Raw genomic sequence first — 53,046 nt, 5'->3', positions numbered from 1 at the left:
AAGAGCTTCTGGTTGTCATTCCAGCCGGCGCCGTAATAGCCGAAGTAACCTTCATCGGCCCAGGCCTTGAGCTTGGTGAACATCATGACGAGGTTCGGGTCCGTCATGTTGATCTTGGTGTCGACGACCGAGTCGTAACCGTTGTTGTTCGTCGCGAACTGGATGTTGTGGCGCGAGAAGAAGTTTTCGGTGAACTGCCAGGTCAGCTGCGACTGGACGAGCGGCAGGTAGCCGGCCTCCTTGAGCTTCGGGGCGATCTTCTCGAAGTCTTCCCAGGTCTTCGGCGCTTCGACGCCAGCCTTTTCGAGGGCTTCGGTGTTGACATACATGATCGGCGCCGAGGAGTTAAACGGCATGCCAACGAACTTGCCATCCGGGGCGGCGTAGAAGTAGCGCACGCCTTCGATGAAGGCTTCGCGGTCGAAGGTGTAGCCAGCCTTGGTGATCAGGTCTTCGGCCGGAATGACGGCGCCCGGCGCATTGATGATCGTCGCCGCACCGGCGTCGAAGACCTGCAGGATGTTCGGCTGCTCGCCGGCGCGGAACGCTGCGATGCCTGAAGCAAGCGCCTCTTCATAGGTGCCCTTGGAAACCGGCGTGATCGCGCAGGCCGACTGGGCCTCGTTGAACTTCTTGGCAACTTCGTTGATGACTTCGCCGTTGCGGCCGGCCATGCCGTGCCACCAGGTGATGTTGGTGGCGGCCATCGATGCCGTGGCGGAAAAAGCGAGTGCGAAACCTGCGAGGGAAAGCGGCTTGAACATGGGAGCTCCTCTTCACCGGACTTGGTGTGAGGCGTGCACTAAGCAGCGACCGTGACAGGCGCGTTACGCTTTCATGTCAGTTTCGTTACATCTTCCTTTTGATCAAAACGCCTCCACAAAGTGTTTTGGAAGCCGCCAGGGCAAGACCGCAACGATATCATATCGTAACGAGAGACGGTGGGCGTCCGGCTGGCGGGAGAGCCAGATGTCGCTTGCCGCGCGGATGCGGTGCTGGGCGGTTCCGCTGACAGCGAAGACGGCACTGTCGACATCGCGGCGCGCCTTGACCTCGACGCAGACGACGAGATCGCCGCGCCGGGCGATGATGTCGATCTCGCCGAGCTTCGTGCGGTAGCGGATGGCGCGGATGCGGTAACCTTTGGCGAAGAGATAGAACGCGGCGATATATTCGGAGACGTGCCCCCGGCGGAAGGCTTTCAGCCTATCGGGGTCTGCCGCCTTATTGCGCATCGCCACCCTTGAGATCGATGAGACGCTGGTAGAGGTCGCGGCGCGGCAGGCCTGTCTGGCGTGCGGCTTCCGTCGCCGCCTTGCCGGCCGACATGTCTTTCACCAGAGCCGTCAGCAGGCGGTCGACATCCTCGGCCTCGGGGGCCGCCGCCTGGCCGGGCGGGCCGATGACGAAGACGATCTCGCCCTTGACGGTGTGGCCGTCGCCATAATGGGTGGCGAGTTCGCCGAGCGTGCCGCGACGGAACTCCTCGAAGGTTTTCGTCAGCTCGCGGCTAACGCACGCCGCCCGCTCCCCGCCCAGTACATCGGCGGCGGCGGCAACCGTCGCGGCGATGCGGTGCGGCGATTCGAAGAACAGCAGCGTTGCGGGCACGTTTGCCAGTTCGGCGAGACGGTCGCGCTTCGCCTTGTCCTTGGTCGGAAGGAAGCCGGCGAAGAAGAAGGCGTCGTTCGGCAGGCCGGAGCCGACGAGTGCGGCCAGCGGCGCGGAGGCGCCGGGGATCGGCACGACACGATGGCCGGCCGCGATGGCGAGCAGCGCGAGGCGATAGCCCGGATCGGAGACGAGCGGCGTGCCGGCATCGGACACCAGCGCCACGGATTTTCCGGCCTCAAGTGCCGCGATCAGGCGCGGGCCGGCCTCGTCGGCATTGTGCTCATGATAGGCATAGGGGCGGTTGACGATGCCGTAGCGGTCGAGCAACACGCGGGTGACGCGCGTGTCCTCGCAGGCCAGCACATCGGCACCGGCCAGCGTTTCGAGTGCCCGCAACGTGATGTCGGCGAGATTGCCGATAGGGGTGGCGACGAGATAGAGCGCTGGCTCCAGCGGCCGGGCGGGGATGACGGCGTTGTGCAGGCGGAATGTCTTGCCGCCCTCGCCCGTGCCGCCTGCCACCGTTTCATCCCGCATTGCCATTCCTTCCGCCGGCCCTTTCCGGCCGTTTGGATGGCCGCGTATTTCTCCCCTTATGGGCGAGCGCCGATGGCCTCGCAAGAGACGACGGTTGACTATCGCGTGTCCCGCGCCGTTAGCACTTGCAATGAGGCGGGAAATTCTGCCATTTTGCCCGTCCCATCTTTCCGGCCTCGCCGGAGTTTCAAGGCAATGCCGCGCCGGTTTCCGGCGTGCCAGCGGTCGAAAGCGGTACAGTTCATGCGCATTACTCTCGAGCGGTCCAATCTTCTGAAGTCGTTGAACCACGTTCACCGCGTGGTGGAGCGGCGCAACACGATCCCGATCCTCTCGAACGTGCTCTTGCGCTCCGATGGTGCGAGCCTCGATATGAAGGCGACAGACCTCGACCTCGAAATCACCGAGGCGACGCCCGCCCAGGTCGAGCAGGCCGGTGCCACGACCGTTCCCGCCCATCTGCTTTACGACATCGTGCGAAAACTCTCCGACGGGTCGGAAGTGCTGCTCGCCACCAGCGCCGACGGCGCCTCGATGACGGTCGCCTCCGGCCGCTCCAAATTCTCGCTGCAATGCCTGCCGCAGTCGGACTTCCCCGATCTCACCGCCGGCAGCTTCTCGCACACGTTCCGCCTCAAGGCGAAGGACCTCAAGATGCTGATCGATCGCACGCAGTTTGCGATCTCCACCGAAGAGACCCGCTACTACCTCAACGGCATCTTCATCCACACGATCGAAAGCGCCGGCCAGCTGAAGCTGCGCGCCGTCGCAACCGACGGCCACCGCCTTGCCCGCGCCGATGTCGAGGCCCCCTCGGGTTCCGAGGGCATGCCGGGCATCATCATTCCGCGCAAGACGGTCGGCGAACTCCAGAAGCTGGTCGACAATCCCGACCTGACGGTGACGGTCGAAGTCTCCGACGCAAAAATCCGCTTCACGATCGGCTCGATCGTGCTCACCTCCAAGCTGATCGACGGCACCTTCCCGGATTACCAGCGCGTGATCCCGACGAACAACGACAAGGAACTGAAGATCGACTGCCAGTCCTTCGCGCAGGCCGTCGACCGCGTCTCCACCATTTCCTCCGAGCGCGGCCGCGCCGTGAAGCTGGCGCTTGGCGACGGCCAGCTGACGCTGACGGTCAACAACCCGGATTCGGGTAGTGCGACGGAAGAACTGGCCGTCGGCTACGACAACGATCCCCTGGAAATCGGCTTCAACGCGAAATACCTGCTCGACATCACGTCGCAGCTTTCAGGTTCCGAAGCCGTCTTCATGCTCGCCGATCCGGGTTCGCCGACGCTGGTGCGCGACCTTGCCGGCGACGACGCGCTCTACGTGCTCATGCCGATGCGCGTTTAGGACCGCCGCGCGGCATTGGGAAACCGATCTGGAACCCGCCGGCCGTCGGCGGGTTCTTTTTTTAGCAGGCGCTTTCGCATGTCGGGGAAACTTGCAGGCGGCGACGCAATCAGACTTGTTTTTGACGCAAACCGCGTCACATATTCGCCATGGCCGACGACGCGGATGGGAATGAATCCTGACGCCGGCCAAGAGTGCACCATGAAGGGGGATGGCATGACGTTGCGCGTGAAGGTCAAGGAACGGCTCGGCAAGAAGTTCGGCGACGAAATCCGTTTCTTCAAGGGCTGGATGAACAACACGCGGGCCGTCGGCTCGATCATTCCCACCTCCTCCGTCACCGCGCGCCGCATGGCGAGCGTCGTCGATGTGAAATCCGGCCTTCCCGTCCTGGAACTGGGTCCCGGCACCGGCGTCATCACCAAGGCGATCTTGGAAACCGGCCTTGCCCCGGAAAAGCTGACCTCCATCGAATTCTCGACGGATTTCTACAATCACCTCGTCGCCCGCTTCGATGGCGTCAATTTCATCAACGGCGATGCCTTCGATCTCGACAAGACGCTCGGCGATCTCAGCGGCGCGACCTTCGACAGCGTCATCTCCGCCGTGCCGCTCCTGAACTTCCCGATGCACAAGCGCGTGTCGCTGATCGAAGACCTGCTGTCGCGCATTCCCGTCGGGCGGCCGATCGTGCAGATCTCCTATGGTCCGCTCTCGCCAGTCGTCGCCATGCCGGACCGCTACCAGATCACCCATCTCGACTTCGTCGTGCGCAACATCCCGCCGGCACAGCTCTGGACCTACCGCCGTACCCATTGAGGTTCGGCCATGTACGCCCTCTACATCACTCATCCGCAGGTCCAGATCGACCCGGCCGTGCCGGTGCCTGACTGGGGGCTTTCCGAGCGCGGCCGCGAACGGGCTTTGTTCGCCGCATCCTCGGACTGGGCGAAGGAAATCGGCCGCTTTTCGGCAAGCACCGAGCGCAAGGCGATCGAGACGGCCGAAATCCTCTCCGCCGGACGGCTCCCGGTCGAAACCGATCACGCTATGGGTGAGAACGACCGTTCCGCCACCGGCTTCCTGCCGCCCGATGCCTTCGAAGACGCCGCCAACTGGTTTTTCGCGCATCCGCAGGAAAGCTTCAAAGGTTGGGAGCGGGCAGCGGATGCGCAGGCGCGCATCGTCGCGGCGGTTGAGCGGGTGCTGACCGGCCATGATCCTAAAACACCCATTGCCTTCGTCGGCCATGGCGGCGTCGGCACGCTGCTGAAGTGTCGTCTCATGGGCAAGCCGATTGCCCGCGACGGCGACCAGCCGGCCGGCGGCGGCAATCTTTTTGCATTCCGGCTTGCGGACCGCGCCGTCACATGCGACTGGACGGCAATGGAATCTTGGAAAGGGTTTTGACCATGTCCGCGCGCGACCGCCTGATCGTTGGCCTCGATGTACCGACCATCGCGGAGGCGGAAAAGGTGGTCCGGACGCTGGGCAGCACCGTCCTCTTCTACAAGATCGGCTACCAGCTGGTCTTTGCTGGCGGCCTGGAATTCGCCCGCGACCTCGCCAAAGACGGCAAGAAGGTCTTCCTCGACATGAAGCTGCTCGACATCGACAACACGGTGGCGAAGGGCGTCGAGAACATCGTCAAGATGGGCATGTCCATGCTCACCCTGCACGCCTATCCCAAGGCCATGGCCGCCGCCGTCTCCGCCGCCAAGGGCTCCGATCTCTGCCTGCTCGGCGTGACCGTGCTCACCTCCATGGATGCCAAGGACGTCATCGACGCCGGCTACGAATATGACCCGCACACGCTGGTGCTGCGCCGCGCCGAACAGGCACGCATCGCCGGCATGGGCGGCGTGGTCTGTTCCGCCGAAGAAGCCAAGGCCGTGCGAAAAATCGTCGGGCCTGACATGGCGATCGTCACCCCCGGCATCCGCCCCGCCGGCGCCGAGCTCGGCGACCAGAAGCGCGTGATGACGCCGGCCGATGCGCTGAAGGCCGGCTCCAGCCACCTCGTCGTCGCCCGCCCCATCGTCAAGGCCGACGACCCGCTCGCCGCCGCCAAAGCGATCCTCGCCGAGATGGACGGCGCGCTTCAAGCATAACCAGAGGGAGAGAACACCATGCCGAAGGGCTACTGGATTGCACAGGTCGATGTGCGCGACCCCGAGCGCTACAAGGACTATGTCGCCGCCGCCAAGCCGGCCTTCGAGAAATACGGCGCGAACTTCGTCGCCCGCGGCGGCGCCTATGCGCAGCTGGAAGGCCGCGTGCGCGCCCGCAACGTGATCATCGAGTTTCCCTCGCTACAGGCCGCCGTCGACTGTTACAACTCGCCGGAATACCAGATCGCCGCCGCCATCCGCCAGGAAGTGGCGGATGCGGAAATGGTGGTCGTCGAGGGTTTGTAAACTCCGGCCGCCAAGCACTTGCAAAACCGGCAAAACAGACGCTTCGCCGCGCTTCACCTTGCCGGTTGTTTGGGCTATGTAGGCGCTACCCACCTATCCTATTCTTCAGGAGCAGCCCTATGACCTTGTCCAACCTTCCGCCGCTCGTCACCGTCTTCGGCGGCTCGGGCTTCGTCGGGCGTCATGTGGTGCGCGCCTTGGCACGCCGCGGCTACCGCATCCGCGTCGCCGTGCGCCGTCCCGATCTCGCGGGCTTCCTGCAGCCGATCGGCGGCGTCGGCCAGATCTCCTTCGTCCAGGCGAACCTGCGCTACCGCCAGTCGGTCGATCGCGCCGTCGAAGGCTCCGACCATGTCATCAACTGCGTCGGCGTGCTGTTCGAGACCGGCCGCAACACTTTCGATGCCGTGCAGGATTTTGGCGCCCGCGCCGTGGCGGAAGCCGCCCGCGCCGTTGGTGCGAAGCTTACCCATATCTCGGCCATCGGCGCCGACGAGAACTCCGGCTCCAGCTATGCCCGCACCAAGGCGCGCGGCGAAGCGGCCGTGCTGCGCACCGTGCCGGATGCCGTGATCCTGCGCCCCTCCATCGTGTTTGGTCCGGAAGACGGCTTCTTCAACAAGTTCGCCACCATGGCGCGCTATGCGCCCGTCCTGCCGCTGATCGGCGGCGGCAACACCAAGTTCCAGCCCGTCTATGTCGCCGACGTCGCCGAAGCCGTCGCCCGCTCGGTGGACGGCGTAATCGAACGCGGCCGCATCTATGAACTCGGCGGCCCCGAAGTCCTGAGCTTCCGCCAGTGTCTCGAACTGATGCTGCGCGTGACCGACCGCAAGAACCCGCTCGTCTCGCTGCCCTTCGGCATCGCCTCGCTGATCGGCTCCATCGCCTCGCTCATCCCCTTCGTCAAGCCGCCGCTTACGTCGGATCAGGTGACGCTGCTGCGCGCCGACAACATCGTTTCCGACGCTGCCAAGAGCGAAGGCCGCACGCTGGAAGCCATGGGCATCGAGCCGGTTCTCGCCGAAGCGATCCTGCCGAGCTATCTCGTGCGCTACCGCACGCAGGGCCAGTTCACGAAGGTCGACAGGACCGCCTGAGCCGCTTTACGGATTTGAAAACGGCCGCCGCGGGGCTTCCCCCCATCGGCGGCCGTTTCGTTTTTTCGAAAGCGCTTTGGCCAAGCTGTTGCACTTATGCAGCGGTTAAAAAAAGCGTTGCGGCATTTACCCACGATTCAACATGTCGCGTTATTGCTTGTCGTCGGGCCAGCGAATAACACCGCCCCCGTCGCGTCTTGCTGGAGAGGCAGAGAGCGGCGTTTTTCAGGACTTCGAGAGGCTTATCCGCCCATGGGCAAGGCAATTGCAATCTTCTTCGGATTTTCGGCTCTGATCATCGTGGCCGGATCCTTTGCCGCGCCCTCGACGGTCTCCGCCAGCAAGCACGGCTGCTCGCCGGCTTACGGCGTCGATCCGTGCACGACCGCTTCGGTCAAGTAAGCTTCGGCCAGCCTGAAGAGACCGGCCGAAGCCGGTCTTTCAACCCCAGATCATCAGGGCGATCAGGCCCAGCGTGCCCACGATGATGCGCCAGACGGCGAACAGCGTGAAGCCGCGGCGCGACACGAAGTCGAGCAGCGAGCGCACGACGAAGAGGCCTGCCACGAAGGCGGCGATGAAGCCGACGCCGATGACCACGAGATCGTCCGACGAGAGCGCATCGCGGTTCTTGTAGAGATCAAGCGCGAAGGCGCCGACCATGGTGGGCATCGCCAAGAAGAACGAGAATTCCGCCGCAGACCGCTTGTCGGTGCCCATCAGCAGGGCGCCGGCAATGGTTGCGCCCGAACGCGAGGTGCCGGGGATCATGGCCAGGCACTGGCAAAGGCCGATCTTGAGCGCAAGCGACGGCGGATACTGCATGACATCCGTATAGCGCGGCGTGAGCGGCAAGCGGTCCACCACATAGAGAATGACGCCGCCGATGATGAGGACGATACAGATCAGTATCGGCGTTTCGAACAGCACCGTCTTGATGAAATCATGCGCAAGCGCGCCGATGATGGCGGCCGGCAGGAAGGCAAGAAGGATGGAAAGCACGAAGCGGCGCGATTGCGGGCTCGACGGCAGCGAAAGCGCGATGCCGAGGAGCTTGGAGAAATAGACCGAGAGGATGGCGAGGATAGCCCCCAGCTGGATCAGCACCGCGAAGGCGTTGCCCGGCGACTTGAAGCCGAGAAAATGCTGCGCCAGCACGACATGGGCGGTGGAAGACACCGGGATGAATTCGGTCAGGCCCTCGATAAGGCCGAGAATGAGGGCGCTGACGATGGATTGGTCTGCCATGAAGGTTCCTTGGGAATTGGGAAAGGAAGGCATGATACGAAGCAGGCGTACGGCAAAAAGCCCGATTCGCTTGTGTTTGTACCACCAAATTTCTATAGGTTCGTCAAATCAGCCGCGACCAAATCACCGCCCACGAAGCGACAGGCCCGGCAAAGCTCCTTCCGCAAGACCAGCAAAGCAGCCCGAATGCCTACACTCTATCATCACCCGATGTCCGCCGCCTCCCGCTTCGTCCGGCTCATCCTGTCGGAATACGGGTTCCAGACGGAGCTTGCCGAGGAGCAGCCCTGGGAAAACCGGCGCGATTTCCTCGCGCTGAACCCGGCCGGCACGCTGCCCGTCTATGTCGATGACAGCATGCGCGCGCTGTGCGGCGCCAGCATCATCTCCGAATATCTCGACGAAACGCATGGCGTCCTGAAGCGCGACCGCCGCCTTCTGGCGGAGGATCCTTTCCAGCGCGCCGAAATCCGCCGCCTGACGGAATGGTTCCTGCAGAAGATGGAGCAGGACGTGACCCGCCCGCTGGTGCGCGAGCGGATCTTCAAGCTGCAGATGACCGCAGACCAGGGCGGCGGGCCGCCGGACAGCAAGATCCTGCGCAATTCGCGCGCCAATATCCGCCAGCACATGAAGTATCTCTCGTGGCTTGCCGGTTCGCGCACCTATCTGGCCGGCGATCGGCTTTCCTACGCCGACCTCGCCGCCGCCGCCTCTCTCTCGGTGCTCGACTATATGGGCGAGATCAACTGGGCGGACGCGCCGCAGGCGAAGGACTGGTACCAGCGGCTGAAGTCCCGCCCGTCCTTCCGTCCGCTGCTCGCCGAGCGCGTGCGCGGCGTTACCCCGGTCTCGCATTACGCGGACCTCGATTTCTAAGGACGAAAGGATGTCGGGCGACGAGAAGATGCGCCGTCGCCTGACCGATTTCATCAAGGCGGAGGCGGCCGACAAGGGTTTCGATCTTTGTCGCGTCACCGGGCCTGACTCCATTCCCCAGGCCCCAACCCGGCTCGCCGATTTTCTCTCCGCCGGCTACCACGGCACGATGGAGTGGATGGCGGAAACGCAAGCGCGCCGCGCCGATCCGCGCGTGCTGTGGGGCGATGTGCGCTCCGTTGTTCTCTTCGGCATGAATTACGGTCCCGAACACGATCCGCGCGACGTGCTCGAAAAGCCGGACCGGGCGGCGATCTCCGTCTATGCGCAGAACCGCGACTATCACGACATCATCAAGGGCCGGCTGAAAGAGGTCGCCACCCGCTTTGCCGCGCGCGGCGGCGCCGACGTTAAGGTCTTCGTCGACACCGCGCCTGTCATGGAAAAGCCGCTCGCCGCCGCCGCCGGGCTGGGCTGGCAGGGCAAGCACACCAATCTCGTCAGCCGCACGCACGGTTCCTGGCTCTTTCTCGGCAGCCTGTTCACCACCGCCGATCTCTATAAGGATGAGCCGGAGCGCGACCATTGCGGCTCCTGCCGCGCCTGTCTCGACGCCTGCCCGACCGACGCCTTCCCCGCGCCCTACAAGATCGATGCGCGGCGCTGCATCTCCTATCTGACCATCGAGCACAAGGGCACGATCGATCCCGATATCCGCGAAAAAATCGGCAACCGCATCTATGGCTGCGACGATTGCCTCGCCGCCTGCCCTTGGAACAAATTCGCCGCCAGCGCCTCCGAAATAAAGCTCGTCGCGCGCGACGATCTGAAGGCGCCCAAGCTCGCTGATCTCTTGACCTTCGACGATCCCGGCTTTCGCACGCATTTCTCCGGCTCGCCGGTCAAGCGCATCGGCCGCGACCGCTTCGTGCGCAACGTCCTGATCGCTGCCGGCAATTCCGGCGACCGCAGCCTGATCGCCCAATGCGTCCATCTTGCCGACGATGCATCCCCCGTGGTGCGTGGCATGGCCGCATGGGCGCTTTTCCGGCTGATGGACGCTTCCGAATTCGCGAAATTTGCGGCAGGAAGGGCTGACGACGCGGACGCGGATGTGCGCGCGGAATATAAGAGAGCGAGGGCCACCCCATGACGAAACACCTCCTGATCCTTGGTGCCGGTTTTTCCGGCAAGGCCATCGGTGAGGTTTTCAAGGCAGGGGGCTTTACCGTTTCGGGCACCACGCGCTCCGCAGAGAAAACCGAAGGCCTGCGCGCCCTCGGCATCACGCCTATCGTCTTTGACGGCAGCACGATTTCGGAAAGTCTCGCTGCCGAAATGGCGCGCGCCACCCATGTCGTACAGTCCATCGCACCGGGCAAGGACGGCGATCCGCTGTTTCGCGCCGGCAGCCCGGCCCTCTCCTCCTTGATGCCACGGCTCGAATGGGCCGGCTATCTCTCCACCGTCGGCGTCTATGGCGATCATAAGGGCGCTTGGGTGGGCGAGGAGACGGCGCTGAACCCGGTCTCCGCCCGCTCCGTCGAGCGCGTCGATGCGGAGAACCATTGGCTGGCCTTCGGCGCGGCCTCAGGCATCCCCGTCGCCGTGTTGCGGCTTGCCGGCATCTACGGGCCGGGCCGCAATGCGCTTCGCAACGTGGAAGAGGGCAGCGCCCGCCGCCTGATCAAGAAGGATCAGGTGTTCAACCGCATCCGCGTCGAGGACATCGGCGGCTCCGCGCTCTTCCTGTCGGAGAAGCACCTCGGCGGCGTCTGGAACATCACCGACGACGAGCCCGGCCCGCCGCAGGACGTGGTGGCCGAAGCCGCCCGCCTGATGGATCTGCCGATCCCGCCCGATATTCCTTTCGAGAGGGCGGAACTTTCTCCCATGGCGCGGTCTTTCTACGGGGAGAACAAGCGCGTTTCGAACGCCAAGCTCAAGGCTGCCGGGTTCGAATTCCGCTTCCCGAACTACCGCCAATCGCTCGCCGAGCTCAAGGCTTCCGGGCGCTGGCGGAGCTAGCGGGCTGCGGCCGGCAGGGAGCGCTTTTGCGATTTTGCACAACCATAAATTTATCTGCCCTATTTTTGCCGCCGAATTCATGCGTAGGAATTGCTAATATTGAAAGTTTTTTCCGAAAATTTGCGGAAATGTTGCACGAGCATTCCACGCGACAAGTCGAATGAGTTTAGTGACTGATTCGCAAGACTCTTTCCGGCCCCATTAACGAAGATTAAAAATCCATCGTGGGCGATGGACTGTATATCCGGCAGCACTTCGACAGCAAGTGTGGCCGGTTGAGGCACGTTTTTGCCATTTTTGCTTCCTCATAGGGCGATCAATCAAAGGGGATTTCCACAACTCGCCGTAAGGGTCACACGATACATGCTGTCAAAGTTCTCCAGCCTCGCGCTCGCTTCTCTCGTCGCCGCTTCCTCTTCCTTCGTTTCCTTCTCCGATGCCCAGGCAGCCGGTTGTGGCCGCGCCTCCTGGTATGCGCTGCACTCGCGCACCGCTTCCGGCGAGCGCATGAACCCCAACCTGATGACGGCCGCCCATCGCAGCCTGCGCTTCGGCACCAAGCTGAAGGTCACCAATTCCAACAACGGCCGCAGCGTCGTGGTGCGCATCAACGATCGCGGTCCGTTCATTCGCGGTCGCGTGCTCGATCTCTCCAAGGCTGCCGCATCCAATATCGGCATGATCGGCGCCGGCCACGCCAAGATCTGTTACGAGGTCATCGGCTGATCCAGCCCCAAATCTGACGGCGCCGGCTTGCTCTCGGCGCGTTCCGCCGCTACCACGACGCAAAACGGAGTAAACGGATGCGATTGGGTGGGCGGCTCTCGGGAGCCATCGAGGTTCTCTCGGATATCGAGACGCGGCGGCGCCCGGTCGCCGATGCGCTCAAGGACTGGGGCCTCGCCCATCGGTTCGCCGGCTCCGGCGACCGTGCCGCCATCGGCAACATCGTCTATGACGCGCTGCGCATGAAACTGTCGCACGCCTTCCTCATGGACGACGACAGCCCGACGGCCCTCGGCTACGCCGTGCTCTTGCGCCAATGGGGCCTTTCGCCCGAGGCCCTCGCCGCCGAATTCGACGGCGATCGCTTCGCGCCGGAGCCCCCCTCGGAAGACAGGCTCGCCGCATTCCGCGCCCGCAATCTCGACGATGCCGCCCCGCATGTGCAGGGCGACATCCCGGACTGGATCCAGCCGGCCTTCGAGGCGAACTTTTCGGACGACTGGCTGGCGGAAGCCAAGGCGCTTGCCGACCGGCCGACGCTGGACCTGCGCGCCAACACACTCAAGGCGAGCCGCGACAAGGTGCTGAAGGCGCTGGAGCGCAACGCCGCCGTCGCCTCCACGATCGCCCGCCAGGGCATCCGCATTCCCGCCGGCGAAGGCCCGTCTCGCCTTCCCAATGTCACCGCCGATCTTGCCTTCCGGAAGGGCTGGTTCGAGGTGCAGGACGAGGGATCGCAGATCGTCGCCGATCTCGTCGTGCCGCAGGAGGGCGAGCAGGTGCTCGATTTCTGCGCGGGCGGCGGTGGCAAGACGCTCGCCATGGCGGCCGCCATGAACAACAAGGGCCAGGTGCACGCCTACGACACCGACCGCAAGCGCCTCGCCCCGATCATCGAGCGGCTGAAGCGTGCCGGCACGCGCAATGTGCAGGTCCATGAAGGCCTGTCGAGCCTGGCGCCCCTCAAGGGCCGTTTCGACCGCGTGCTGGTCGATGCGCCCTGCACCGGCACCGGCACCTGGCGCCGCCGTCCCGACACGAAATGGCGCCTCACCGAGAAGAACCTGGAAGAACGCATCAGCCAGCAGCAGGAAGCGCTGGCCAATGCCAGCGCCTTCGTGCGGCCCGGCGGCTTCCTGCTCTATGTCACCTGTTCGATCCTGCCGCAGGAAAACGAGGAGCAGGTTCACGGCTTCTGCCAGGCCAATCCCGACTTCGAAATCCTCTCGGCAGCGGACACCTGGCAAAGCCTCTTCGGCAGCGGAAAACCGCAGCCCCGCTCACGCGACGGGAAAACCGTGACGCTGACCCCGGCCTCGACCGATACGGACGGTTTCTTCTTCTGTGCGATGGGTCGCAAGGCTTGATGCTTTGTGATCCGTCAAGCGACGGGAAATACCTTGAAATCGTTCTAAACTATACACTTTGACACCAGTTTTTATTTGGTCCATGACACCAAGGCCTGAATAAACCCGGCCCGGCTTCATGCCGGCTCATCCGGTCGGTCGCTTTTCTTGCGATGCCCGGTGTCGGGGGGACACGACAAACAGGACACCAGGAGACGTCATGACCACTTCCTTCCTTCGCGCGGCCGCTTTCGTGCTTGCTGCCGCGACGTCGAGCCTTGCCATCGGCTCGGCCCATGCGGCGGCCGACCCGGCTGCGATCGTCAAGCACTATGCCGAAATCGGCCATGCCAAATTTACCGACACACGCGATGCGGCGAAGGCTCTTGATGCGGCGGTCGATGCCCTCATCGCCAAACCGAGCGACGAGACGCTGAAGGCGGCGCGCGAAGCCTGGCTGAAGGCGCGCGTGTCCTACCAGCAGACGGAAGCCTACCGCTTCGGCAATCCGATCGTCGACGATTGGGAAGGCAAGGTGAACGCCTGGCCGCTCGACGAAGGCCTAATCGATTATGTCGACGCGAACTACGGCACGGAAAGCGACGAGAACGCGCTGTTCGTCGGCAATGTCATCGCCAATCCGAAGCTGGAGATCGCCGGCAAGACGATCGACGCGACGACGATCACACCCGCCGTTCTGCAGGAGTTGCACGAAGCCGGCGAAGTCGACGCGAACGTTGCGACCGGCTACCACGCCATCGAATTCCTGCTCTGGGGCCAGGACCTGAACGGCACCGGCCCGGGTGCGGGCAACCGCCCGGTGACGGACTACGACAAGGACAAGTGCACCAACGGCAATTGCGACCGCCGCGCCGCCTATCTGAAGGCCGCGACCTCGCTCCTCGTCACCGATCTCGAAGAGATGGTGAAGGCCTGGGCCGCCGATGGCGACGCCACCAAGAACGTAACAGCCGATCCGAAGGCCGGCATCACCGCCATGCTGACCGGCATGGGCTCGCTCTCCTACGGCGAGCTTGCCGGCGAGCGCATGAAGCTCGGCCTGCTTCTGCATGATCCGGAAGAAGAGCAGGATTGCTTCTCCGACAACACGCACAACTCGCATTACTACGACGTCGCCGGCATCCAGACCGTCTATACGGGCGAATATACCCGCCCTGACGGTTCCAAGCTGACCGGCCCGTCACTCTCCGAGTTCGTCGCGGAAAAGGACGCCGCACTCGACACGGAGATGAAAGCCAAGCTCGACGCGAGCCACGCCGCCTTCCAGGCGCTCAAGGACCGTGCCGACGGCGGCGAAGCCTATGACCAGATGATCGGCGAAGGCAACGAGGCCGGCAACAAGGTCGTCCAGACCGCCATCGACAGCCTGATCGACCAGACCAAGACGATCGAACGCGTCATCGGGACACTGGATCTCGGCAAAATCGAGCTTGAAGGCTCCGACAGCCTGGATAATCCTACGGCTGTCTTCCAATAGAAAGAAGGCGGGTCGCTTCCCTGCGGATGGCGGCCCGATTTCCCCGCATGACAAAACGCCCTGCCCGTCGCCTGCTCGCGGTTTCCGCCGCGTTCACCGTCGCGGCAGGCGTTTTCGTTCTGGGAAGCGCGCATTCGCAGCACCGTGGCCGCGATGACCTTTTCGAAGACCTTTTCGAAAAAGACCTGGAGCGCGTTCAGGCCGTCACGGCCCTGACGACGGATTTCTCCAAGGCCGAGCCCTACGAGGCCATGTCCGCGGGTGCTACGACCTCGCTTGCGAAAATCGACCGCAACAGCTTCTCCCACTTCTCCGAAAACATCACCTTCGAGGAGCGCGAGACCTTCAAGCTCGGCAATGCGCTGTTCCAGAAACTCTGGGTCTCCTCGCCCTCCTCCACGCAGGCTTCCGATGGTCTCGGACCGCTCTACAATGCCCGCTCCTGCCAATCCTGCCACATCAAGGACGGTCGCGGTCATCCGCCGGAGGACAACACGGCGGACGCCACCTCGATGTTCCTGCGCCTTGCCCGCCCGGCAAAGACGCCCGAGGAGGAGGCTGCGCTGAAGAGCTTCCAAGCAATGAGCCTGCCCGATCCGATCTATGGCCGGCAGTTGCAGGACCAGGCCATTCCCGGCCTCAAGGCCGAAGGCCGCATGGTCATCGCCTATACGGAACAGCCCGTGACGCTGGCCGGCGGCGAGGTCGTCCAGCTGCGCCGCCCGACCTATTCCGTCGCGGACCTCGCCTACGGCGACCTCGATGCGACGACGACGCTCTCACCGCGCGTCACGCAGCCCATGCTCGGCCTCGGCCTGAGCGAAGCCATCCACGAGGCGGACATTTTTGCTCTTGCCGACCCCGACGATGCGGATGGAGACGGCATCAGTGGCAAGGCGGCGATCGCCATCGACCCCGGGACGGGCAAGCAGGCACTCGGCCGCTTCGGCTGGAAGGCGCAATCGGCCACGGTGCGCCAGCAGAGCGCGGAGGCCTTCGCCTTCGATATCGGCATCTCGACGCCGGAAGTGCCGCTGCACCAGGGCGATTGCATGCCGGCGCAGACCGCCTGTATCGACCGCCCCAACGGCGTGCAGACGCGGCTCGGCGACGCGGAGGCGCCCCCGCCGGTCATGGACCTCGTGACCTTCTATGCAGAGAACCTCGCCGTGCCGGCCCGGCGCAAGGCGAGCTTCGCCGAGACGCTTGCGGGAAAGCGCCTGTTCTACGAGACGGGCTGCGTTTCCTGTCACCATCCGAAATTCGTGACCCGGCGCGATGCCGCCAACAAGGCCCAGGCCTTCCAGCTCATCTGGCCCTATTCCGATTTCCTGCTGCACGACATGGGCGAAGGCCTTGCCGACGGGCAACAGGTGGGGGTGGCGACCGGACAGGAGTGGCGCACGCCGCCGCTCTGGGGTATCGGCCTTACAAAAACCGTCAACGGCCATACGTTCTTCCTGCATGACGGGCGCGCGCGCTCCCTCACCGAAGCCATCCTGTGGCACGGCGGCGAGGGCCAGAAGGCACGCGACCGCTTCGCCGCGCTGGAAAAACACGACCGCGACGCCCTTCTGACCTTCCTGGAGAGCCTCTGATGACCCAGCGCCCGCCTTTCCTCCGGTTCGGCCCCCTGCTTGCCGCCTCCCTCATCTTTGCGACGAGCCTGCCAGCCTTCGCACAGGAAGGCAGCGTGCCCGCCGTGCCCGAACTGACGGAAGAGATCGTCACCAGCATCATGACGCGCGCCATCGATGACGTGATCCGGCCGGGCTACCGCACCTTCGAGGCCTCCGCCGGCAAGCTCGCCGAAACGACCGCAGCCTATTGTAAGGCGCCCTCGGACGATGGCCGCAAGGCGGTCGATTCGGCCTTCCGCCAAGCCGTCACCGACTGGGGCCGCATCGAGATCGTGCGCATCGGCCCCGTCATCGACGACAACCGCTTCGAGCGCATCCTGTTCTATCCCGACCGCAAGGGCACCGGCCTGAAGCAGGTGCAGGCGCTGCTACAGAAGGCCGACGAGGCCGATGCCGACGCCGCGACCATGGGCAGCAAGAGTGTGGCGATCCAGGGCTTCGGCGCCATCGAATTCGCGCTTTACGGCACCGGCTCGGAGGCAATCGCAAAGACACCGAACGCCTTCCGCTGCCGCTATGCCGCCGCCGTCGCCACCCATATCCGGACGACGGCCGGCCAGCTCGCCGCCGCCTGGGATGCGCCCGACGGCGTGCAGAAGGACTGGAAGCATCCCGGCCCCGACAACCCCGTCTTCCGCACCGGCAAGGAGGCGATGACGGCGCTGCTCGGCATTCTCGTGCACGGCACGGAGGCGGTGCGCGACCAGCGCATCGAGACGTTCTACCGCAATGGCGGCATCGCCCGGCCGAAATCGGCGGTCTTCTGGCGCTCGGGAAACACCTGGACGTCGATTACGGCCAATCTCGAAGGCCTTCAGACCCTATTCGACAAATCGGGCATGGGCGACCTCATCGATCCCAGCATCGCCTCGGTCAACGGCAATATCGATTTCATTCTGAAGTCGCTGCGCCGGATCACCCCGACCATCGACCCCGACATGGCGAAGGCGGTGTCCACGCCGGAAGAGCAGCAGAAGATCGGTTTCCTGCTTATCAACACGCGCGAGCTGATCGTCGCCTTCGACGGCGGTTATGGCGGCGCGATCGGGCTCGGCTCCGGCTTCTCCTTCTCGGACGGCGATTGATGCGCAAACCGGGCAGCCAAAGCGCGCTTCTCGACCGGCGCGCCTTCCTGCGCATGGCGGGTGCGGCCTGGGCGGCGGGGCTCACCCCGCGCGCCGCCTTCGCGCTGGCGCGCACCGACGCCGTCTTCGCCTCCGGTTACAAGGCCTCTGATGGCAGCTTCGGCATTGCGGTGCTTGCCGATGACGGCAGTGTGATCGAGCGCACGCCGCTGCCCGCCCGCAGCCACGGCATGGCCTTTTCGCCCGCCACCCGCCACCTCGTCGCCTTCGCGCGGCGCCCTGGCACCTTCGCGCTGGTCGTCGACCGCAGCGGCAAGACGCAGCCGATCACCATCGCCGCCGCCGAGAACCGGCATTTCTTCGGCCATGGCTGCTTTTCACCCGATGGCCGGCTGCTTTACGCCAGCGAGAACGATTTCGACGCCAACCGTGGCGTCATCGGCCTTTACGACGCGCGGGACAGTTATCGCCGCCTCGGCGAATACCAGACCTACGGCATCGGCACCCACGACCTCTCGATCAGCGACGACGGCACACTGCTGATCGCCGCCAATGGCGGCATCGAGACCCATCCGGATTTCGGCCGCACCAAGCTCAATCTCGACCATATGGAGCCCTCGCTCGCCCTGATCGATGCGGCGAGCGGCGCGCTTGTCGAGCGCCATGCGCTGCCGGAAAAGCTGCGCCAGCTTTCCACCCGCCATATCGACCTCGACAACAAGGGCCGCATCTGGTTCGCCTGCCAGTATGAAGGCCCGCGCAACGACCTGCCGCCGCTCGTCGGCCATTTCGGCAAGGGTGAGGACCTCACCTTCCTGTCGTTGCCCGAGGACACCACAATCGGCCTTGCCAACTATGTCGGCGCCATCGCCGTCAATCGTCGCGAGGGTCTCGTCGGGCTGACATCGCCGAATGGCGGTCGCTTCGTCGTCCTCGATGCGAAGACCGGAGGGGTCCTGCGCGATGAGAGCGTGCCGGATGCCGCCGGCATCGCCCGCGCGCCGCACGGTTTTGCCGTCTCCTCCTATGACGGCGATTTTGCTGGACGCCGCAACGATATCGCCTGGGACCAGCATATCGCGTCGCTGAAATCACGGGCCTGATTGCCTCTGGACGGTTGCGGCAAGCGCGCTAGGTCAGGCACATGAACAACAAGCCCCTCGTCTATCTCGCCTTCCTCATCCTCGTTCTCGGCGGCGGCCTTCTGATCGGCGCCAACAATGTGCCCGGCGACTGGTACCAGTCCCTGGCCAAACCGTCCTTCAATCCGCCGAACTGGCTGTTCGCGCCGGTCTGGAGCGTGCTCTATGTCGTCATTGCCGTCGTCGGCGCGCGCACCTGGCTGTCGCTTCGCCGCTCCATGGCCATGCGGCTCTGGTATGCCCAGCTCGTGCTCAATTTCGCGTGGTCGCCGATCTTCTTCGGCCTTCAGGATCCAACCTCGGCCCTGATCGTCATCCTCGGCCTTCTCGTGGCGGTCGCAGGCTTTATCTTCGCCTCCTGGCGGCAGGACCGCACGGCGGCGCTGCTCTTCCTGCCCTATCTCGCCTGGGTCGCCTTCGCGACCGCGCTCAACGGCGCAATTGTCGCGCTGAACTGAAAGCCGCTTGCAGTGCAGCATGCACCATGCAAACGTCGGCCTGTTCCTCCGGGCCGCGCGCCCGCAAAAATGTGGGCATCATGACAGGCTTTCCACCGCCGGATTTCGCCGGCCGCATTACCGGAAGTTTCGGCCGCCAGCCGGCCATGGCGCTGATCGGCGCGGAACTCACCCGCGTCGAGCACGGCACCGTGGAAATCGAGCTGCCCTTTGACGAGAAGCTCACGCAGCAGCACGGCTTCCTCCATGCCGGCGTCATTTCGGCGGCCCTCGATACGGCCTGCGGCTATGCCGCCTATTCCGTCATCGATGCGGATGCCTCCATCCTCACCATCGAATTCAAGGTGAACCTCATGTCGCCGGGGCGCGGCGATCGTTTCCTGTTCCGCGGCGAGATCACCAAGCCGGGCTCCAACATCATCGTCGCCGACGGGCGCGGCTATGCCATTTCCGATGGACCCGCAAAGCTCATCGCCTCGATGACCAGCACGATGATGGTGGTGCGCGGCCGCGAGGACATTACCGAATGAGTTTCGCCCTCAAGACCGTCGGTGCAAAGCGCATCCTCTACGTCATGGCCGCCAATCCCGAATACGGCCCGCATCTCAAGGCCCGTATCACGCCGCTCATAACCGGCGTCGGTCCCGTCGAGGCCGCCGTGCAGCTGACGCTGGCGCTCTGCCATCTGGCGGCGGATGGCGACCTGCCCGACTATGTCGTGTCGCTCGGCTCGGCCGGTTCCGCCACGCTGGAGCAGACGGAGATCTACCAGGCGACCTCGGTCTCCTATCGCGACATGGATGCCTCGCCGCTCGGCTTCACGAAAGGCGCGACGCCCTTCCTCGACCTGCCGGCCGAGGTTGCCCTGCCGATCCGCATTCCCGGCATTCCAACCGCACGGCTCTCGACCGGTGCGAACGTCGTCTCCGGTGACGCCTATGCCGGCATCGATGCCGACATGGTGGAGATGGAAACCTTCGGCGCGTTGCGCGCTTGCCAGACCTTTGATGTCGCCCTGATCGGCCTTCGCGGCATTTCCGATGGCAAGGCCGAGCTCACCCATATCGGCGACTGGACGGAATACCTTCACATCATCGACGAAAAGCTCGCCGCAGCCGTCGACAGGCTGGAAGCGGCCATCGCCTCTTCGACGCTCTCTCGCAACGGCTGAAAATCCGGCCATCCCCCGTTGCGCGGCGAAAAGATATTCTTTAAAGGCTCGCCATGACCCAGACAGCCAATCCCGACAGCGTTCTCATCATCGATTTCGGCAGCCAGGTGACCCAGCTCATCGGGCGGCGCGTGCGCGAAGCAGGCGTCTATTGCGAGATCATCCCCTTCCAATCGGCGGAAGAAGCCTTCCATCGCATGAAGCCGAAGGCGATCATCTTCTCCGGCGGTCCCGCCTCGGTGCTCGACCAGGGCAGCCCGCGCGCCCCGCAGGTGGTCTTCGATTCCGGCCTGCCGATCCTCGGCATCTGCTATGGCCAGCAGACGCTCGCCACCCAGCTCGGCGGCACCGTCGAGGGCGGTCACGCCCGTGAATTCGGTCGCGCCGACGTGGAAATCCTGAAGTCCAGCCCGCTGTTCGAGGGCTTCTGGGAGGTCGGCAACAAGTATCCGGTCTGGATGAGCCACGGCGACCGCGTCACCGTCGCGCCCGAAGGCTTCGAGATCATTGGCGTCTCCGAAAACGCCCCCTTCGCCATCTGCGTCAACGAGGCGAAGCGATACTACACGACGATGTTCCACCCGGAAGTGGTGCACACGCCCGATGGCGCCAAGCTGCTCTCCAACTTCGTGCACAAGATCGCCGGAATCAAGGGCGACTGGTCGATGTCGGCCTACCGCGCCCGCGCCGTGGAAGCGATCCGCGAGCAGGTCGGCGACAAGCGCGTTATCTGCGCCCTGTCCGGCGGCGTCGACTCGTCGGTTGCGGCCCTCCTCATCCATGAGGCCGTCGGCGCGCAGCTCACCTGCATCCTCGTCGACCACGGCCTGATGCGAAAGAACGAGGCGGCCGACGTGGTCGCCATGTTCCGCGAGCACTACAATCTGCACCTCATCCACGTCGATGCCGTCGACCGTTTCGTCGGCGAGCTGGAAGGCGTTTCCGACCCGGAAACCAAGCGCAAGATCATCGGCCGCCTGTTCATCGAAGTCTTCGAGGAAGAGGCCGGCAAGCTCGGCGGCGCGGAATTCCTCGCCCAGGGCACGCTCTATCCCGATGTCATCGAAAGCGTCTCCTTCACCGGCGGCCCCTCGGTCACGATCAAGTCGCACCACAATGTCGGCGGCCTGCCCGAGCGAATGAACATGAAGCTCGTCGAGCCCTTGCGCGAACTCTTCAAGGACGAGGTGCGCGTGCTCGGCCGCGAGCTCGGCCTGCCGGATTCGTTCATCGGCCGCCACCCGTTCCCGGGTCCGGGCCTTGCCATCCGATGCCCGGGCGGCATCACCCGCGACAAGCTGGAGATCCTGCGCGAAGCCGACGCCATCTATCTCGACGAGATCCGCAAGGCGGGCCTCTACGACAAGATCTGGCAGGCCTTCGCGGTGCTGCTTCCCGTCCAGACCGTCGGCGTCATGGGCGACGGCCGCACCTACGAATTCGTCTGCGCGCTGCGCGCCGTCACCTCTGTCGACGGCATGACCGCCGACTTCTACCACTACGACATGAACTTCCTCGGCCGCGCCGCGACCCGCATCATCAACGAAGTCCGCGGCATCAACCGCGTCGTCTATGACGTGACGTCGAAGCCGCCGGGCACGATTGAGTGGGAATAGGATCGCGATGACGGGTCCCAAGTCAGCAGACAGATAAGCCGCAACGACACCCTGTTGTTGCGGCGCTCTGCTTAAGCCAATTCAGTTTTCGTACGCAGACGCCGCCGGATGTTCCTCATTTAGCGGATGATTTGTCATGCGTGTTCGTGATCCACGCCCGTGGACCTATAGCCTGCCGGTAGCGCTCCTGCTGCTGGCCCCCTTCAACATTCTCGCTTCGCTCGGGATGGATATCTACCTGCCGGTCGTGCCCGCCATGCCGGCGATCCTGCAAACCACGCCGGACGTGGTGCAGCTGACGCTGACCGTCTACATGATCGCGCTCGGCGTCGGCCAGGTGCTCTTCGGCCCACTGTCCGACCGCGTCGGCCGGCGGCCCGTGCTGATCGCCGGGGCTATGATCTTCGCGGCCGCCTCCTTCGGCCTCGCGGTCGCGACCTCGGCGCCGCTCTTCGTCTCGCTTCGCCTGCTCCAGGCGATCGGGGCGTCGGCAACCCTGGTGGCGATCTTCGCGACGATTCGCGACATCTATGCGGAGCGTCCCGAGAGCGCCGTCATCTACAGCCTGATGAACGCCATGCTGGCCGCCGTTCCGGCATTCGGCCCGATTGCCGGTGCCGTTCTCGCCAATGCATTCGGCTGGCAGTCGCTCTTCATCGCACTCGGCTTTCCAGCCGTGACGGTATTGCTCTGGGCACTCCCGAAATGGCACGAAACCCGGCCAGCCGAGGCCAGTGAGCAAAGACGCATATTCGGTTCCGTACTGGCAAGCCTCGCCTTCTGGACCTACACGCTCGCCTTCAGCGCCGCGATGGGAACCTTCTTCGTCTTCTTCTCCACGGCGCCGCGCATCCTGATGGACGGCGCGGGCTTTTCCGAACTCGGCTTCAGCCTGACTTTCGCCACAGCCGCCGTGGTGATGATCGCAACGGCGCGGTTTGCGGAGAGCTTCGTCAACCAATGGGGCGTTTCGGGCTGCATGCTGCGTGGCATGCTCCTGCTGCTTGCGGGCGCCGGACTGCTTGCGCTTGGGCAACGCACGGCACCATTATCCTTCTGGACCTTCATGCCGCCCATGTGGCTGATCGCGGTTGGTATCGTGTTGACGGCGTCCGTTTCCGCAAACGGCGCCCTGCAGGCCTTCGCAAGCTCCGCCGGGACGGCGGTTGCGCTGCATTTTTGCGTGCAGAGCCTGATTACGGGCCTTGCCGGTACCGCCTTCGTCGTCCTGCTCGATGGCGCAACCGCATGGCCGCTCGTGGCGTATACAACCTGCATGGCGATCGTCACGCTCGCTGCCCGTGCGATTCTCGAAAGGCGCTACATACGAGGCTGACGACAAGACACGGGCGGCCCCGGTCGCCCGTGGCTAAAATCCGAACGACTGCTGCGCCGGCGCTGGCGGGGCGAAGGAGACGCCTTCGAGCGCCAGCATCTTCACCTTCGAGATGGAACCGCCCGGCGCGGAAAAACCGCCGACCTTACCGCCGGCAGCCAGCACGCGGTGGCAGGGGATGATGAGGGCGACGGGGTTTTTCGCCATGGCCTGACCGACCTCGCGGGCCATTTCCGGCCCGGCGCCGAGATCGCGGGCGATGGTGCCGTAGGTCGTCGTCTCGCCCCAATGCACCCGGCGCGCGGCGTCATAGACCTTCAGGAAGAAATCGCTCTGGCCGGCGAGGTCGAGCGGCACGGCGGTGAAATCGGCTTCCTCTCCGGCGAAATAGCGCTGTGCCGCCGCCACGGCCTGCTGGACGGCGGGCGGCGGTTCGGCGGCCTCGGCCTCGGGCAGGTGGCGCAGCAGCAGGCGGCGGGTGGTGGCGGCGTCCTCGCCCGGCAGCTGGAAGCGCACGACACCCGCCTGCGTCCAGGCGATGCCGCAGGGGCCGCCCGCCGTGTCGAAGATCAGATAATGGGCCTTGCCGGTCATGGTCGGCTCCTGTTGCCGTTTCCAGCACAAGATCGGGCTTTGCCCGGCGCGTTTCAACCCGTTTCTTGCGCAGCAAGAGGTGTCTTGGCGGGGGCTTGCTTCCGACGCGTCCAATTCGCATAAACCTTCGAAAAACGATTCAGCGAGGCGCGACGTGGAGAATTCGGACATCATCATCGGCGGCGATACGGCGGGCATCGAGTGGCGCGTGCCGGTCTATCGCTTTAAGGGCAGCGACAAGGCCGCGCCCTCCGTCTATATCCAGGCGGCGCTGCATGCCAACGAGCTGCCCGGCACCGCGCTCCTGCATTTCCTGCTCGAGCGCCTGTGCAAGGCCGATGCCGAGGGCGCGATCCGCGGCGATATCACCGTCATTCCGCAGGCCAATCCGATCGGTCTCGCCCAGTTTCATTTCGGCGAGATGGAAGGCCGCTTCGATCTGGGATCGCGCACCAATTTCAACCGCGATTACCCGCTGATCGCGCTTGCCGAGCGCGAGGCGTTGCTGGAGAATTTTTCCCGCCGCAGCGCCGCCGACCGGCTGAAGCGCACGTTGCTGCACACCGCACTTGGCCATGACCTCATGCTCGACCTGCATTGCGACGACGAAAGCCTGCAATATGCCTATATCGACGACGCCTTCTGGCCGGAGGCGGCCGATCTCGCGGCGGCGCTCGACATGCGGGCCGTGTTCCTCTCGGATGGCGAAAGCACCGCCTTCGAGGAGGCCGTCGGCTTCGCCTTCAAGCACCAGGGCGGCGAAAAGCTGACGAGCGTGCCGGGCCGCCTCGCCGTCACCGTCGAGCTGCGCGGCCGGCGCGATGTCTATCCCGACATGGCCAAGCGCGATGCCGATGGCCTCTGGGACTTCCTGGCCGGCCGCGGTGTCGTCATCGATCCCGCCCATGCCGCCAAGGCCTATAGCGGCCCCGCCATTCCGCTCGACAATATCGAAATGGTGCGCGCGCCCGAGCCCGGCACCGTACTCTTCCACCGCGATATCGGAGACAACGTGAAGGCCGGCGATCTCTTGGCGACGCTGATCACCCGGCCGGGCGCGCCTGACGGCACGATCGACGTGACAGCCGCCCATGACGGCCTGATCGCCACCCGCACCTCCGCGCGCTATGCGCGGCGCGGCGACGACTTGATGAAGATCGCCTGCCATGAAGCGACCCGCAAGGATCGCGAACCCGGCACGCTGGAGGACTAAGAGAATCTTCCCTGCGAGGGGTTTTGACCCCTCGCAATCACGCGGCCGGAAGCAATATATAGTGAGGGCATACGAGCCGTAGTTGCGGCTGTGGCTGGAGGAACGCGAGGGGTGGTCTGCACGCATCATGTTTGAGACGCTCTCCGCCTACTGGCCGCATATCTTCGTCGCCCTGTCGATCATCCTCGGTATTCCCGCCGCCATTCACGCGACGATGACGAAGGAAGAGGTGCGCGCGGCGATCGGCTGGGTCGGCGTCATCGTGCTCTCACCCGTCGTCGGCCCCGTCATCTATGCCGTCGGCGGCGTGAACCGCATCCGCCGCAACACGCTGAACCTCAGCCGCGAGGGCCTCATCGCCGCCGGCTGGTACCACCGGTCCGAATACGACGTTTCCAACGAACACATGACGGTGGCCTATGGCGGAGCGCTCGCCGCCATGCAGCGGCTCGGCGATACGGTGGGCCGTTGCAAACTGACCTCCGGCAACCGGATCAAGCTGCTTGCGACCGGCGACGAGGCCTATGCCGCGATGCTGTCGGCCATCGGCGCCGCGGAGCGCTCCATCCTGCTCGAAACCTATATTTTCGACCGCGACGCGGCCGGCGAGCGCTTCGTGCAGGCGCTTTCGGCCGCCGTGGCGCGCGGTGTCGCGGTGCGCGTGCTGATCGATGCGGTGGGCGCGCGCTACTCCATTCCCTCCATCGTCTCGGAGCTGAAACGGGCGCATGTCCCCGTCGATGTCTTCAACGGCAACATCGTCATGGGCCTGCGCCTGCCCTATGCCAACCTGCGTACCCACCGAAAAATCCTGATCGTCGACGGCAGCGTCGCCTTCACCGGCGGGCTCAACATCCGCGCCGGCTTCTGCACCGAGTTTTCCGACGCGGCGGCGCTCGACACGCATTTCCGCCTCACCGGCCCCGTCGTCAGCGATCTCTTCCGCATCGCCTATGAGGACTGGCGCTTTTCCGGCGGCGACGAATTGTCCGGCGAAATCTGGCAGATCGCCCCGCCGCCGGATGCGCCCGACAGCGGCATGCTTGCTCGCGTCGTGCCGTCAGGTCCCGACAAAAGCCTGGAAACCAACCACCGCATGCTGATGGGCGCCGTCTCGGTGGCGAAACATCATATCCGCATCATGTCGCCCTATTTCCTGCCCGACCGGGAGCTGATCAGCGCCATCGTCACGGCGGCGCGGCGTGGGGTGGAGATCGACATCATCGTGCCGTCCTCAAACAACCTGAAGCTCGTCGATCTCGCCATGACGGCGCAGTTCGATCAGATGCTGAAACACGGCTGCCGCATCTGGCGCGCCTCGGGCGCCTTCAACCATTCCAAGCTGACGGTGGTCGACGACGCCTGGTCCTATGTCGGCTCCTCCAACATCGATCCGCGCTCGCTCCGGCTGAATTTCGAGGTGGATATCGAGGTGATCGATCCCGATTTCGCCGAACTCATCGGCGCGCGCATCGACGCCGCCCTTGAGGGATCCGAGCAGGTGAAGCTGGAGGAACTCCGGGCGCGGCCCTTCGTGCAACGCCTCGTCGAGCGCATCACATGGCTTGGCTCGCCCTATCTGTAGGCCCGGTGGCGCGCTCCGAGACGACCTTGAGATCTATATGCGCCTTGATCGGCAGGTGATCGGACGCAATGCGGGCGAGCGGAGAATCATGCACCTCCACCGACGTGACGAGATCATGCGGATGGCCGAGCGCCCGGTCGAGCGCCAGCACGGGAAAGCGCGAGGGAAAGCTCGGCACCGCGCCGGAGGCCGGATCGAAGGTCGGATGCAGGCGGGCGAGCGACGAGCCCCGCCCGACACGCCACTCGTTGAGATCGCCGACGAGCAGGGTCGGCATCACCTCGTCTTCCGCCAGGGAAGCGAGGATCGCCATGGCCTGCTGTTCGCGCGAGCGCTTCAGCAGACCGAAATGCGCGGCGACGAGACGCAGCTTGCCGGCGGGCAGATCGAGCGTCACGACCAGCGCGCCGCGGGGTTCCACGCCCGGCAGCTTCAGCTGGCGCACGCCGCCGACGGCGCCCTTGCGGATCATGATCATGTTGCCGTGCCAGCCATGGCCGGTCGACGAAAGCGCTGTGATCGGCACCGGCACGAGGCCGCAATCGCGCTCCAGCATCTCAAGCTTCAAGAGGCCCGAACGCTCGCCGAACCGTTTGTCGGCCTCCTGGATGGCGATCACGTCGGCATCGATCTCGCCGATGACGCTCGCCGTGCGCTCGGGATCGAAGCGCCGGTCGACGCCGATGCATTTGTGCACGTTGTAGGAGGCGATGACGGTGTCACCCGGACGATTGCTCTCCGGCGGCCGGTGGCCGCGGCGATTGCGAATGGCCGTCAGCAGCGCTGCCGATGTGTTCTTGCCGTTCCTATCCAAGGGTCCTTCCTCGTGCGTTCTTTGCATCATATGGGCCGCCCCGCGCCATGGGCAACCGCGGAGCTGCAAGAAGGTTCCGGAAAGTGCCGTCAGGGAAGCGGGCTCACCTGCATCTTCGGGCTGTCGAGCAGGATGGTTGAGCGCAGCGTCTTGATCTCGCCGATGCGCTCGAATTCGCTCCACAGAAGCCGCCGGTAATCCGCGACATCCTTCACGGCGATCTTCAACAGGAAATCGAAATCGCCGGCCACCGTATGGCATTCGACGACCTCCGGCATGCGCCGCACCAGATCGATGAAACGCTCGCCGACTTTCGGCGCCGTACGCTCCAGCGTCACCTCGAGAAAGGCCTGGAAACCGATCCCGGCGGCGCGCGGACGACGATGACGGTGTGGCGGATGACGCCGCCCGCCTCCAGCCGCGCGAGACGCCGCGACAGTGGGGCCGGCGACAGGCCGACCTTTTCCGCCAGCTGGTTGTTGGAGAGCCCCGCATCCTCGACGAGCAGACGGATGATGCGCCGGTCGGTCTGGTCCAATGCAACCTCGTCGCCCGTCTTCTTGTCCGTTCCGTCCACCTCGCAAAAAATTGCATCAATCTAGCGAATGAAAGCAAGAAGACAAAAGCTTCTTGCGCTTTCTCCGCAATATCATGGTCGATTTTGCGGATGTTTTGACTTACACCGCTTCTACACCAACCCAGACAGGACCCCGGCCATGTTCGACGCCCTCACCCGCCAGCCCGATGACCCGTTGCTTGCTTTGATCGGCCTTTTCCGGGCGGATACGCGTGCCGGCAAGGTGGATCTCGGCGTCGGCGTCTATCGCGACGAAACGGGCGCCACGCCGATCTTCCGCGCGGTGAAGGAAGCCGAAAAGCGCCTCGTCGAGACGCAGCCGACAAAGGCTTATGTCGGCCCGGAAGGCGATCCCGTCTTCCTCGACCGCCTCTGGGAGCTGACGACGGCAGACGCCGGCCGCGGCCGCGCCACCGCCGGCCTCCAGACGCCGGGCGGCTCCGGCGCGCTGCGCCTTGCCGCCGACCTACTGGCGCGCATGGGCACCAAGGGTATCTGGCTCGGCCTGCCGAGCTGGCCGAACCACGCCAGTATCTTCAAGTCCGCCGGGCTGGAGGTCATCACCTATCCGTTCTTCGACATCCCCGCGCAGAGCGTGCAGTTCGACCGCATGATGGAAGCGCTTGGCGGTGCTGCCCCCGGCGATGCCGTGCTGCTGCATGCAAGCTGCCACAACCCGACCGGCGCGAACCTCACGGACGAGCAATGGCGCACCGTCTCCGCGCTGATCGCCGAAAAGGGCCTGCTGCCGCTCGTCGATATCGCCTATCAGGGTTATGGCCGCGGCCTTGACGAGGATGCCGCGGGTCTCCGAACGCTGCTGACGGCTGTGCCGGAAGCGCTGGTGGCCGTCTCCTGCTCCAAATCCTTCGGCCTCTACCGCGAGCGCACCGGCGCGATCTATGCCGTGTGCAACAATGCCGAGACTGCGCTCTCCGTGCGCAGCAATCTCGCCGCGCTTGCCCGCACCAGCTATTCCATGCCGCCGGACCATGGCGCGGCCATCGTCAGCATGATCCTCGGCGACGCGGCGCTGAAGGCCGACTGGATGGCCGAGATCGAGGCGATGCGCCAGCGCGTTACCGCGATCCGCGAGCGACTTGCCGCCGGGCTTGCCGGCCGCTGGCAGGTGCTGACGGCGATCCGCGAGCAGGAGGGAATGTTCTCGCTCTTGCCCCTGGAGGAGGAGCAGGTGCTGAAGCTGCGTGCCGAGCACGCCGTCTACATGCCGACCTCGGGCCGCATCAACATTGCCGGCTTGAAGACGGCCGAGGTCGATGACGTCATCGCCAAGTTCCTGAGTCTCTGAGAAAAACCATGTCCGTCGAAACTGCCAGCCAGGCGGAGCGCCACTCCGCCTATGAGGATCTTATTGCCATCGTCATCGGCACACTGTTCGTGGCGCTGGGCGTGGTCATCTATACCAAGGCGGTGCTGCTCGCCGGCAGCACGGCGGGCTTGGCACTCCTCCTGCACTATGCAAGCGGGATCAGTTTCTGGTGGTTGTTCTTCGCCGTCAACCTGCCCTTCTACATCCTTGCCGTCAAAAAGCTCGGCTGGGCCTTCACTCTCCGCACCTTCGCCGCTGTGACGCTTGTTTCCATCTTTAGCCGGCTAACTTCGGAGCTTATCAGCTTCTCCCATCTCGATCCGCTTTATGCGGCCGTCATGGGTGGCGCGCTGTCGGGCACCGGCCTGCTCATCCTCTTCCGCCACGGCACGGGCCTTGGCGGCATCAATGTGCTGGCGATCTACCTGCAGGACCGCTTCGGCCTGCGCGCAGGCTATTTCCAGATGGCAGTCGATCTCGCCATCCTTGCCGCCGCCTGTTTCGTCATTCCGTTCGACCGGCTGGCACTTTCCGTGCTCGGCGCCGTCGTCGTCAATATGACGCTCGCCATCAATCACCGCCCCGGCCGTTATCTCGGGGTGACGTGACCATTTCGCCGGCTTATGAAGGCGGCCAAACTTGAAGGAGAGACGCGTGATCGTCACGATCTACGGCATCAAGAACTGCGACACGATGAAGAAGGCGCGCACCTGGCTCGATGCCAAGGGCATTGCCTACACATTCCACGACTACAAGGCGGAAGGCATCGACGAGAAGAGCCTGAAACGCTTCGTCGACGCGCTCGGTTGGGAAACGGTGCTGAACCGCGCCGGCACAACCTTCCGCGCGCTGCCGGATGAGGACAAGCAGGACCTCGACGCGACGAAGGCGATCGCCCTGATGCTCGCCCAGCCCTCGATGATCAAGCGGCCCATGCTAGATCGCGACGGGGCGCTCACGGCCGGCTTCAAGCCGGACATCTACGAAACGCTGTTTTGAGCGAAAGAGCCGGTCTCAGACCGGCTCCCAGCCGTCCTTCTCGCTGGCGCGGTAGATGGCGTCGATGAGCTTCTGGTTCTCGACCGAGCTTTCCAGCGAGACAACGTCTTCCTTCTCACCGCGTGCTGCGCGTGTGAAGGCTTCGGCCTCGAGCTTGTATTGGCGCGCATCCTGGAAACGGAAGAGCTGGCTTTCGCTGTGTGAAGCGTTGGTCAACTCCACCTCCTCCCGGCCGTAGCGGTCGGCATTGAACGGCGATTTCACCTCGATGAAACCCTTGTCGCCATGGAAGACCATGACTTGGCGCTGGGCGAGCTGCGTCGAGATGTAGAAGGACAGTTCGAAATCGCCGAAATCGGCGCGCACGCTCGAATAGATGTCCGTGCCGAATTCCGGATCGCGATCCGTGCTCGCCTGAACGCGGATCGCTTCCTTGCCGGTGACGAAACGCGTGGTGATCGTTGGGTAGACGCCGATATCCGGCAGGCCGCCGCCGCCGAGCGCCGGCACGTTGCGCATATTGCCGGGATCGCGGTTGTAGTAGGTGAAGACGCCCTGCACATGGCGCAGCCTGCCGATCGCGCCTTCGGCCAGAAGCGAGCGCACCTTGCGCCAGACGGGGCTGTAGGTAACCATGAAGGCTTCGGAGATCAGCACCTTGTTGCGGTCGCGCGCGGCGATCAGCGCATCGATCTCGCCGGCATTGAGCGCAATCGGCTTTTCGCAGAGCACGTGTTTTCCGGCATCCGCCGCCCTGATGGTCCATTCCACATGCTGCGAGGTCGGCAGCGGGATATAGACGGCATCAACAGTGTCGGACGCCAGCATCTCCTCATAGGAGCCGAAGGCGTGGGGCACGGAAAACCGGTCGGCCATGGCGCGGGCCTTGGCAAGGTCGCGGCTGGCAATGGCGGTCACGACGCAGTTCTCCGCATCCTGGATGGCCGGCACGACGAGTTCGCGGCCGATCTTCGCCGTCGACAGAATTCCGAAACGCAGCATGGTTTTGTCTCCCTGATTTGGCCCGAAGACTAGTCGCGAGGTACGTTCCTCGCAAGCGCGGACGCTCGCAAAAAATGCCTTGCCGGATAGCGTGCAAAGCGGGCGCACCCGGCCTATGCTGCACGAACATTTCAGCACGTATCCCTTGGAGGAAGCCCATGCAGTTCCGTTCTCTCGGCCGAACCGGCCTTTCCATCGCGCCCCTCGTCTTCGGCGGCAACGTCTTCGGCTGGACGGCCGACGAGAAGACCTCCTTCGATCTTCTCGACGCCTTCACCGGCGCGGGCTTCAACGCCATCGACACGGCCGACGTCTATTCCAGCTGGGCGCCGGGCAATCAGGGCGGCGAGTCCGAGACGATCATCGGCAAATGGCTGAAGCGCTCGGGTCTCGCGCGCGACAAGGTGGTCGTCGTCACCAAGGTCGGCTCCGACATGGGCCAGGGCCGGCGCGACCTCAGAAAATCGTGGATCGTCGAGGAGGTCGAGAACTCGCTGCGCCGGCTCCAGACGGATCACATCGATCTCTACCTCTCGCATTGGCCGGATCCCGAAACGCCCTATGAGGAAACGCTGGAAGCCCATGCCGGCCTCGTCAAGGCGGGCAAGGTGCGCGCCTTCGGTGCCTCCAACCTCGATGCCGGCCAGCTGCAGGCCTCCTTCGAAGCCGCCGACGCGGCCGGCCTGCCGCGTTACGCCGCGCTGCAGCCGGAATACAATCTCTACGACCGCGCCGGCTTCGAGGGCGCACTGGCCGATCTCTGCCGCAAGGAAGATCTCGGCGTCATCACCTATTTCAGCCTCGCTTCCGGCTTCCTGACCGGCAAATACCGTACCGCGGCCGATACCGAGGGCCGGACACGCGGCGAGGATGTGGCGCGCTATCTCGACGAGCGGGGCCTGCGCATCCTGGCGGCGCTCGATCAGGTGGCGGCGGAGACGGGCGCGACGCCGGCCGAGATCTCGCTTGCCTGGCTGATGGCGAAACCCGCCGTCACCGCGCCGATCGCCAGCGCCACCAGTCTCTCCCAGCTGGATAGCCTGATGAAGGCGGCGGCATTATCGCTCTCGGCCGAGCAGATTGCAGCCCTCGACGCGGCAGGAGTCTGACATGGCCCTCATCATCCGCGATCCGCTCGAAAGCGACGAAGCAGCCTGGCGCAAACTCTGGGCCGGTTACCTCGCCTTCTACAAGACCGAAGTGCTCGAGGAAGTGACGGCCTTCACCTGGGCGCGCATCCTCGATCCCGGCTCGCGCATGGCGATGCGCCTTGCCGAGGAGGATGGCGCGGTGATCGGCTTCGCCATCCACCACTATCACGATTCCACCTGGAGCATCGCGCCGGAAGGCTATCTCGAGGACCTCTTCGTCGACGGCACCGTGCGCGGCAAGGGCGCCGGCCGCGCGTTGATCGACGACCTCATCGCGATTTCGAAACGCCACGGCTGGAGCGGCATCTACTGGCACACTTCGCAGGACAATGCGCGCGCCCGGAAGCTCTATGACGGCTATGTCGAGACGGACGACCACATCCGCTACCGGCTGAAAACCTAACTTCGATAAACCTAACTTCGATAGCGGAAGAAATCGACGAAGGCGCGCAAGGCCGGGTGCATCTGGCGGCGTGAGGGGTAGTAGATCGAGAAACCGTCGAAGGCCGGACACCAGTCTTCCAGCACCGCCACCAGCCGGCCGGCGGCGATGTCCTCGGTCACCCGCTGGTCGAAGACATAGGCAAGACCCGCGCCGTCCATCGCGGCGGCGCGCATCAGCCGCTGGTCGGAGACGATCAGCGGACCCGACACGTCCACCGTCACCAACCGCCCGTCCTTTTCCAACTCCCAGCGATAGATGCGGCCGCTGGAAAAGCGGCGGCGGATGCAGCGATGTTGCATCAGGTCGCGCGGCTGCTGCGGCTTCGCATATTTCTCGAAATAGAACGGTGCGCCGACGACGAGGCCGCGCCACGGACCGCTCGCCCGGACCGCGATCATATCCGCCTCCAGATGCTCGCCGAGACGCAGCCCCGCATCGAACCCCTTTTCGACGATGTCTTCGAAGCGGTCGTCCGTGCGCAGTTCCAGCTCGATCTCGGGATATTCCAAGAGGAAGGCGCCGAGGCGCGGCATGACGATGTCTTCCGCCGCGATCAACGGCATGGTGATGCGCAGCGGTCCGGCCGGCCGGGTCTGGCGCTCGGCCAGCGCCTCCATGGCGGCGTCGATATCGGCCAGCGCCGGCGCCAGCGTGTCGAGCAACTGGCGCCCCTCCTCCGTCGGCGCAACGCTGCGGGTGGTGCGAGCGATCAGCCGCACGCCGAGGCTTGCCTCCAGCGCGGTGACGGCATGGCTGACGGCCGAGGGCGCGATGCCGAGCGTGGTCGCTGCCTTGCGGAAACTGCGCGCCTCGGCAACGATGGCCAATACGGCGAGCTGGGAAAGCTGGGTCCGGTTCATTGTTCGAACAGATAGAACAAGCCATTGGCTTTTGCATCCATTTTCAGCGAAAGCACTGCGCCCTAAATTGACCCTACCGGATGACGGCGACCGCTTCGCCGCCCGGCCCGCGGATCTCTCCCACCGGTCCCTTCAAGAAGGAAATGCGCCATGAAACACAGACATCTCGGCACGCTCGACGTTTCCGCCCTCGGCCTCGGCTGCATGGGCATGAGCCATGCCTATGGTCCCGCCGACGACGAGACGGCGGCGATCAATACGCTGCACCGCGCCGTCGATCTCGGCATCACGCTGTTCGATACGGCAGAGGTCTACGGCCCCTACAAGAACGAAATCCTCCTCGGCAAGGCGCTGAAACCGATGCGCGACAAGGTGGTCATCGCCACCAAGTTCGGCTTCCGCATCGACGCCACCAAGCCGGCCGACCAGATGATGGTTGGCACCGACAGCCGCCCGGAAAACGTCAAGGCGGTCGCCGGGGCCTCGCTGAAACGGCTCGGAACCGATGTCATCGACCTCTACTATCAGCACCGCGTCGATCCCGCCGTGCCGATCGAGGAGACGGTCGGCGCAATGGCCGATCTGGTACGCGAGGGCAAGGTGAAGGCGCTCGGCCTGTCCGAGGCCGGTGCGGAGACGATCCGCCGTGCGCATGCGGTGCATCCGATAGCAGCCGTGCAGAGCGAATATTCGCTGTGGACCCGAGACGTGGAAGAAAACGGCGTGCTCAACACCTGTCGCACCCTCGGCATCGGCTTCGTGCCCTTCAGCCCGCTCGGCCGCGGCGTGCTGACCGGCGCCTTGAAGAAGCTCGACGGCCTCTCCGCCGACGATTTCCGCCGCTCCCTGCCACGCTTTGAGGCGGAGAATTTCGATGCCAATCTGGCGCTGGTGACGGCGCTCGAAGAGATGGCGGCAGAGAAAGGCGTGGCCCCGGCGCAGCTGGCGCTCGCCTGGGTTCTGGCGCAGGGCGATTTCATCGTGCCGATCCCTGGCGCCAGCAAGGTGCCGCATCTCGATCAGAACGCCGCCGCCGCTGATGTCACGCTGACGCCGGAAGAAGCCGCCCGTCTCGGCGACCTGCTGTCGCCGGCCAAGGTCTCGGGCCAGCGCTACTCGCAAAAGCAGGCGGCGATGGCCAACCGGTAGGAACATCTGTCGGCCAGGCGTGAATAGCGGGAAGAGAGAGTGTGCCCTGGGATAACCTACACCCAAACAAAAAGGCCGCGGATCGCTCCGCGGCCCTTCGGCAGCCCCCCGCCGTAAAATGTATTTACTGGCCGACCGACGACACCATGACGGCATCGCCGTTTTCGATGGAGACCCAGCGGCCGGCATGGAACGAGGCCTGGCGCTTCAGGAAGCGGTAGGGCGTCGTCGTCCAGAGCTTTACCTCGTTGTTGAGGTTGTCGAGGATGAAGTCGCCCTCAGTGGTGCGCAGCGTCAGCACGGCATGACCCTCGCCATCCGGCTTGCGCACGACCGTGATCAGCAGGTCGCCGACGGCAAAGCCCTTTTCCATCAGCTTCTTGCGCTTCAGGAGGACGAAGTCCTCGCAGTCGCCGGCGCCATCGGGATAGGACCAGAATTCGTCGCGACCGTGCAGCTCCTTGTCCGTCATCGGCGTGATGTCGCGGTTGACGCTGGCATTGATCTGGCGAACGACGGACCAGCCGAATTCCGTGACTTTGGCGGGCGCCTGGTTGCGCACGCCGGCCTGGCATTCGGATTTGTTGGTCTGGCAGAATTCGTAATGGCCAATTGGCTGCGAGGTCACGCCACCTGTCTTCATGGACAGGGCCGACGCGGGCGCCGTGAAAGCCGAGGAAGAAGAAATGAGCAGAGCAAAAAACGCCGCCGCCCCAGCCTTCGCACCAATCATTCGTGCCATGTAACGTCCCCTAATCGTTAACAAAGAGTTAACGGTGCAGGGGGCGTCTCGTCAATCATCAGAATTGGCGATGCCGGAATATGGTTAAGATGTGATCGGCGCGCCACGCTTCCCGTTACGGAAGACGAGCCAGCCCCTCCGCAGCTTCGAGAATCTTGGCGATATCCTGCGGCCGCGACAGGCGGTGGTCGCCGTCGCGGATCATGGTCAGCACCACGTCATCGCCGGACAGATGCTCCATCAGCCGCACGGCATGGGCATAGGGCACGTCGGGGTCCGCCATGCCCTGCAGGATATGCACCGGGCAGCCGGTTTCGATGACACCAGTCAGCACGCGGTTTTCCCGCCCGTCCTCGATCAGCTTCAATGTATAGATGTTGGGATCCGGACCGTAGGGCGTCGGCTCCTCGAACTGGCCGCGTTCGGCAAGGGCGGTGCGCTCGGCCTCCGTCAGGTTCGGCTCGATCAGCTCCGAGGTGAAATCCGGCGCCGGCGCGATGAGGACGAGGCCCGCAATCGCGATATCCTTGCGCTTGGCAAGCTCGGCCACGGCGCGCAGCGCAATCCAGCCGCCCATGGAGGAACCGACCAGCACGACGCGGCGGGTGCCGAGTGTTTTTACGGCATGCTCTATGACGGCAAGCGCCTCCTCCAGCCAGCGCGAAATCGTGCCGTCGATGAAGGCGCCGCCCGAGGCGCCGTGGCCGGAATAATCGAAACGGATTGCGGCCGTGCCGATCCGCGCGGCAAGGGCGGCGAGCTCCACGGCCTTGGTGCCGCTGATATCCGAGCGGTAGCCGCCGAGCCAGACGAGATGGGCAAGCGTGTTGCCGCTAGCGGCCGGCTGGAGTGCCATGGCGATCTGCCGGGCCGCCTCGCCCGTGCCGACCGTGATGAAATCCGCCCTCGCGCCGTTGCCGTTTGCCGCCATCGTTCCTATCTCCTGTCCGTGCGCCGACCCAGGCAAAAGCGCCTTTTTGCCGGTCTTTAGCCCCGACCTAGACCAGATTCGCGCGTGCAAGGACAGGTGGTGATTTTTTCCGCGCCGCGTGCTATTGACTTCACAAGCGCGATCAACACATTGCCGAAAATGCCGTCCATCCGGCAAAACGGCCTGGTCGCCGCACAGATTCATATCGTTCGAAACAGTTCGAGGAGAACACGACCATTCGCAGACCCTTTAAAGCGGAAGCCCCCGTCAAAGACGGCCCGCGTTCCAACCGGGAAATTCGTATTCCCCGCGTCCAGCTCATCGATGCCGAAGGCACCAACCACGGCACCGTTCCCACCGATCAGGCACTCCGCATGGCGGAAGAAGCCGGCCTCGATCTCGTGGAGATTTCGCCCAACTCCGAACCGCCCGTCTGCAAGATTCTTGATCTCGGCAAGCTGAAGTATTCCAACCAGAAGAAAGCAGCCGAAGCGCGCAAGAAGCAGAAGATCGTCGAGATCAAAGAAATCAAGATGCGCCCGAACATCGACACGCACGATTACGACGTGAAGATGAAGGCGATGAACCGCTTCTTCGAAGAAGGCGACAAGGTGAAGGTGACGCTGAAGTTCCGCGGCCGCGAAATGGCGCACCAGGAACTCGGCATGAAGCTTCTCCTGCAGGTCAAGGAAGACACGCTGGCGATCGCCAAGGTCGAAGCCGAGCCGAAGCTCGAGGGACGCCAGATGATGATGGTGCTCGCACCGAGGTAAACCCTCCGGCTTTTCAAGCCATCCGGATCAAGCCGCCTTTTTTTGGGGCGGCTTTTCCATTTCCGCCTCTGGAAAATTCCGTTTTGCGGAATCCGGTTGCGCTTTAATAGGACTTCGGTTACAAGCCGCCGTCCGAACGGTCCGGCAGGGCATGCCGTGGCCGTTCTTTACGCTGGAGAGGCGCCTTCGTCAGCACCTCTCGAATTCAAGAAGAATGGAGTAGCAAAATGCCCAAGATGAAGACGAAATCGTCTGCCAAGAAGCGGTTCAAGATCACCGCGACCGGCAAGGTCGTCGCTGCCGCTGCCGGCAAGCGCCACGGCATGATCAAGCGTTCCAACAAGTTCATCCGCGACGCACGCGGCACCATGGTGCTGGCCGAGCCGGATGGCAAGAAGGTGGTCAAGAACTACCTGCCGAACGGTCTCTGAGACTCATCGCGCTTTTGAAACGTTAAGGAGATCATGACATGGCACGTGTAAAACGCGGCGTAACTTCCCACGCCAAGCATAAGAAGACGCTGAAGGCAGCCAAGGGTTTCTACGGCCGCCGCAAGAACACCATCCGCGCCGCCAAGGCAGCGGTTGATCGTTCGAAGCAGTTCGCCTACCGCGACCGCAAGGTCAACAAGCGCAACTTCCGCGCTCTCTGGATCCAGCGCATCAACGCTGCCGTCCGCGAGCACGGCCTGACCTACGGCCGCTTCATCGACGGCCTGAACAAGGCTGGCATCGAAGTTGACCGCAAGGTTCTGTCGGACATGGCAATCCATGAGACCGAAGCTTTCGGCGCGCTCGTCGCAGCCGCCAAGAAGGCTCTGGAATACCTCAAGGACGCCGGCACGAAGAACGAGTTTGAGACCGCCGTCAACTAACCGGCGCTCACAACAAATCTTCGCTTCGTTGTGAAACCCGCGCCGGGGAACCGGTGCGGGTTTTTGCTTTCAACCAGGATCGCAGCCCTAGGATCGCAACCATGGACGGCAAGCTCAGCATGCTTGAGACGATCCCCCGGATGACCGACGGGGACATCGAGACGCTGCTTGCCGCGCTGACGCGCGAAACACGCCGCGTCGAGCGCGTGGACCTGTCCTTCGGCGCCGTCTGGATCAAGCGCTACGGCACCGAGCGCCCGCCGGTCTGGACGAAGGCGCAGACGGGGCTGTCCCGCCTGCTCGGCCAGCCGTTCCTGCGCCCCTCCCCCGCGCTCGACAGCAAGGGCATGATCGCGCGGGAAATCCGCCGCATCGAGACCTTTGCGCAAGCCGGCGTGCCGGTGCCGCACGTGCTTTATTCCTCCGGCAGCGCAATCGTTCTGTCCGATGTCGCGCCGACGGTTACGGCCCGCCTCAAGGCGCTCGCCGCGACCGATCCCGCCGCCCATGACGATCTGCTCGTGGCTTGCGCTGCCCATCTCGGCGCGCTGCATGGCAAGGGCCTCTGTCACGGACGGCCGCATCCGCGCGATTTCTTCATCGCAGGCGAGGCGATCGGCTTCATGGATTTCGAGGAGGAGCCGGAGGCGGCCATGCCGCTTGCGACGGCGCAGGCGCGCGACCTCTGGCTGCTCTTCCTGCAGATCGCCGACCGCGCGCTCTTCGGTCGCGAGACCGCCGATCGCGCCTTTGCCGCCTGGCGCCGTGCCGCGCCGGCCGGGATCGACGATGAACTGGTGAAAATGCTCCGGTTCCTCGGCAAGTTTTTGTCGCCAACCCGATTGATCGGGCGCGTGCACATGGGTAGTGATCTCCGGCGCTTCCTCGCCGCAACTGGCTACCTATCCGAGGTTCTCCTGAACGCTCCCCGCCCGGCCGACGCAAGCAAAGCAGGTAAAGATGACTGAACTCGACACTTTGGAACAGCAGCTCCTCGCCGACGTTGCCGCAGCCTCCGACGAGGCGGCGATCGAAGCCGTGCGCGTCTCCGCACTCGGCAAAAAGGGCTCCGTCTCGGAGCTCCTGAAGACGCTCGGCACCATGTCGCCGGAAGAGCGCCAGACGCGCGGTGCGGCGATCAACGCACTGAAGACGCGCGTGACGGACGCCATCACCGAGCGCAAGACTGCGCTGCGCGATGCCGCCATCGACGCCCGCCTCAAGGCCGAGACAGTGGATGTCAGCCTGCCGGTGCGCTCCTCGCCGGCCGAGCGTGGCCGCATCCATCCGATCAGCCAGATCGTCGACGAGATTACCGCGATCTTCGCCGATATGGGCTTCTCGATCGCGGAAGGTCCCGATGTCGAGACCGATTACTATAACTTCACGGCGCTGAACTTCCCCGAGGGCCACCCGGCCCGCGAAATGCACGACACGTTCTTCTTCCCGGCGGACGAGAACGGCGACCGCAAGGTGCTGCGCACGCACACCTCGCCCGTGCAGATCCGCACGATGGAAGCGCAGAAGCCGCCGATCCGCATCATCATCCCCGGCAAGACCTATCGCCAGGACAGCGACGCGACCCATTCGCCGATGTTCCACCAGGTCGAAGGCCTCGTGGTCGACAGACAAGCCAATGTCGCCAACATGCGCTGGGTGCTGGAAGAGTTCTGCAAGGCCTTCTTCGAGGTCGACAGCGTCACCATGCGCTTCCGCCCGTCCTTCTTCCCCTTCACCGAGCCGTCCTTCGAGGTCGATATCCAGTGCGACCGCTCGTCTGGCCCGATCGTCAAGTTCGGCGAAGGCACCGACTGGATGGAAATCCTGGGCTGCGGCATGGTCCACCCCAACGTGCTGCGCGCCGGCGGTCTCGACCCCGACGAATACCAGGGCTTTGCCTGGGGCATGGGCCTCGACCGCATCGCCATGCTGAAATACGGCATGCCGGATCTGCGCGACTTCTTCAACGCCGACGTCCGCTGGCTGAGCCATTACGGTTTCCGCCCGCTCGACATGCCGACTTTGTTCGGCGGCCTCAGCGCGTAACGGCATCCAAGGAGAAAAATCATGAAATTCACGCTCTCCTGGCTGAAGGACCACCTCGACACCGATGCTTCGCTCGACGAGATCTGCGCGAAGCTGACGGCGATCGGCCTTGAAGTGGAAGACGTCGACGACAAGGCGGCCTTCAAGCCCTTCGTCATCGCCAAGGTCGTCTCGGCCGAACAGCACCCGAATGCCGACAAGCTGCGCGTCCTGATGGTCGATACCGGCAAGGGCGACCCGATCCAGGTCGTCTGCGGCGCGCCGAATGCGCGTGCCGGCCTTATCGGCGCCTTCGCCGCCCCCGGCACCTATGTGCCCGGCATTGATGTCACGCTTTCGGTTGGCAACATCCGCGGCGTCGAAAGCCGCGGCATGATGTGCTCGGAGAAGGAACTCGAAATCTCCGACAATCATGACGGCATCATTGAGCTTCCGGCCGATGCGCCTGTCGGCCAGAGCTATGCCGGCTATGCTGGCCTCGACGACCCGGTCATCGAGATCAACCTGACGCCGAACCGTCCGGACTGCACGAGCATCTACGGCATCGCCCGCGATCTCGCCGCTTCCGGCCTCGGCACGCTGAAGACACGCAAGGCCCCGTCCTTCCAGGTCGAAGGCGAGACGCCCGTCAAGGTGAAGCTGGAGCTTGGCGGCGACGATCATCTGTGCCCCGGTTTTGCGCTGCGCCTCGTGCGCGGCGTGAAGAACGGCCCGAGCCCGCGCTGGATGCAGCAGCGGCTGCTGGCGATCGGCCTTCGCCCGATCAACGCGCTCGTCGACATCACCAACTACATGACGTTCGACCAGGGCCGTCCGCTGCACGTCTTCGACGCGGCCAAGGTGAAGGGCGACCTCGTCGTGCGACGCGCGGCCGAGGGTGAGAAGGTGCTGGCGCTCGACACGCGCGAATACACGCTGAACCCGTCCAACGTCGTCATCGCCGACGACAATGGCGTCGAATCCATCGGCGGCATCATGGGCGGCGAACATTCGGGCTGCGACGAAAACACCGTCGACGTGCTGATCGAATCGGCCCTCTGGGACCCGATGAACATCGCCAAGACCGGCCGTTCGCATGGCATCATCACCGATGCGCGCTACCGCTTCGAGCGCGGCGTGGATCCGGAATATATGGTGCTCGGCCTCGAGCGCGCCACCGAACTGGTGCTCGAACTCTGCGGCGGTACGCCGGCCAAGACGGACGTCATCGGCTACAAGGGCTACACCGCCAAGGTTGTCGATTTCCCCTTCTCGGAAGTGAAGCGCCTGACGGGCCTCGATGTCTCGGAAGCCGAAAGCGCCAACATCCTGACCCGCCTCGGTTTCACCGTCACAGGCTCCGGCGAGCGCGTCTCGGTCGCGGTTCCCTCGTGGCGTCCTGACGTTGACGGCAAGGCTGACCTCGTCGAAGAGGTCATGCGCATCCATGGCGTCGACAACATCAAGCCGGCCCCGCTCGAAAGCCACGGTTCGGTCAACGGCCGCATCCTGACGACGCTGCAGATCCGCTCGCGCCTTGCCAAGCGGGCGCTCGCCGCGCGCGGCATGCTGGAAGCCATCACCTGGTCCTTCATCCCGAAGGCCCATGCCGAGCTGTTCGGCGGCGGCGCGCCGTCGCTGGCGCTATCGAACCCGATCGCGGCCGACATGTCCGACATGCGCCCTTCTCTGCTGCCGGGCCTGCTCGCAGCCGCCCAGCGCAATGCCGACAAGGGCTATGGCGACGTTGCGCTGTTCGAGGTCTCCGGCACCTATGAGAACGACCGGCCCGAGGGCCAGCGCCGCGTGGCCGGCGGGGTGCGCCGCGGCACGGCAACGCTTGCCGGCGCCGGCCGCCTCTGGTCGAATGCCGCCAAGGGCGGCGGAAAGCCGGTCGATGTCTATGACGCCAAGGCCGATGCGCTTGCCGTGATCGAGGCCTGCGGCCTGCCGATGGGCAATGTGCAGATCGAGCCCGGTGCGCCGGCCTGGTATCATCCGGGCCGCTCCGGCACGATCAAGATGGGGCCGAAGATCGTTCTCGGCTATTTCGGTGAGTTCCACCCGAAGGCGCTCGGCGCGCTCGACGTGTCCGGCGCGCTTTGCGGCTTCGAGATCTTCATCGACGCCATGCCGGAACCGAAGAAGAAGGCGACCCGCACCAAGCCGGCGCTCGACCTTTCGCCGTTCCAGGCCGTCAAGCGCGACTTCGCCTTCGTCGTCGACAAGACGGTGGAAGCCGGCGCCATCGTGCGGGCTGCCACGGCCGCGGACCGCAAGCTGATCTCCGCCGTCAACGTCTTCGACGTGTTCGAGGGCGCATCGGTCGGCGACGGCAAGAAGTCGATCGCCATCGAAGTCGTCATTCAGCCCATCGACAAGACGCTGACCGACGAGGATTTCGAGGCGCTGACCGGCAAGATCGTCGGCAATGTCGTGAAAACGACCGGCGGTACGCTGCGCGCCTGATCAAGACCGAAACGGGGCGGCAACGCCCCGTTTTCCATTTCGTGAGGGATGGTCGTAATTTGTGAACGCACTGTCATCGGCAACTGCATTGCGGATTGGTTAGCAAGACCTTAATCCCCTCCTCAGGAGGGACTACGAGGTCGAAATGGAATCACTTGCCAATCTCATTCCCGTCGCCGCCATGGGCTTCGGCATCTATCTTTTCTTCCGCTGGGTCGTGCGCGACATGAATCGCCCGGCCGGGCATTGATCACGCATTGCCGATGAGCACGCCGGCCGCTAGCACGAGGCTGCCGCCCAGCACGACCTGCATCGCCGCACGCCAGAACGGCGTCTCCATGTAGCGGTTCTGGATGAAGGCGATCGCCCACAGCTCCACGAACACGACGAAGACGGCGATGGTCGTCGCCAGCATGAAATTCGGAATGAGATAGGGCAGCGCGTGGCCAAGCCCGCCGAGCGCTGTCATGATACCGGAGGCAAGGCCACGCTTGACCGGCGAGCCGCGGCCGGAGAGTTTGCCGTCGTCATGGGCGGCTTCCGTGAAGCCCATCGAGATGCCCGCACCGACCGAGGCCGACAGGCCGACGAGAAAAGTCTGCCAGGTATCCTGCGTGGCGAAGGCCGCCGCGAAGATCGGCGCCAGCGTCGAGACCGAGCCGTCCATCAGGCCGGCAAGGCCGGGCTGCACATAGGTCAGCACGAATTGCCGCCGCGCCGTCTGGTCCTCTTCTTCTCTCACATCGACAGGCGTGTGCTCCTCGCCGAGCCGCCGGGCAAGCGATTCGTGTGATTTCTCCGCCAGCGCCAGATCGCCGAGCAGTTTTCGCGTCGCGGCATCCTGCGTGCGCGCCGCCGCCGTCAGGTAGAAACGGTGCGCCGCCTCCTCCATGGCCTCGGCCTGCGCCCGGATGCTTTCCAGCGGCATGTTGCCGATCAGCCAGTCCGGCTTGCGCTCGGGAAAATCCCGCACGAATTCGCGCCGCACCAGCGGAATGCGATCGCCGAAGCGCGCGATATGCCGGTCGATCAGCATCTGGCGATGATGACTCTCCTCGGCCGCCATCTCCTCGAAGACACGGGCGGAGTTGGGATAGGCGTCGCGCAGCGCATCCGCATAGGCGAGGTAGATGCGCCCGTCGTCCTCTTCCGAAGAGATGGCAAGCGCCAGGATTTCCTGTTCGCTCAAGGATTCGAGGCTGCGTTTACCGGGGCCGAGAAGACGGGAGAACATCTTTGAGAATCCAGTTTAGAATTATTCTAAGTATAGGATGCGGCGGCGTTTCGTCAACCTCGACAGGATGTCGCGCGCAGGGCTAGAGTGGTGGCCGATAAGACTGCAAGGGATGAGACGTGACCGCCGCACTGAGGCCGCTTTCCGCAAGCCGCGACACGCTGATGGACCGCCTCGGCCGAAAACTCGCCGACCGGCTGCAAAGCCAGACCTCCGGCTACGAACCCTATACCCCCTCCGACCCGGAAACGTTGGCGCGCACGCTGCGGCCCGGCGACATCCTGCTCGTCGAGGGCAATCAGAAAGTCTCGGCGGCCATCAAATATCTGACGCAATCGACCTGGTCGCATGCCGCGCTCTTCGTCGGCGATCAGGTGCCGTTGACGCTGGAGCAGGCGGCTTTGCCGGCCACCGAGCGGCCGCAGCTCATCGAGGTCAATCTCGGGGAGGGATGCGTCGCCGTGCCGCTCACCAAGTATCGCACCTACAACACGCGCATCTGCCGCCCGGTCGGCCTGACGCCCGACGATCGCGACATGCTGGTCTCCTTCATGGTCTCGCGCCTCGGGCTGAAATACGACCTGAAGAACATCACCGATATGCTGCGCTATTTCCTGCCGACGCCGCCCATCCCGGTGCGCTGGCGCCGCCGCATGATCGCCTTCGGCTCGGGCGATCCGACGCGGGCGATCTGCTCGACGCTGATTGCCGAAGCCTTCGAGCACATCCGCTACCCGATCCTGCCCGACGTGACGCGCGCGCCCGGCCACGCCGCCGCCACCTCGACCTATTCGCGCGAAGAGATCTTGCACATCCGCCACCACTCGCTCTACACCCCGCGCGACTTCGACCTCTCGCCCTATTTCGAGATCGTCAAACCCACGCTGGAATACGGCTTCGATTACAAGCGGCTGGAATGGGCGCCAAACCGGGAGGGGCCCTGACCCACGACGGAACATCCGCCGCCTAGACCCCTCTCTGTGGAGACGCCTCAAGCTTTCTCGTAGATCCGCTGACCTTCCAGAAGCGCCGTATCGAGCCGGCCGCCTTCGGAGAAAATCGACAGCGTTTCCGGCCTGTCGACGCCCCCGACCAGCCGGTGACAGACCTGCACCTCCCCGAGCACGGTCGCGACGGGGATGACGCCGGCCCAGATCGGCAAGGCGAAATCCGCCTCGTCGTCGCCGACGCCCTTGGCGCGGACTTTTGCAGCGGCATCGTCGATCACCATGGCGATGACCGTCGTGGCCTTGGCCTCCTGCGGCGTGATGGGGCGCAGGAGCGCGCTACGCTCGGGATAGAAGCGGTCGACGACGTCACGCATCGCCTCGATCTTCTCCGCCTCGTCCTCGACAAGCCGCGCCGTGCCGAAGCACATGGCGGAGCGGTAATTGGCCGAATGGTTGAAGCCGGAGCGGGCCAGTACGAGGCCGTCGAGATGGGCGACGGTGAGGCAGGCAGGCGTGCCGGCCTTCAAGTGGCGCAGCATGCGGCTCGCCGAGGAGCCGTGCCAGTAGAGCGTGTCGCCCCTGCGCCAGAACAGCGCCGGCGTGGCATAGGGCTGGCCGTCGATGACATAGGCGACATGACAGAGCATGGCCGCATCGAGAATGGCATGGACCGCCGCGCGGTCGTAGCTGCCACGCTCGTGCATGCGCTTGACGCGGTTGCGTGGGGTGACGGGATAGGAAGCGGTTTCGGTCTCGGCGGTCATGCGGGTCTTGCCTTTCAAACGGGGTGCAGCCATGGTGCGCCATGCCATTGGATCGAAAAAGCACCAATTCAGCGCAAAATATTAGGACCAATATGCCGGATTGGTCCGCGCTCATTCCCGTCTTGCCGGCGACGGGGAAGCGCACACCTGCACTCTACCGGGAACTGCGGAGGCTGATCGAGGCGGGCGACATTCCGCCCGGCGCCAAGCTGCCGCCGTCGCGCGATCTTGCCGCTCGGTTGAAAACTGCCCGCGGTAGCGTGGTCGCGGCCTTCGAAATGCTGATCGTCGAGGGCTATGCCGAGGCGCGCACCGGCGCCGGCACCTTCGTTGCCGGCCGCGTGCCGACGGTGAGGCCCACGGCACCCGCTCCATCGGAGAGTGTCGCGCCAAAAATGCCGCTGCCGGGTACGCTCGGCGTGGCGATGGCGGATGCCCGCACGCTCGGCCTGTTCCGCACGCTCCTGTCGCGCCACCTCGCCCGCCCCGGCCCGGAGCATTTTTTCTATGGCGATCCGCGCGGCGGCGACGCGTTAAGACAGGCCATCGCCGCCTATCTGCGGCAGGCACGCGGCGTGCGCTGCGAGGCGCGCTCGATCATGATTACGACAGGCATCCAGCAGGGCATCGACCTCGTCATCCGCAGCGCGCTTGCCCCCGGCGACCGGGTGATGATCGAGGATCCTTGTTATCCGAGCGCCCGTGCCGCGCTTGCCGGTGCAGGGCTTGTTCTCACAGGCCTGCCGGTCGACGAAGAGGGGGCGGATATCGGTGAGGCCGCTCCGGGGGCGAAGGCGGTCTATGTCACGCCCTCGCACCAGTTCCCGCTCGGCGTGGCGATGAGCATGCGCCGGCGGCTCGCCGCCATGCAGGGCATGGATGACAGCGGCCGCGTGATCTATCTCGGCACCTTCTCCAAGGTGCTGTTTCCGGGTCTTCGCCTCGGTTACGCGGTGATCCCCGACGCGCTGCTCGACCGGGTCATCGCGCTGCGCATCCGCACCGACCGCAGCCCGCCGACGCTCGCCGAGGCCGCGCTGACCGACCTCATCCGCGAAGGCCATTTCTCAGCGCATCTGAGGCGGGCAAGACGGCAGGCACAGGCCGCACGGGATGCCCTGGTGGCCGGGCTTTCAACGGCGCAGAACCTCTCCGTCGATGTGCCGGACCAGGGCCTGCACCTCGTCGCGGCGCTGCCGGCCTCGCTTGCCGATACGGAAGCGGTCGAGATCGCCCGTCAGGCGGGGCTGGGGGTCAGGGCGCTCTCGGCCATGGCCGTCACCCAAGCGCCGCGACAGGGCCTGGTGATCGGCTTCTCTGGCTTCGCGCCTGATGTGCTGGAGGCGGCCGCAAGACGGTTCGCGGCAGCGATTGCCGGTTTCTAGGCGACGCGGCGCGCTTGCGCCGCGCCAATCGTCGCCACCCAGGCGCGGGCCAAGGCAAGGCCGGTGGCGTCGGCGGCCGGACCGTATTCGGCGGCAAGGGCGTCACGCCGCGCATACCATTCGGGGGCGGTGCTCCGAATCAGGTCCGGGAAGGTCTCGACCCATTCGTCGACGACCGGACGGCTCGCCTCGAAATGGAACTGGGTGCCGTAGATGGCGCGGCCGAGGCGGAAAGCCTGGTTTTCGGCGGCGGCATTGCCGGCAAGGCGAACCGCGCCCTCGGGCAGCGTGAAGGAATCGCTGTGCCATTCGAAGATCGGAAAAGTGCCGGCGGCGGCGGAGAGCACGGGATCGCCGCCGCCCTCGCTGGTGAGCGCCACCTGGCACCAGCCGAATTCCGGATGGGTGCCGATCAGGTTCTCCGCACCATAGGCCCGCGCCAGCAGCTGGCTGCCGAGGCAGACGCCGAGCACGGATTTGTCGGCATCGCCGAAGCGGCGCATCAGGGCGGCGAGATTCGGCAGATAGACGTGGTTTTCGTCGTCGAGGGCATTCTGCGGACCACCCATGACCACGATCGCGTCATGACCGGTCTCGTCGGCGGGGATGGCATCGCCGGCATGGGGGCGGCAGATGTCGAGTTCAGCACCCGCTTCCTCAAGCGCCACGCCGATCTGCCCGAGCAGCGTTACCTTGTCGTTTTCCACCACCAGAACCCGCATGCGATACTCCCTTTCGACGTCGCGCGAGACAATCATGCCCTTTTGCTTCGTTCAAGGGCTGAAACAGAAAGAACCCGGCTCTTTCGAGCCGGGTCAGGCGGGGAGGATCGATGAAAGGACGAAATCAGCGGCAGACCTTGATGCGCTTGATGACCACATTGCCGTAGTAGTCGTAGGACTTGATCTTCTTGATGAAGCAAGTGGGCTGGTAATCGTAGCTGTAGTAGCCGGCCTGCGAGGGGGCCGCGAACGAGACGGCGGCGACGAGGGCAACGGTGGCGGAAACGATGAACTTGCGCATGGGGTCTCTCCTGATCGGTTAAGGATGAGCCTCTCTCATCCGGTGATCTGAAGGTCTCATATCCCTGCGCGCGCCGCTGTTCCTGACGGAACAGGCTCAGGGATAGATCACGCCCTTGCGCAAGATCACGTTGGCATAGAGCCGCGGCTCGCTGGTCTGCACCAGCGTATGGGCGGCGCGCACGCGGTTGTAGAAATCGGCGCCGACCAGCGGCACGACCGGGCGATCCGGCTCGTGGCGGGCGCAGCAGGCGATGATCTCGTGGTGGACGGGCTCCAGCGTGTCGCGCTCCTGGCGGAAGGTCGAGCGGAAGATCGCCTCCTCGACGAAATCGTCGATGGGCATGACCGAGAGCACGGCGTTGATGGCGGGGATGAGCGCGACGCCATCGAGGCGGACGAGGCGGCGGGCATGTTCGACACCGGGATAATTGCCGTCGACGATGGCGATCTCGTCACCGTGGCCCATGGCGCGCAGCGTCGACAGGAGCTCGGGGCTCAGGATGGGGTCGATACCTTTCAACATTCAGGCAAGCTCCTTGAAGAGGACGTTATGGTCCGGAAGATAGCGGGAGAACAGCGGCAGGCTGGCGCCGCCGACCGAGCGTGCCCGGCTGCCGACCGCGCCCTCGACGATCTCGGGCATGGTGACGCCCTGCAGGTCGAGCCGGGCGACGGCGGCCTGCGTGGCGGCGACGACGCGTTCACGCACCCAGGCGGGAAAACCGCCGTCGATGACGACGGCCGAGAAGTCGATGACCGAGGCGGAGGCGACGACGGCTTGGGCGAGTGCCGCCGCCATATCGTCGATCCAGATCTGCAAGGGTGGACCGAAATCCACCCAGTCGTCGGGCGAATACCAGACGGGTTTCGGATCGATGCCGTGTTCGCGCAGCAGATTTTCCAGCCGGTAGATCGAGGCGATCTTCAGGAGCTGCACCGTCTCGCCGTTGCGGCCCTGCACGGGCAGCGGACCGATGGCGCCGGCGGTGCCGGTGCGGCCGGTGAAGAGCGCGGAATTCAGCACCACGCCGCCGCCGATGAAGGAGCCGATGAAGAGATAGAGGAAATCGGGATATTGCGGGCCAAGCCCGAAGACCAGTTCGGCGGCGCAGGCGCTGGTGGCGTCGTTCTGCAAGGTCACGGGATAGGGCACGCGCTTGGCGATCTCGGCCTCCAGATCGACGCCGCGCCACTGGTCCATGTCGGCCTGCGGGGCACCCACCTCGCTTGCCCAGCTCCACAATTCGAAGGGGGCGGCGACGCCGAAGCCGGCGATGCGGGCGCGCTCCTCCGGCGTGATCGACGCTTCGAGCTCCGCCAGCCCATTCTCGACGAAGGCCAGCAGCGAACCGGGCATGGGATAGGGAAAGGTCAGCCGCACCTGCCGGCGTATGCCGCCGACGAAATCCATCAAGACGATATCGGCGCTGCGGCGCCCGATCTTGAGACCGAGCGAATAGACCGCATCCGGATTGAGCCGCATCGGCACGGAGGGCTGCCCGACCTTGCCGCGCATCGGCTCGCCGCGCATCAGGAGACCTTCGGCCTCCAGCGCGCGCATGATCACGGTGACGGTCTGGGCCGAAAGGCCGCTGCGCCGTGCGATATCGGCCTTGGAGAGGCTGCCGTGCCGGCGCACCAGCGACATGACAAGGCGCTCGTTATAGGCGCGCACACGCACCTGATTGGCACCGCCGCTGGGATCGAGGATTTCGGCCGGCGCGGCGGACGCCGTCGCGGCATGTTTGCTCATCGTCTCCTCCCGTGCCCTTCAGGATGCGATGCATCCCTTCAGGTCCTCTTATCGGCTGTCTTTCCGCTCTTCCATCGGAAATGTGCCATCCGGGGTCTGCGCCCCATCCTGATCAGAGCATGCCACATCGAATTAATAATTCAATTCGATTTATTTATTGACAGGCTTTTCTTTTGATGTTTTTCTCAGGCTCGGAAGCAGGGTCGGCTGGCGGAGGAGCCGCACGGCCCCTTGCGACCGGATGGCTCCAGGAGAGGAGCGCATCCCGTTTTGTCCTTGGGAGGATACAGATGAAGAAATCGATCATTTCCGCCGCTCTCGGCGCCCTCGCGCTCGGCGTGGCCTTCTCTTCGCCGGCTGCCGCTGCCGACATCACCGCCTGCCTGATCACCAAGACCGACACCAACCCCTTCTTCGTCAAGATGAAGGAAGGTGCCGAAGCCAAGGCCAAGGAACTCGGCGTTACGCTGAAGGCCTATGCCGGCAAGGTGGATGGCGACTCGGAAAGCCAGGTCGCAGCGATCGAAACCTGCATTGCCGACGGCGCGAAGGGCATCCTGATTGCCGCGTCCGACACCAAGGGCATCGTTCCCTCGGTGCAGAAGGCCCGTGACGCCGGCCTGCTCGTCATCGCGCTCGACACGCCGCTCGAGCCGCTTGATAGCGCCGATATGACCTTCGCCACCGACAACCTGCTCGCCGGCGAGCTGATCGGCAAATGGGCCGCCGCAACGCTCGGCGACGCCGCCAAGGACGCCAAGGTGGCCTTCCTCGACCTGACGCCGTCCCAGCCTTCCGTCGACGTTTTGCGCGACCAGGGTTTCATGAAGGGCTTCGGCATCGACGTGAAGGACATCAACAAGATCGGCGACGAGGATGACCCGCGTATCGTCGGCCATGACATAACCAACGGCAACGAGGAAGGCGGCCGCACCGCCATGGAAAACCTCCTGCAGAAGGACCCGTCCATCAACGTCGTGCACACCATCAACGAACCGGCCGCTGCCGGCGCCTACGAAGCGCTGAAGGCTGTCGGCAAGGAGAAGGACGTGCTGATCGTATCGGTCGACGGCGGTTGCCCGGGCGTGCAGAACGTCATCGACGGTGTCATCGGCGCGACCTCGCAGCAGTATCCGCTGATGATGGCATCGCTCGGCGTCGAGGCGATCAAGAAGTTTGCCGACACCGGCGAAAAGCCGAAGGCCACCGAAGGCAAGGACTTCTTCGACACGGGCGTCGCCCTCGTGACGGACAAGCCGGCAGCAGGCGTCGAGTCGATCGACACCAAGGCCGGCAAGGACAAGTGCTGGGGCTGATGCCCCCGCCGGCCCGGTTCGACCGGGCCGGCCATCCGCCATGGACGGATCGGGTCGCGATAAACGCACCCTTGTTTTGACAATCGCAAAGAGACGTGGGCACCTTTCTTCCCGGCGATCAGCGGCATGGTATTGCCGCTGCGCGGAGGAGGCCGCCCGAAGAAGGCGGCAGGTGCGCAGAACGCGTCTCTACCGATACGTCCACGCACCCATTGTATCCGGCACTGCCGCGACGGTCGGCATCGGAAGGGGAGGAAAAGGATCATGAGTGAGACAACGACGGTCCCGCAGGGTTCGCAACCCTCGCAGGAATTCGAGAAGGTACTGACCGGCAGTTCGACGCAGGTCGCGTCCTTCGATACGAACGACAAGACACCCATTCAGAAATTCCAGCATTTCTTGCATGGCAGCCCTTCTGCCGTGCCGCTCATCGTGCTCGTGCTGTCGGTGGCGGTGTTCGGCGCCATTCTCGGCGGAAAGTTCTTTTCCGCCTTCACCATGACGCTGATCCTCCAGCAGGTGGCGATCGTCGGCATCGTCGGCGCGGCCCAGACGCTGGTCATCCTGACGGCCGGCATCGACCTCTCGGTCGGCGCCATCATGGTGCTGTCTTCCGTCGTGATGGGCCAGTTCACCTTCCGCTATGGCCTGCCGCCCGCCGTGTCCGTCGTCTGCGGCCTCGCCTGCGGCGCGCTCTGCGGCTACATCAACGGCCTGCTCGTCGCCCGCATGAAGCTGCCGCCCTTCATCGTCACGCTCGGCATGTGGCAGATCATCCTCGCCTCGAACTTCCTCTATTCGGCCAACGAGACGATCCGCTCGCAGGATCTCGCCACGCAGGCGCCGCTCCTGCAGTTCTTCGGCAACAACCTAAAACTCGGCGGCGCGGTCTTCACCTATGGCGTCATCGCGATGGTGCTTCTGGTGGGCGTGCTCTGGTATGTGCTGAACCAGACCGCCTGGGGCCGCCACGTCTATGCCGTCGGCGACGATCCCGACGCGGCGGAACTCGCCGGCGTCAACGTCAAGCGCATGCTGGTTTCGGTCTATACGCTCTCCGGCCTGATCTGCGCGCTGGCCGGCTGGGCGCTCATCGGCCGCATCGGCTCGGTTTCGCCGACGGCCGGCCAGTTCGCCAATATCGAATCGATCACCGCCGTGGTGATCGGCGGCCTCTCGCTCTTCGGTGGACGCGGCTCGATACTCGGCATGATTTTCGGGGCGTTGATCGTCGGTGTGTTCTCGCTCGGCCTGCGCCTCGTCGGCACGGACCCGCAATGGACCTATCTCCTGATCGGCGTCCTCATCATCTCGGCAGTCGCAATCGACCAGTGGATCAGAAAGGTAGCAGGCTGATGGCACTCGAACCCATTCTCACCGCCCGTGGCCTGGTAAAACGCTACGGCCGCGTCACCGCCCTCGACAATGCGGATTTCGACCTCTATCCCGGCGAAATCCTTGCCGTCATCGGCGATAACGGCGCGGGAAAATCCTCGATGATCAAGGCGATCTCCGGCGCCATCACGCCGGACGAGGGGGAAATCCGCCTCGAAGGTCAGCCGATCAACTTCCGCTCGCCGATCGAGGCCCAGAAAGCCGGCATCGAGACGGTGTACCAGAACCTCGCTCTGTCCCCTGCCCTCTCGATTGCCGACAACATGTTCCTCGGCCGCGAATTGCGCAAGCCGGGCGTCATGGGCAGCGTGTTTCGCAAGCTCGACCGCACGGCGATGGAAAAATTCGCCCGCGACAAGCTGTCGGAACTCGGCCTGATGACGATCCAGAACATCAACCAGGCGGTGGAGACGCTTTCGGGCGGCCAGCGCCAGGGGGTCGCGGTGGCGCGTGCCGCCGCCTTCGGCTCGAAGGTCATCATCCTCGAC

General features: G+C 64.4%; 56 protein-coding genes and 1 pseudogene. 40 read left to right on the top strand and 17 right to left on the bottom strand.

Annotated elements, in window-relative coordinates:
- The 3 genes from ACOZKU_RS13680 to rsmI form a co-directional block, all read right to left on the bottom strand.
- The coding region (locus ACOZKU_RS13680) for an extracellular solute-binding protein (RefSeq protein ID WP_421579339.1) at positions 1-764 on the bottom strand (764 nt) is incomplete at its 3' end.
- Between the two features lie 102 nt (positions 765-866).
- Entirely contained in the window at positions 867-1,235 is a 369-nt protein-coding gene (locus ACOZKU_RS13675; RefSeq protein WP_421579338.1) for a YraN family protein, read from the bottom strand.
- Positions 1,225-2,157 (bottom strand): 16S rRNA (cytidine(1402)-2'-O)-methyltransferase, encoded by a 933-nt coding sequence (rsmI, locus tag ACOZKU_RS13670; protein WP_421579337.1) that lies wholly within the window; start codon positions 2,155-2,157, stop codon positions 1,225-1,227. The genes ACOZKU_RS13675 and rsmI overlap by 11 nt, the downstream gene beginning before the upstream one ends.
- A 237-nt stretch (positions 2,158-2,394) precedes the next feature.
- Here rsmI and dnaN point away from each other — a divergent pair, with 237 nt between their 5' ends.
- From dnaN to ACOZKU_RS13635, 7 genes are all read left to right on the top strand, one after another.
- Positions 2,395-3,513: a DNA polymerase III subunit beta gene (gene dnaN / locus ACOZKU_RS13665; RefSeq protein ID WP_421579336.1), complete on the top strand. Its 1,119-nt coding sequence runs from the start codon at positions 2,395-2,397 to the stop codon at positions 3,511-3,513.
- A gap of 216 nt (positions 3,514-3,729) precedes the next feature.
- Entirely contained in the window at positions 3,730-4,332 is a 603-nt protein-coding gene (gene pmtA / locus ACOZKU_RS13660; RefSeq protein ID WP_421579335.1) for a phospholipid N-methyltransferase PmtA, read from the top strand.
- 9 nt (positions 4,333-4,341) lie between these two features.
- Positions 4,342-4,923 (top strand): histidine phosphatase family protein, encoded by a 582-nt coding sequence (locus tag ACOZKU_RS13655; protein WP_421579334.1) that lies wholly within the window; start codon positions 4,342-4,344, stop codon positions 4,921-4,923.
- Positions 4,924-4,925: 2 nt separating this feature from the next.
- Positions 4,926-5,624, top strand: a complete 699-nt coding sequence (gene pyrF / locus ACOZKU_RS13650) for an orotidine-5'-phosphate decarboxylase (protein WP_421579333.1) — start codon at positions 4,926-4,928, stop codon at positions 5,622-5,624.
- An 18-nt stretch (positions 5,625-5,642) separates the two neighbouring features.
- Positions 5,643-5,930, top strand: a complete 288-nt coding sequence (locus tag ACOZKU_RS13645; RefSeq protein ID WP_226920884.1) for a DUF1330 domain-containing protein — start codon at positions 5,643-5,645, stop codon at positions 5,928-5,930.
- 119 nt (positions 5,931-6,049) lie between these two features.
- A complete protein-coding gene (locus tag ACOZKU_RS13640; RefSeq protein ID WP_421579332.1) occupies positions 6,050-7,030 on the top strand; it encodes a complex I NDUFA9 subunit family protein in 981 nt (326 codons plus the stop codon).
- 252 nt (positions 7,031-7,282) lie between these two features.
- Complete coding sequence (locus ACOZKU_RS13635) at positions 7,283-7,432, top strand: hypothetical protein (RefSeq protein ID WP_226920886.1); 150 nt, start codon at positions 7,283-7,285, stop codon at positions 7,430-7,432.
- Between the two features lie 39 nt (positions 7,433-7,471).
- Here ACOZKU_RS13635 and ACOZKU_RS13630 read toward each other — a convergent pair whose 3' ends face one another.
- Positions 7,472-8,278 (bottom strand): undecaprenyl-diphosphate phosphatase, encoded by an 807-nt coding sequence (locus ACOZKU_RS13630; protein WP_421579331.1) that lies wholly within the window; start codon positions 8,276-8,278, stop codon positions 7,472-7,474.
- A 186-nt stretch (positions 8,279-8,464) separates the two neighbouring features.
- Here ACOZKU_RS13630 and ACOZKU_RS13625 point away from each other — a divergent pair, with 186 nt between their 5' ends.
- From ACOZKU_RS13625 to cml, 14 genes are all read left to right on the top strand, one after another.
- On the top strand, positions 8,465-9,157 hold the full coding sequence (locus tag ACOZKU_RS13625) for a glutathione S-transferase family protein (RefSeq protein WP_314090583.1): 693 nt from the start codon (positions 8,465-8,467) through the stop codon (positions 9,155-9,157).
- A 10-nt stretch (positions 9,158-9,167) separates the two neighbouring features.
- On the top strand, positions 9,168-10,310 hold the full coding sequence (gene queG / locus ACOZKU_RS13620) for a tRNA epoxyqueuosine(34) reductase QueG (protein ID WP_421579330.1): 1,143 nt from the start codon (positions 9,168-9,170) through the stop codon (positions 10,308-10,310).
- Complete coding sequence (locus tag ACOZKU_RS13615; protein WP_421579329.1) at positions 10,307-11,185, top strand: SDR family oxidoreductase; 879 nt, start codon at positions 10,307-10,309, stop codon at positions 11,183-11,185. The genes queG and ACOZKU_RS13615 overlap by 4 nt, the downstream gene beginning before the upstream one ends.
- Positions 11,186-11,548: 363 nt before the next feature.
- Positions 11,549-11,911, top strand: coding sequence for a septal ring lytic transglycosylase RlpA family protein (locus tag ACOZKU_RS13610; RefSeq protein WP_313530215.1), 363 nt, complete (start codon positions 11,549-11,551; stop codon positions 11,909-11,911).
- Between the two features lie 77 nt (positions 11,912-11,988).
- Positions 11,989-13,278 (top strand): RsmB/NOP family class I SAM-dependent RNA methyltransferase, encoded by a 1,290-nt coding sequence (locus ACOZKU_RS13605; protein WP_421579328.1) that lies wholly within the window; start codon positions 11,989-11,991, stop codon positions 13,276-13,278.
- A gap of 199 nt (positions 13,279-13,477) precedes the next feature.
- A complete protein-coding gene (locus tag ACOZKU_RS13600) occupies positions 13,478-14,755 on the top strand; it encodes an imelysin family protein (RefSeq protein ID WP_421579327.1) in 1,278 nt (425 codons plus the stop codon).
- A gap of 47 nt (positions 14,756-14,802) precedes the next feature.
- Positions 14,803-16,353, top strand: coding sequence for a di-heme oxidoredictase family protein (locus ACOZKU_RS13595; RefSeq protein WP_421579326.1), 1,551 nt, complete (start codon positions 14,803-14,805; stop codon positions 16,351-16,353).
- Positions 16,353-17,480, top strand: a complete 1,128-nt coding sequence (locus ACOZKU_RS13590) for an imelysin family protein (RefSeq protein WP_421579325.1) — start codon at positions 16,353-16,355, stop codon at positions 17,478-17,480. The genes ACOZKU_RS13595 and ACOZKU_RS13590 overlap by 1 nt, the downstream gene beginning before the upstream one ends.
- Positions 17,480-18,583: a DUF1513 domain-containing protein gene (locus ACOZKU_RS13585; RefSeq protein WP_421579324.1), complete on the top strand. Its 1,104-nt coding sequence runs from the start codon at positions 17,480-17,482 to the stop codon at positions 18,581-18,583. Before ACOZKU_RS13590 ends, ACOZKU_RS13585 begins: the two co-directional genes overlap by 1 nt.
- A 41-nt stretch (positions 18,584-18,624) precedes the next feature.
- Positions 18,625-19,080, top strand: a complete 456-nt coding sequence (locus ACOZKU_RS13580; RefSeq protein WP_421579323.1) for a TspO/MBR family protein — start codon at positions 18,625-18,627, stop codon at positions 19,078-19,080.
- Between the two features lie 80 nt (positions 19,081-19,160).
- A complete protein-coding gene (locus ACOZKU_RS13575; protein ID WP_314090603.1) occupies positions 19,161-19,610 on the top strand; it encodes a PaaI family thioesterase in 450 nt (149 codons plus the stop codon).
- Entirely contained in the window at positions 19,607-20,251 is a 645-nt protein-coding gene (locus tag ACOZKU_RS13570) for a 5'-methylthioadenosine/S-adenosylhomocysteine nucleosidase (RefSeq protein WP_421579322.1), read from the top strand. Before ACOZKU_RS13575 ends, ACOZKU_RS13570 begins: the two co-directional genes overlap by 4 nt.
- Before the next feature lie 53 nt (positions 20,252-20,304).
- Positions 20,305-21,867, top strand: coding sequence for a glutamine-hydrolyzing GMP synthase (gene guaA / locus ACOZKU_RS13565; protein WP_421579321.1), 1,563 nt, complete (start codon positions 20,305-20,307; stop codon positions 21,865-21,867).
- 136 nt (positions 21,868-22,003) lie between these two features.
- Positions 22,004-23,203, top strand: a complete 1,200-nt coding sequence (cml, locus tag ACOZKU_RS13560; protein ID WP_421579320.1) for a CmlA/FloR family chloramphenicol efflux MFS transporter — start codon at positions 22,004-22,006, stop codon at positions 23,201-23,203.
- A gap of 33 nt (positions 23,204-23,236) precedes the next feature.
- On the opposite strand, the gene ACOZKU_RS13555 is transcribed toward cml, so the two are convergent.
- Complete coding sequence (locus ACOZKU_RS13555) at positions 23,237-23,797, bottom strand: methylated-DNA--[protein]-cysteine S-methyltransferase (protein WP_421579319.1); 561 nt, start codon at positions 23,795-23,797, stop codon at positions 23,237-23,239.
- 154 nt (positions 23,798-23,951) lie between these two features.
- Here ACOZKU_RS13555 and ACOZKU_RS13550 point away from each other — a divergent pair, with 154 nt between their 5' ends.
- Positions 23,952-25,010, top strand: coding sequence for a peptidase M14 (locus tag ACOZKU_RS13550; protein ID WP_421579318.1), 1,059 nt, complete (start codon positions 23,952-23,954; stop codon positions 25,008-25,010).
- Positions 25,011-25,137: 127 nt separating this feature from the next.
- A complete protein-coding gene (locus ACOZKU_RS13545) occupies positions 25,138-26,595 on the top strand; it encodes a phospholipase D-like domain-containing protein (RefSeq protein WP_421579317.1) in 1,458 nt (485 codons plus the stop codon).
- Here ACOZKU_RS13545 and ACOZKU_RS13540 read toward each other — a convergent pair.
- Positions 26,567-27,436, bottom strand: a complete 870-nt coding sequence (locus tag ACOZKU_RS13540; protein ID WP_421579351.1) for an endonuclease/exonuclease/phosphatase family protein — start codon at positions 27,434-27,436, stop codon at positions 26,567-26,569. The two genes, ACOZKU_RS13545 and ACOZKU_RS13540, sit on opposite strands and share 29 nt — an antisense overlap.
- A 62-nt stretch (positions 27,437-27,498) precedes the next feature.
- Positions 27,499-27,947 (bottom strand): annotated as a pseudogene (locus ACOZKU_RS13535) (Lrp/AsnC family transcriptional regulator).
- 178 nt (positions 27,948-28,125) lie between these two features.
- On the opposite strand from ACOZKU_RS13535, the gene ACOZKU_RS13530 reads away from it, so the two are divergent.
- From ACOZKU_RS13530 to ACOZKU_RS13520, 3 genes are read left to right on the top strand one after another with little or no spacing between them, the layout of a single operon-like run.
- Positions 28,126-29,295, top strand: a complete 1,170-nt coding sequence (locus ACOZKU_RS13530) for an amino acid aminotransferase (RefSeq protein ID WP_421579316.1) — start codon at positions 28,126-28,128, stop codon at positions 29,293-29,295.
- A gap of 8 nt (positions 29,296-29,303) precedes the next feature.
- Complete coding sequence (locus ACOZKU_RS13525) at positions 29,304-29,924, top strand: YitT family protein (RefSeq protein WP_421579315.1); 621 nt, start codon at positions 29,304-29,306, stop codon at positions 29,922-29,924.
- Positions 29,925-29,970: 46 nt separating this feature from the next.
- A complete protein-coding gene (locus tag ACOZKU_RS13520; RefSeq protein WP_421579314.1) occupies positions 29,971-30,315 on the top strand; it encodes an ArsC family reductase in 345 nt (114 codons plus the stop codon).
- A gap of 15 nt (positions 30,316-30,330) precedes the next feature.
- Here the strand turns inward: ACOZKU_RS13520 and ACOZKU_RS13515 are convergent, their stop codons facing one another.
- Positions 30,331-31,317, bottom strand: coding sequence for a Gfo/Idh/MocA family protein (locus ACOZKU_RS13515; protein ID WP_421579313.1), 987 nt, complete (start codon positions 31,315-31,317; stop codon positions 30,331-30,333).
- Between the two features lie 158 nt (positions 31,318-31,475).
- On the opposite strand from ACOZKU_RS13515, the gene ACOZKU_RS13510 reads away from it, so the two are divergent.
- Entirely contained in the window at positions 31,476-32,426 is a 951-nt protein-coding gene (locus ACOZKU_RS13510; protein WP_421579312.1) for an aldo/keto reductase, read from the top strand.
- Position 32,427: 1 nt separating this feature from the next.
- Positions 32,428-32,871, top strand: a complete 444-nt coding sequence (locus tag ACOZKU_RS13505; RefSeq protein WP_421579311.1) for a GNAT family N-acetyltransferase — start codon at positions 32,428-32,430, stop codon at positions 32,869-32,871.
- A gap of 11 nt (positions 32,872-32,882) precedes the next feature.
- Here the strand turns inward: ACOZKU_RS13505 and ACOZKU_RS13500 are convergent, their stop codons facing one another.
- Complete coding sequence (locus ACOZKU_RS13500) at positions 32,883-33,773, bottom strand: LysR family transcriptional regulator (RefSeq protein ID WP_421579310.1); 891 nt, start codon at positions 33,771-33,773, stop codon at positions 32,883-32,885.
- Between the two features lie 150 nt (positions 33,774-33,923).
- On the opposite strand from ACOZKU_RS13500, the gene ACOZKU_RS13495 reads away from it, so the two are divergent.
- A complete protein-coding gene (locus ACOZKU_RS13495) occupies positions 33,924-34,922 on the top strand; it encodes an aldo/keto reductase (RefSeq protein WP_421579309.1) in 999 nt (332 codons plus the stop codon).
- 124 nt (positions 34,923-35,046) lie between these two features.
- Here the strand turns inward: ACOZKU_RS13495 and ACOZKU_RS13490 are convergent, their stop codons facing one another.
- Both ACOZKU_RS13490 and ACOZKU_RS13485 read right to left on the bottom strand, forming a co-directional pair.
- Positions 35,047-35,655: a transglutaminase-like cysteine peptidase gene (locus tag ACOZKU_RS13490; RefSeq protein WP_421579350.1), complete on the bottom strand. Its 609-nt coding sequence runs from the start codon at positions 35,653-35,655 to the stop codon at positions 35,047-35,049.
- Between the two features lie 124 nt (positions 35,656-35,779).
- Positions 35,780-36,595 (bottom strand): alpha/beta hydrolase, encoded by an 816-nt coding sequence (locus ACOZKU_RS13485; RefSeq protein WP_421579308.1) that lies wholly within the window; start codon positions 36,593-36,595, stop codon positions 35,780-35,782.
- Between the two features lie 236 nt (positions 36,596-36,831).
- Between ACOZKU_RS13485 and infC the strand changes: the two genes are divergently transcribed.
- The 6 genes from infC to pheT all read left to right on the top strand — a co-directional run bounded on the left by infC (position 36,832) and on the right by pheT (position 42,736).
- Positions 36,832-37,368 (top strand): translation initiation factor IF-3, encoded by a 537-nt coding sequence (gene infC, locus ACOZKU_RS13480; protein WP_314091065.1) that lies wholly within the window; start codon positions 36,832-36,834, stop codon positions 37,366-37,368.
- A gap of 227 nt (positions 37,369-37,595) precedes the next feature.
- Positions 37,596-37,799 (top strand): 50S ribosomal protein L35, encoded by a 204-nt coding sequence (rpmI, locus tag ACOZKU_RS13475; protein WP_117367528.1) that lies wholly within the window; start codon positions 37,596-37,598, stop codon positions 37,797-37,799.
- Positions 37,800-37,837: 38 nt separating this feature from the next.
- On the top strand, positions 37,838-38,242 hold the full coding sequence (gene rplT / locus ACOZKU_RS13470) for a 50S ribosomal protein L20 (protein ID WP_117367527.1): 405 nt from the start codon (positions 37,838-37,840) through the stop codon (positions 38,240-38,242).
- 101 nt (positions 38,243-38,343) lie between these two features.
- Positions 38,344-39,210 (top strand): serine/threonine protein phosphatase, encoded by an 867-nt coding sequence (locus ACOZKU_RS13465; protein WP_421579307.1) that lies wholly within the window; start codon positions 38,344-38,346, stop codon positions 39,208-39,210.
- Positions 39,203-40,288, top strand: coding sequence for a phenylalanine--tRNA ligase subunit alpha (pheS, locus tag ACOZKU_RS13460; RefSeq protein WP_421579306.1), 1,086 nt, complete (start codon positions 39,203-39,205; stop codon positions 40,286-40,288). The genes ACOZKU_RS13465 and pheS overlap by 8 nt, the downstream gene beginning before the upstream one ends.
- 21 nt (positions 40,289-40,309) lie before the next feature.
- A complete protein-coding gene (pheT, locus tag ACOZKU_RS13455; protein ID WP_421579305.1) occupies positions 40,310-42,736 on the top strand; it encodes a phenylalanine--tRNA ligase subunit beta in 2,427 nt (808 codons plus the stop codon).
- A 250-nt stretch (positions 42,737-42,986) separates the two neighbouring features.
- Here pheT and mbfA read toward each other — a convergent pair whose 3' ends face one another.
- Positions 42,987-43,970, bottom strand: a complete 984-nt coding sequence (mbfA, locus tag ACOZKU_RS13450) for an iron exporter MbfA (protein WP_421579304.1) — start codon at positions 43,968-43,970, stop codon at positions 42,987-42,989.
- Positions 43,971-44,134: 164 nt separating this feature from the next.
- Here mbfA and ACOZKU_RS13445 point away from each other — a divergent pair, with 164 nt between their 5' ends.
- The gene (locus tag ACOZKU_RS13445) at positions 44,135-44,914 is read left to right on the top strand and encodes a lipo-like protein (protein WP_421579349.1); all 780 of its coding nucleotides are present in this window, start codon (positions 44,135-44,137) and stop codon (positions 44,912-44,914) included.
- A 47-nt stretch (positions 44,915-44,961) separates the two neighbouring features.
- On the opposite strand, the gene ACOZKU_RS13440 is transcribed toward ACOZKU_RS13445, so the two are convergent.
- Complete coding sequence (locus tag ACOZKU_RS13440; RefSeq protein WP_421579303.1) at positions 44,962-45,684, bottom strand: pyridoxamine 5'-phosphate oxidase family protein; 723 nt, start codon at positions 45,682-45,684, stop codon at positions 44,962-44,964.
- 92 nt (positions 45,685-45,776) lie between these two features.
- Between ACOZKU_RS13440 and ACOZKU_RS13435 the strand changes: the two genes are divergently transcribed.
- On the top strand, positions 45,777-47,069 hold the full coding sequence (locus tag ACOZKU_RS13435; protein ID WP_421579302.1) for a PLP-dependent aminotransferase family protein: 1,293 nt from the start codon (positions 45,777-45,779) through the stop codon (positions 47,067-47,069).
- Here ACOZKU_RS13435 and ACOZKU_RS13430 read toward each other — a convergent pair.
- The 4 genes from ACOZKU_RS13430 to ACOZKU_RS13415 form a co-directional block, all read right to left on the bottom strand.
- A complete protein-coding gene (locus tag ACOZKU_RS13430; protein WP_421579301.1) occupies positions 47,066-47,791 on the bottom strand; it encodes a type 1 glutamine amidotransferase in 726 nt (241 codons plus the stop codon). The two genes, ACOZKU_RS13435 and ACOZKU_RS13430, sit on opposite strands and share 4 nt — an antisense overlap.
- Positions 47,792-47,915: 124 nt before the next feature.
- Positions 47,916-48,092, bottom strand: coding sequence for a hypothetical protein (locus ACOZKU_RS13425; RefSeq protein ID WP_244760111.1), 177 nt, complete (start codon positions 48,090-48,092; stop codon positions 47,916-47,918).
- 96 nt (positions 48,093-48,188) lie between these two features.
- Positions 48,189-48,617: an RbsD/FucU family protein gene (locus ACOZKU_RS13420; RefSeq protein WP_314090678.1), complete on the bottom strand. Its 429-nt coding sequence runs from the start codon at positions 48,615-48,617 to the stop codon at positions 48,189-48,191.
- Complete coding sequence (locus ACOZKU_RS13415; protein ID WP_314090680.1) at positions 48,618-49,847, bottom strand: ROK family transcriptional regulator; 1,230 nt, start codon at positions 49,845-49,847, stop codon at positions 48,618-48,620. It lies immediately after the preceding gene.
- Between the two features lie 290 nt (positions 49,848-50,137).
- On the opposite strand from ACOZKU_RS13415, the gene ACOZKU_RS13410 reads away from it, so the two are divergent.
- The 3 genes from ACOZKU_RS13410 to ACOZKU_RS13400 all read left to right on the top strand — a co-directional run.
- On the top strand, positions 50,138-51,163 hold the full coding sequence (locus ACOZKU_RS13410) for a sugar ABC transporter substrate-binding protein (protein WP_421579300.1): 1,026 nt from the start codon (positions 50,138-50,140) through the stop codon (positions 51,161-51,163).
- 264 nt (positions 51,164-51,427) lie between these two features.
- Positions 51,428-52,519 (top strand): ABC transporter permease, encoded by a 1,092-nt coding sequence (locus tag ACOZKU_RS13405; RefSeq protein WP_314090685.1) that lies wholly within the window; start codon positions 51,428-51,430, stop codon positions 52,517-52,519.
- On the top strand, positions 52,519-53,046 hold a 528-nt coding region (locus ACOZKU_RS13400; RefSeq protein ID WP_421579299.1), incomplete at its 3' end, for an ATP-binding cassette domain-containing protein. The genes ACOZKU_RS13405 and ACOZKU_RS13400, both read left to right, overlap by 1 nt.

The organism is Shinella sp. M31 (assembly GCF_049199205.1).
Lineage (GTDB): Bacteria > Pseudomonadota > Alphaproteobacteria > Rhizobiales > Rhizobiaceae > Shinella.
The sequence above is the reverse complement of the archived record's forward strand: the minus strand, read 5'-3'. Positions and strand labels throughout refer to the sequence as shown.

Bases quoted from the DNA above. Each gene is read 5' to 3' on its own strand.
- ACOZKU_RS13675 (WP_421579338.1), bottom strand. From the start codon at position 1,235: ATGCGCAATAAGGCGGCAGACCCCGATAGGCTGAAAGCCTTCCGCCGG.
- rsmI (WP_421579337.1), bottom strand. From the start codon at position 2,157: ATGGCAATGCGGGATGAAACGGTGGCAGGCGGCACGGGCGAGGGCGGC.
- dnaN (WP_421579336.1), top strand. From the start codon at position 2,395: ATGCGCATTACTCTCGAGCGGTCCAATCTTCTGAAGTCGTTGAACCAC.
- pmtA (WP_421579335.1), top strand. From the start codon at position 3,730: ATGACGTTGCGCGTGAAGGTCAAGGAACGGCTCGGCAAGAAGTTCGGC.
- ACOZKU_RS13655 (WP_421579334.1), top strand. From the start codon at position 4,342: ATGTACGCCCTCTACATCACTCATCCGCAGGTCCAGATCGACCCGGCC.
- pyrF (WP_421579333.1), top strand. From the start codon at position 4,926: ATGTCCGCGCGCGACCGCCTGATCGTTGGCCTCGATGTACCGACCATC.
- ACOZKU_RS13645 (WP_226920884.1), top strand. From the start codon at position 5,643: ATGCCGAAGGGCTACTGGATTGCACAGGTCGATGTGCGCGACCCCGAG.
- ACOZKU_RS13640 (WP_421579332.1), top strand. From the start codon at position 6,050: ATGACCTTGTCCAACCTTCCGCCGCTCGTCACCGTCTTCGGCGGCTCG.
- ACOZKU_RS13635 (WP_226920886.1), top strand. From the start codon at position 7,283: ATGGGCAAGGCAATTGCAATCTTCTTCGGATTTTCGGCTCTGATCATC.
- ACOZKU_RS13630 (WP_421579331.1), bottom strand. From the start codon at position 8,278: ATGGCAGACCAATCCATCGTCAGCGCCCTCATTCTCGGCCTTATCGAG.
- ACOZKU_RS13625 (WP_314090583.1), top strand. From the start codon at position 8,465: ATGCCTACACTCTATCATCACCCGATGTCCGCCGCCTCCCGCTTCGTC.
- queG (WP_421579330.1), top strand. From the start codon at position 9,168: ATGTCGGGCGACGAGAAGATGCGCCGTCGCCTGACCGATTTCATCAAG.
- ACOZKU_RS13615 (WP_421579329.1), top strand. From the start codon at position 10,307: ATGACGAAACACCTCCTGATCCTTGGTGCCGGTTTTTCCGGCAAGGCC.
- ACOZKU_RS13610 (WP_313530215.1), top strand. From the start codon at position 11,549: ATGCTGTCAAAGTTCTCCAGCCTCGCGCTCGCTTCTCTCGTCGCCGCT.
- ACOZKU_RS13605 (WP_421579328.1), top strand. From the start codon at position 11,989: ATGCGATTGGGTGGGCGGCTCTCGGGAGCCATCGAGGTTCTCTCGGAT.
- ACOZKU_RS13600 (WP_421579327.1), top strand. From the start codon at position 13,478: ATGACCACTTCCTTCCTTCGCGCGGCCGCTTTCGTGCTTGCTGCCGCG.
- ACOZKU_RS13595 (WP_421579326.1), top strand. From the start codon at position 14,803: ATGACAAAACGCCCTGCCCGTCGCCTGCTCGCGGTTTCCGCCGCGTTC.
- ACOZKU_RS13590 (WP_421579325.1), top strand. From the start codon at position 16,353: ATGACCCAGCGCCCGCCTTTCCTCCGGTTCGGCCCCCTGCTTGCCGCC.
- ACOZKU_RS13585 (WP_421579324.1), top strand. From the start codon at position 17,480: ATGCGCAAACCGGGCAGCCAAAGCGCGCTTCTCGACCGGCGCGCCTTC.
- ACOZKU_RS13580 (WP_421579323.1), top strand. From the start codon at position 18,625: ATGAACAACAAGCCCCTCGTCTATCTCGCCTTCCTCATCCTCGTTCTC.
- ACOZKU_RS13575 (WP_314090603.1), top strand. From the start codon at position 19,161: ATGACAGGCTTTCCACCGCCGGATTTCGCCGGCCGCATTACCGGAAGT.
- ACOZKU_RS13570 (WP_421579322.1), top strand. From the start codon at position 19,607: ATGAGTTTCGCCCTCAAGACCGTCGGTGCAAAGCGCATCCTCTACGTC.
- guaA (WP_421579321.1), top strand. From the start codon at position 20,305: ATGACCCAGACAGCCAATCCCGACAGCGTTCTCATCATCGATTTCGGC.
- cml (WP_421579320.1), top strand. From the start codon at position 22,004: ATGCGTGTTCGTGATCCACGCCCGTGGACCTATAGCCTGCCGGTAGCG.
- ACOZKU_RS13555 (WP_421579319.1), bottom strand. From the start codon at position 23,797: ATGACCGGCAAGGCCCATTATCTGATCTTCGACACGGCGGGCGGCCCC.
- ACOZKU_RS13545 (WP_421579317.1), top strand. From the start codon at position 25,138: ATGTTTGAGACGCTCTCCGCCTACTGGCCGCATATCTTCGTCGCCCTG.
- ACOZKU_RS13540 (WP_421579351.1), bottom strand. From the start codon at position 27,436: ATGCAAAGAACGCACGAGGAAGGACCCTTGGATAGGAACGGCAAGAAC.
- ACOZKU_RS13530 (WP_421579316.1), top strand. From the start codon at position 28,126: ATGTTCGACGCCCTCACCCGCCAGCCCGATGACCCGTTGCTTGCTTTG.
- ACOZKU_RS13525 (WP_421579315.1), top strand. From the start codon at position 29,304: ATGTCCGTCGAAACTGCCAGCCAGGCGGAGCGCCACTCCGCCTATGAG.
- ACOZKU_RS13515 (WP_421579313.1), bottom strand. From the start codon at position 31,317: ATGCTGCGTTTCGGAATTCTGTCGACGGCGAAGATCGGCCGCGAACTC.
- ACOZKU_RS13510 (WP_421579312.1), top strand. From the start codon at position 31,476: ATGCAGTTCCGTTCTCTCGGCCGAACCGGCCTTTCCATCGCGCCCCTC.
- ACOZKU_RS13505 (WP_421579311.1), top strand. From the start codon at position 32,428: ATGGCCCTCATCATCCGCGATCCGCTCGAAAGCGACGAAGCAGCCTGG.
- ACOZKU_RS13500 (WP_421579310.1), bottom strand. From the start codon at position 33,773: ATGAACCGGACCCAGCTTTCCCAGCTCGCCGTATTGGCCATCGTTGCC.
- ACOZKU_RS13495 (WP_421579309.1), top strand. From the start codon at position 33,924: ATGAAACACAGACATCTCGGCACGCTCGACGTTTCCGCCCTCGGCCTC.
- ACOZKU_RS13490 (WP_421579350.1), bottom strand. From the start codon at position 35,655: ATGATTGGTGCGAAGGCTGGGGCGGCGGCGTTTTTTGCTCTGCTCATT.
- ACOZKU_RS13485 (WP_421579308.1), bottom strand. From the start codon at position 36,595: ATGGCGGCAAACGGCAACGGCGCGAGGGCGGATTTCATCACGGTCGGC.
- rpmI (WP_117367528.1), top strand. From the start codon at position 37,596: ATGCCCAAGATGAAGACGAAATCGTCTGCCAAGAAGCGGTTCAAGATC.
- rplT (WP_117367527.1), top strand. From the start codon at position 37,838: ATGGCACGTGTAAAACGCGGCGTAACTTCCCACGCCAAGCATAAGAAG.
- ACOZKU_RS13465 (WP_421579307.1), top strand. From the start codon at position 38,344: ATGGACGGCAAGCTCAGCATGCTTGAGACGATCCCCCGGATGACCGAC.
- pheS (WP_421579306.1), top strand. From the start codon at position 39,203: ATGACTGAACTCGACACTTTGGAACAGCAGCTCCTCGCCGACGTTGCC.
- pheT (WP_421579305.1), top strand. From the start codon at position 40,310: ATGAAATTCACGCTCTCCTGGCTGAAGGACCACCTCGACACCGATGCT.
- mbfA (WP_421579304.1), bottom strand. From the start codon at position 43,970: ATGTTCTCCCGTCTTCTCGGCCCCGGTAAACGCAGCCTCGAATCCTTG.
- ACOZKU_RS13445 (WP_421579349.1), top strand. From the start codon at position 44,135: ATGGACCGCCTCGGCCGAAAACTCGCCGACCGGCTGCAAAGCCAGACC.
- ACOZKU_RS13440 (WP_421579303.1), bottom strand. From the start codon at position 45,684: ATGACCGCCGAGACCGAAACCGCTTCCTATCCCGTCACCCCACGCAAC.
- ACOZKU_RS13435 (WP_421579302.1), top strand. From the start codon at position 45,777: ATGCCGGATTGGTCCGCGCTCATTCCCGTCTTGCCGGCGACGGGGAAG.
- ACOZKU_RS13430 (WP_421579301.1), bottom strand. From the start codon at position 47,791: ATGCGGGTTCTGGTGGTGGAAAACGACAAGGTAACGCTGCTCGGGCAG.
- ACOZKU_RS13425 (WP_244760111.1), bottom strand. From the start codon at position 48,092: ATGCGCAAGTTCATCGTTTCCGCCACCGTTGCCCTCGTCGCCGCCGTC.
- ACOZKU_RS13420 (WP_314090678.1), bottom strand. From the start codon at position 48,617: ATGTTGAAAGGTATCGACCCCATCCTGAGCCCCGAGCTCCTGTCGACG.
- ACOZKU_RS13415 (WP_314090680.1), bottom strand. From the start codon at position 49,847: ATGAGCAAACATGCCGCGACGGCGTCCGCCGCGCCGGCCGAAATCCTC.
- ACOZKU_RS13410 (WP_421579300.1), top strand. From the start codon at position 50,138: ATGAAGAAATCGATCATTTCCGCCGCTCTCGGCGCCCTCGCGCTCGGC.
- ACOZKU_RS13405 (WP_314090685.1), top strand. From the start codon at position 51,428: ATGAGTGAGACAACGACGGTCCCGCAGGGTTCGCAACCCTCGCAGGAA.